Genomic DNA, 57,257 nt, shown 5'->3' with positions numbered 1-57,257 from the left:
CTTGTTTAGTTTTCAAAGAACTTCGTTGCCGCTCTCAAGGCGACCACTTAAATATAACATTTATTAGACAAGCGGTCAACACTTTTTTCAAAAAAGTTTTTTTCATCTTTTTCATTCGCGACCAAAAAAGATTATAACACATAATCTATCGGAAGAAAAGATAAAAAAAGCGCAGCCACAAGGCTGCACTTTCATTTACGATTCATCTTCTTCTGTCTCATGTTCTTCATCTTTTTCGACCAAGGCTACGGTAGATACATGCTCCTGATCAGCTAACCGAATGAGGCGGACACCCTGCGTAACACGGCCGGTAACGGAAATGTCATTAATGTCCATCCGAATGATCACGCCGCTGGCGGTGATGATCATTAAATCTTCCTCTCCTCTTGTCGCTTTCACCGTAACAAGAGGTCCGTTATTTTCCGTGATCTTGCACGTCTTTAAGCCTTTTCCTCCACGGCTCTGTGTTCTGTATTCTGAAGCAGGCGTCCGTTTTCCGTATCCGTTTTCGGTTACGATCAAGACATCGGCATCCTCTTCAAGAATCTCCATGCCGACAACGATATCGTCGTCTGTGAGCGTGATTCCTTTAACACCGGCAGCGGTTCTTCCCATCTGCCGCACATCGCTTTCAGGAAAGCGGATCAAAAGACCGTTTCTCGTTCCGATGATGATCTGTTTATTGCCGTCAGTCAGGCGGACAGCCATCAGTTCATCTTCATCGCGAAGGCTTAAGGCGATTAAACCGTTATTGCGAATATTGGCGAATTGAGAAAGCGGCGTCCGTTTTGAGATGCCGTGTTTTGTCGTAAAGAACAAATATGACTCATCAAACTCGCTCACCGGAATGATCGCATTGATCCATTCCCCTTTATCGACTTCCAGAAGGTTGATGATCGGAATTCCCTTCGCCGTCCGTCCGAATTCAGGAATTTCATAACCCTTCGCACGGTAGACTTTCCCTTTGTTTGAGAAAAAGAGCAGCGTATCATGGGTCGATGTGGAAATCAGATGTTCAACAAAATCGTCTTCATTTGTTCCCATTCCCTGAATTCCTTTTCCGCCGCGTTTTTGGCTTCGGTAAGTGGAAGAAGGCAGGCGTTTGATATAGCCGTTATGGGTTAACGTGACGACGATGTTTTCTCTCGTAATCAGGTCTTCGTCTTCAATCGTCTCAAGACCGGATGTGACGATCTCCGTCCGGCGCTCATCGTTAAATCGCTCTTTAATTTCTGTCAGCTCTTCCCGGATGATTTCAAGAACTTTTTCTTCGTCTGCTAAAATCGCTTTTAATTCGGCGATCAGCTTGATTAATTCTTGATACTCCTCTTCAATTTTTTCGCGCTCCAATCCTGTTAAACGCTGAAGACGCATGTCCAAAATAGCTTGGGCTTGTTTTTCAGTTAATGAGAATGTCTCGATTAACCCGTTTTTCGCAATTTCGGCCGTTTGCGAGTTTCTGATTAAGGAAATAACTTCATCAAGGTGGTCAAGAGCCACTCTCAAGCCTTCGAGAATATGGGCTCTCGCTTCCGCTTTGCGAAGTTCGTATGCCGTCCGCCTTTTGATCACGACTTTTTGGTGATCGAGATAATGACCGAGACACTGCTTTAAGCTTAATACTTTCGGCTGTCCGTCGACGAGTGCCAAAAGATTGATGCCAAATGATGTTTGAAGAGCCGTCTGCTTGTACAAATTATTTAACAGAACATTTGCATTTGCGTCCCTTCTCAGCTCGATGACGATCCGCATTCCGTTCCGGTCTGATTCATCGCGAAGGTCTGTAATGCCCTCGATTTTCTTATCGCGGACAAGATCGGCGATTTTTTCGATCAGCTTCGCTTTATTCACCTGATAAGGGATTTCCGTAATAATAATGGACTGTTTGCCTGAGGATGCTTCTTCGATTTGGGCTTTAGCGCGAATCGTAATCGAGCCGCGGCCTGTTTCGTAGGCTTTGCGGATTCCGCTTCTTCCCAAAATCAATCCGGCTGTCGGAAAATCTGGCCCCGGAATGATTTCCATTAATTCCGCAAGCGTAATATCAGGATTTTTGCTGAGTGCCAAAACCCCGTCAATTATTTCGCCGAGCTGATGAGGCGGGATATTTGTCGCCATCCCGACTGCGATCCCGGCTGCACCGTTGACCAAAAGGTTTGGAAATCTGGCAGGCATGACAATCGGTTCTCTTTCCGATCCGTCATAGTTGTCTTGGTAGTCGATCGTGTCTTTATTAATATCGCGCAGAATTTCCATGGATATTTTCGACATTCTCGCTTCTGTATAACGCATGGCCGCAGCCGAATCACCGTCGACAGAACCGAAGTTCCCATGGCCTTGGACAAGCATGTAGCGATAGTTGAAGTCCTGCGCCATTCTGACCATCGCTTCGTACACGGCAGAATCACCATGGGGGTGGTACTTACCGATAACTTCGCCGACGATCCGCGCAGATTTTTTGTATGGCTTGTCGCTTGTCATCCCAAGGTCGTTCATCGCGTACAAAATTCTTCTATGCACCGGCTTAAGCCCGTCTCTTACATCCGGAAGAGCGCGGGAAACAATAACACTCATCGCATAGTCTAAGAAAGACGTGCGCATTTCCTGACTGATATTGACTTCCTGGACTTGGGGCTTTTGTTGTTCACTCATTAAAAAACCTCCCTGGAGAATCTACATGAGTTGTGTGGGAGTAGATTTGTATTTATACTCTTTCAACGAATAAAGCTATTCTCCATTATATCAATAATCTTGAATTTATACACATGAAATTGTAAAGGCTCTATTTTAGAAAAGACCTTATTTCAAAAATAAGGTCTTACCTGCATTAAATATCCAAGTTCTTTACATAACGAGCATTTTCTTCAATGAAGTTCCGCCGCGGCTCCACCTTGTCACCCATGAGCATTTCAAAGGTTTCATCGGCGTCGATCGCGTCTTTGAGCGTCACTTGAAGCAATGTTCTCGTTTCAGGGTCCATCGTCGTTTCCCAGAGCTGCGTCGCATTCATCTCTCCCAGACCTTTATAGCGCTGCAGGCCGGGCTTAGGGGTTTGCGGAAGCTCTTTTAAAATCTCATCGAGCTGCTGATCATTATACGCATATTCCACGCGTTTTCCCTGCTGTATTTTGTATAATGGCGGCTGTGCTATATAGACATAGCCTTTTTCGATAATCTGCCGCATGTAGCGGTAGAAAAAGGTCAAAAGCAATGTTCTGATATGTGCGCCGTCGACGTCGGCATCCGTCATAATGACGACTTTATGATAGCGGGCTTTTTCGAGGTTGAAATCTTCCCCGATCCCGGTGCCGAGCGCGGTGATCATAGAGCGTACCTCATTGTTTGACAAAATTTTGTCAAGGCGCGCTTTTTCAACGTTTAAAATTTTTCCCCGCAAAGGCAAAATCGCCTGGAAATGACGGTCCCGGCCTTGTTTCGCCGATCCGCCCGCAGAGTCACCCTCAACGATGTAAAGCTCGGAAATCGACGGGTCTTTAGATGAACAGTCGGCCAATTTCCCCGGAAGATTAGACACTTCAAGCGCACTTTTCCTGCGCGTTAATTCGCGCGCTTTCTTTGCGGCCATCCGTGCTCTTGCAGCCATAACGCCTTTTTCCACGATTTTTTTCGCTGAATCGGGGTTTTCGAGCAGGAATTTTTCCAATGCTTCTGAAAACAAGGCATCTGTTATGGTGCGGGCTTCCGAATTGCCGAGCTTCGTTTTCGTCTGACCTTCAAACTGAGGATCCGGATGCTTGATTGAAATGATCGCTGTCAAACCTTCCCGGACGTCTTCACCGCTTAAATTTGGATCGTTGTCTTTGAATATGCCGTTCTTTCTGGCGTAATCGTTGATAACACGCGTCAAGCCCGTTTTAAACCCGGCTTCGTGCGTTCCGCCCTCATACGTATGAATGTTATTGGCAAATGAATAAATGTTGCTCGTATAGCTGTCGTTGTATTGAAGTGCCACTTCGATCGTAATCCCGTCTTTCGAACCTTCGATGTAGACGGGCTCCTCATGGATCACTTCCCTTGAGCGGTTTAAGTGTTCGACATAGCTTTTAATTCCGCCTTCATAGCAGTATTCATTCTTGCGCTCTTGTCCTTCGCGTTTGTCTTCAATCGTGATTTTGACGCCTTTTGTCAAAAACGCCAGTTCGCGGACGCGGGTGGCGAGAGTATCGTAGTCATACACAGTCGTTTCTGTGAATATTTCAGGATCTGGAGCGAAATGGGTCGTCGTTCCCGTTCTGTCCGTCTCGCCGATGATTTTCAAATCGGCTTTTGGAACGCCGCGCTCGTATTCCTGGTAATGAATTTTCCCGTCTCTGTAAACCGTTACATCCAGCTCCGTTGAAAGGGCGTTGACAACGGAAGCTCCAACGCCGTGCAATCCGCCCGAAACTTTATACCCGCTTCCGTCAAACTTACCGCCGGCATGCAGTACCGTCATGATGACCTCGACGGCAGGCCTTCCCATTTTTTCCTGGATGCCGACCGGAATCCCCCGGCCGTTGTCTTTTACCGTGATGCTGTTGTCTTTTTCGATGACAACGTTGATCTCTGTACAATAGCCAGCCAAAGCCTCATCGATGCTGTTATCGACAATTTCCCATACGAGATGGTGAAGCCCTTTGCCGCTCGTCGACCCGATGTACATTCCGGGCCGCTTGCGGACGGCTTCTAAGCCCTCCAGCACCTGTATCTGATTTTCATCGTAGTTATTATTATTCTGTTCCGCTGCCACGCACATTCACCTACACTTTTCTTCAAACATAATAAATTTATAGTTAAGATTCTTTATGAATCGATTTCCGGCTTGGATTGAGCCCGCTTTTTCAGCGTGCTTGAGGCTAAAGGAGAAAAATAGATCGTCTGAACTGTGACAACAATTGATTTCGGCGTGCTGTTTGAAGAGATAATCCGCTTGCTTTGTTTTGTTAAAAACTCTTCAACGATCGGCGATGTCTTTGCCTTGTAATCAAAAATAGCCACAATTTCTCGTGTTGAGACGACAAAGTCGTCACCTAAATGGATATACAATCCCTCACCCCATTTTTTCAGTCCAATAGCGCGCCATTTGCAACACGAAAGATTCCTGCTTCGTTTAAGGTTTGATGATCAATCCCGTCGACGCTTGTCGTTGTCACGAAAGTTTGAACACGCCCTTGAATGGTGTGGAGCAAGTGAGACTGCCGATAGTCGTCAAGCTCTGATAATACATCATCCAAAAGCAAAATCGGGTATTCCCCAATTTCTTCCTGAATCAAATCAATTTCCGCCAATTTAAGAGATAATGCAGTCGTCCGCTGCTGCCCTTGTGAACCGTAGGTTTGGACATCCCGGCCGTTGACGTAGAACAGAACATCGTCTCTGTGAGGGCCGGACAAAGAAACGCCCCGTTCAATTTCTTTATCTCTTAATTTAGAAAACGATTCTTGGTAACTATTGATCATTTTCGACAAATCAGGCGAATCTGATACGTGAAGAGACGTATGATACTTTAACGTCAGTTCTTCCAGACCTCGCGAAATTCCGGAATGGATGGGCTGAGCCCATTTTTCGAGCTGATCAACAAATTGAAGCCGCTTCATCACAACCTTTGCCGCGAATTCCGTAAGCTGTTCCGTCAGCACGTCAAGCATCGTCTGATCTGTCTGTTTTCTCGTTTGTAGCTGCTTCAAGAAATGGTTGCGCTGTGAAAGGATTTTTTGGTAATGAGAAAGGTCATGAAGATAGACGGGTGACACTTGGCCGATTTCCATGTCAAGAAATCTTCTCCTGACCTGCGGGCTACCTTTTACAAGATTCAAATCTTCAGGAGCAAACATGATCGTGTTAACGGCGCCTACATATTGGCTCAGTTTCTGCTGTTCAATATGATTGACCTTTCCTTTTTTGCCTTTTTTGGAAATGACGAGCTGGATTGGAACAGGACCGTTTTTTTTAATGACCCTGCCTTCTATTTTAGCATAGTCTTGATCCCACCGTATGAGTTCTTTGTCATTAGAGGTCCGGTGAGATTTTGCCATCGCAAGCACGTAGATCGCTTCAATCAAATTTGTCTTGCCTTGTGCGTTCTCTCCGATAATCACGTTCACTTTGTTTTCAAATTCGAGCTCAACGCGCTCATAGTTGCGGTAAGATGATAATGTAAGATTTTGGATATACAATCAATATCACCTGCTTCAGCCGACGACCTGGAATGAACCGAACCCTTCAATCGTCACGGTATCACCGACATACAGCTTGCGCCCGCGGCGGTTATCCGGTTCACCATTTACGAGTACCTCGTGCTCTGATAAAAACCATTTTGCCATTCCGCCCGACTGAATGACGTCAGCCAATTTTAAAAACTGGCCGAGGGTAATCATGTTTGTATCAATCGTCACCGTCTTTGTCATTTTATCGACCTCTTTCAATATCACTAATATCTAATTGTACTAAAAAACAGGGAAAGAAGGAAAGGGGTAAGTTACAGCGCTATGGGAGAGAGCGTCTTTTCCGTCAGCAAAATGAGAAAAGCCGCCGGACTCACCCGGCAGCTTTCTTCAGTTTCAGATTAATACGTCCGGACAGGAAGAATTAATTGAACGATCGAATCATCATTCGGGGTGCGGATCAGAAAAGGTCTCATTGCGCCTGTAAAGCTGACATGAATGTCCTCTCCTTCAAGAACTTTAAGAGCATCCAGCATATATTTCGGACTAAAGGATATCTTTAAGTCTTCCCCTTCGATTTGTTCGGCATTCACCGTTTCGACAACCTTCCCGATTTCAGGAGAATTGGAAGAAATTTCGATGGACTCATCAGCGGATGCGGACAGCTTCACCACATTGTTCCGTCCTTCTCTCGCCAGCAATGACGCCCTGTCGATTGCCTGAAGAAATTCTTTTGTATTGACGATCAGATTCGTTTTGCTTTCCTGAGGAATCAGACGATTGGTGTCAGGATAATTGCCGTCTAAGAGCCTTGAGAAGAACAGAACGTTCTTCGTCTTAAACAATACCTGCGTTTCAGTGATAACGATATCGACGAGCTCCTGATGATCGTCGAGAATCTTGCTCAGCTCGGTCAAGCTTTTTCCCGGAATCACGACGTTATATGAGCTGTCCTCGCTAATATCGAGCTTCGCTTTGCGCAGCGCCAGACGGTGGCTATCCGTAGCAGTGCATATTAATTCACCGCCGGTCACGTTCCAGTTTACACCTGTCAAGATTGGGCGTGTTTCTGAGGTGGACACTGCAAAAACGGTTTGGCGAATCAGATTTTTCAACAGATCTGTCGGGATCTGAAACGCATGATGCTCTTCAATTTGCGGCAAAAGCGGATACTCGCTTGCATCCAATCCGTTAAGGTTAAATTCGGCTTTTCCTGAACGGATAATCGTCAAATACTGATTTTGAACCTCGATTTCGACGGTTGACATCGGCAGTTTTTTAACGATCTCGCTGAAAAAACGCGCTTGAAGAACGATGCTTCCGGGCCTTTCAATCGTTACGATTTCCAAATCACCGTCTTCTTTCGGGATAAACGATTCAATCGAAATATCGGAATCGCTGCCTGTTAAAGACACTCCATCATCAGAAGCGACGATTTTAATACCAGTTAAGATCGGGATCGTTGTTCTTGAAGAAACGGCCTTCAACACATCCTGGACACTTTCGACTAAACGGTCTTTTTGAATTGTAAACTTCATAATCATCCTCCTTGCGGGAATCTATATTTATTATGTTTTATAAAAATAGCAGAAGTAATAGTAGGGGCTGTGGATTTGTGGATAAGTGCTGAGAACGAAAGGAAACACAGCCTATCCACATGTGGACAGACTGTGTAAGACCATGTTTAAGTTATTCACACTTTCCCATTACCTGAGCTGCTCTTTGATTTCTTTGATCTGCTGCTGGAGCTGTTCATCGTCACTCAGCAGCTTCGATATTTTTTCATGGGCATGGATGACCGTCGTATGGTCGCGCCCTCCAAATTCTTCGCCGATTTTCGGCAGGGATGAATCGGTCATTTCCCTTGATAGGTACATGGCGATCTGCCGCGGAAAGGCCACTGATTTCGTCCGTTTTTTCGCTTTGAAATCCTCAAGCTTAATATTGAACTGCTGGCCGACGACTCTCTGAATGTCTTTGATCGTAATAATTTTCGGTTTAGAAGAAGGGATGATATCCTTCAAAGCTTCCGCAGCCAAATCGGCGTTGATGTCTTTATTGATTAAAGAAGAATATGCGACGACGCGAATTAAAGCGCCCTCCAGTTCTCTGATGTTGCTGTCGATCTGATTGGCGATATACAGCATCACTTCATTCGGAATATCGAGACCTTCTGCCTTTGCTTTCTTTCTTAAAATCGCGATCCTTGTTTCCAGATCGGGAGGCGTGATATCCGTAATCAGTCCCCATTCAAAGCGGGAGCGCAGGCGGTCCTCTAGCGTCGGAATTTCCTTAGGCGGCCGGTCGCTCGAAATGACGATCTGCTTCGATTCTTCGTGCAGGGTATTAAACGTATGGAAAAATTCCTCCTGCGTTTGTTCTTTTCCCGCTAAAAATTGAATATCATCTATCAAAAGAACGTCGACATTTCGATAACGATTGCGAAAATCGACAGCTTTATTGTCGCGGATCGAGTTAATGAACTCATTTGTGAATTTTTCTGAAGACGAATACACCACTTTTGCAGACGGATTATGGTCGATGACATAGTGTCCGATCGCATGCATTAAGTGCGTTTTTCCAAGTCCGACTCCCCCGTAGATAAACAGCGGGTTGTATGCTTTCGCAGGCGCTTCCGCCACGGCCAGCGATGCGGCATGGGCGAATCGGTTTCCGGAGCCTATAACGAAAGTGTCGAATGTATATTTGGGATTCAGCATATTTTGCGGAAAATCGGCCGGTTCGTCTTCTTTCGACATTTTTTTGATAGGAGATTTCGGCATGAATTCTTCTTCATTTTGATTTTGAGGAATGACAAATTTAATGCTGAGTTCTTCCCCGGTGAGATCGTAAATCGTATCCGCGATTAAGTGAAGGTATCTTGATTCAAGCCAGTCGCGTGCAAACTCGTTCGGAGCAGTGATGATCAGCGTATCGCCCTGCAATGAATGAGCCTTTGTCGACTTCATCCATGTTTCAAAGCTGGGCTTGCTCAATTTTTTTTCGATCTGCCCGAGGGCTTGATTCCAAAGATCCGAAATATTTTTCATAATTGGGGTTCGTCCCTCCTTTACAAGGCAATATGTACCTGTTATAGAACACAAAAAAAGAGCAAATGGATGGATCCATTCGTTGATTAAATGTTGAAAACATATAATATAGTAGAAAAACGTCTTTTCGACATCTTTCACAGGTTGTGGACAAATTTCTGCACACCCTGTTAAAAAACTTTCCACAAGTTATCCACAATTTGTGGATAATGAAATAACAGCCGATTTGTTATCAAGAGTTAAAACACAAATATAATATCAGAATAAGTGAGACGTTGCAATGGTTGAAAGGAACTTATCCACACGTTATACAAACTGTTGAAGATTTTTTGTCCACAGCGGTTAGTTTTGTGAAAATGTTGTCGATAATGATTGTGGATAGAGAAAATGAAGTCGAAAGATATCCACATTGATTATTTTTCGATTAAAGAACGCAAATTTCCCGCTTCCAAAAAAATCTTTTAAGCTAAAATTGAGGAAAAATGAAAATAGACTTTCGGAGTCGATTTATCTGTGTTATCCTATTATGGTGCAAAAAAGAAATGCATAAGCGAAGTTGACAATGAACAGCTTATCCAAATATAATAAATTAGACTGTCTTTAACAGCTATTCCTCGAGGGAGGTGTCATACATGAAAAGAACATATCAACCAAATAACCGCAAACGCAGTAAAGTTCATGGCTTTCGCAGCCGTATGAGTTCTAAAAATGGACGTCTTGTATTAGCACGTCGCCGCCGTAAAGGAAGAAAAGTATTATCAGCTTAGGCCACTGAATAATGTCAGTGGTCTTTTTTACATAGAGGAATGACCAGGCCCTTTTTGCCAGCTTGTTATCGGAGTGAAGGAAGAAATGAAAAAGCGAAATCGATTAAAAAAAAATGAAGATTTTCAAAAAGTATTTAAAAAAGGGAAATCGATGGCAAACCGGCAGTATGTTTTATATGTGCTTCATCAGCCTGATGCGAAAGAGTTTCGGGTCGGACTGTCGGTCAGCAAGAAAATCGGGAATGCCGTCGTCCGCAACCGGGTAAAACGGCTGATTCGCCAGGTCATCCTAGAAGAGCGTGATCAATTAAAACAGGAAAACGACTATATTATCATTGCAAGAAAACCAGCGGCTGATCTGACATATGAAGAAACGAAAAAAAGCTTGCAGCACCTTTTCAGAAAGTCATTTGTTTACCGAAAAAAAACGAATAAGCCGTCTTGACCCGGAACATGCGTCTTTCGGCCGCACATTTTAAGCGCTTCCTTTTCATGCAGAAAAGTCTCGCCCATTCCCGGGAGAAAGATGATAAAATACGAGAAAGTATGTATTTTTTTGAAGAGCATAACCGCATAAAAAACGGTTGAAGAATGAAGATTTAGGAGGAAATGTTGTTGAAGAGGCGAATTTTATTATTACTCAGCATGGTCGGCGTTCTCGCGCTTTTAGCCGGATGTACGCAGATAAACCAGCCGATCACTGCAGAAAGTGAAGGATTTTGGAACACTTATATCGTTTATCCTTTGTCACAGCTGATTACGTATGTTGCAAAAATGACGAACAATAACTTCGGGCTTGCGATTATCATCGTTACCATCCTGATCAGACTGTTGATTTTACCGCTTATGATCAAGCAGATGAAAAGTACAAAGGCGATGCAGGCCATTCAGCCTGAAATGCAGAAGCTTCGTGAGAAATACAGTTCAAAGGATCAGAAAACTCAGCAAAAACTTCAGCAGGAAACGATGGCTCTCATGCAGAAGCACGGGGTTAACCCGCTTGCCGGATGTTTCCCGATTATCATTCAAATGCCGATTTTAATCGGATTTTATCATGCGATTATGAGAACGCGCGAGATCGCAGAGCACAGCTTTTTGTGGTTTGATCTGGGAGAGCGCGATCCATACTTTATTCTGCCGATTCTTGCGGGTGTGTTCACTTTCATCCAGCAGAAGCTGATGATGGCCGGAAACGCGCAGCAAAATCCGCAGATGGCCATGATGCTTTGGTTGATGCCGATTATGATCGTGATATTTGCCATCAATTTCCCGGCGGCTCTTTCTCTGTACTGGGTAGTCGGTAACTTGTTCATGATTGCCCAAACGTTCCTGATCAAAGGTCCTGATATGAGGACGGCGAAGCAGGAAGCCGCAGCTGAAGGAAAAAAATCCGGAGGTAAGAAAAAGTGAAGGAACTGACTGCTACTGGACGAACCGTCGATGAAGCAGTGCAATCCGGGCTTAAACAGCTGGAACTTCAAGCAGATGATGTTGAAATTGCCGTTATAGAGGAAGGAAAAAAAGGATTCCTCGGCATATTCGGTCATCAGCCTGCAGTTGTAAACATTCGAGAAAAAATCGACCCTGTTAAAGAAGCGAAGCAATATTTGGAAAACGTAATTTTGAACATGGGCATCCAAGCGGAAGTGACGGCTGAAGAGGAGCCGAAAAAGGTGATGTTCCAATTAAAAGGCGACAAAACGGCGCTTTTAATCGGAAAAAGGGGACAAACGTTAAACGCCCTTGAAACCTTGACACAGCTCGTCCTTAACCGCCATTCAGACCGCTATATCCAAGCGGTGGTTGATGCCGAAGGCTACCGCGCCAAGCGGAAGGATACACTGAGACAGCTCGCTTTAAAGCTGGCCGAACAGGCGAGCAGGCAGAAAAAAGATATTCATCTTGAACCGATGCCTTCAAGCGAGCGAAAAGTGATTCATGACACGCTTTCAGGCTACTCGGATGAAATTGAAACATACTCTACGGGCGAAGACCATAACCGGCATCTCGTCATCTCATATAAAAAACAATAGTAGAAAAACCGAAGTTCAACCAAAATGAACTTCGGTTTTTTGTGCACGCTAAATGCGGAAAAGTCATTTTTTCGCCGGACAAATCGGTTTAAGCCCGGCCTCTTTCGGTGAAAGCTGTTGATAAAAAACAAATTTAATTGTTATTCACATGTGGATAAGTTAAAGTAAATAATGACGGTTTTTCGAGTTGTGGATAACGGTTCAATTCGCTTCCACTACAATTGAAACTATGTTATCTTTAAATTTTGATTACAATAAAATTTTTTATCGATTTATGATGTTTGGAAGATGCCCCGGCAAATGGGGATAATAGATAAAGGAATGAAAAAGAGAGGTGAACGCCATGGATACGATCGCTGCCATTTCAACGCCGATGGGAGAAGGAGCGATTGCCATTGTACGCATGAGCGGCCCTGAGGCGCTTTCGATCGCCGATAAAGTGTATAAAGGGCCTCGCGGTAAACGCTTGAGCACTGTTGATTCACATACGATAAATTACGGGCATATCGTTGATCCGGAAACGGAAAAGGTCGTTGAGGAAGTCATGGTCTCTGTGTTAAGAGCGCCGAAAACGTTCACGAGGGAAGACATTGTGGAGATCAACTGCCACGGCGGAATTGTCACGGTTAATCAAGTGCTTCAGCTCGTTTTAAGAGAAGGCGCGAGACTTGCCGAGCCGGGCGAGTTTACGAAAAGGGCTTTTTTAAACGGCAGAATCGACCTTTCCCAGGCCGAAGCGGTCATGGATCTCATCAGGGCGAAAACGGACCGTGCGATGAATGTCGCCATGAATCAGATGGAAGGAAGGCTGTCCTCTCTGATCAAACGGTTGCGGGCGGAGCTGCTTGAGACATTGGCGCATATCGAAGTAAATATTGATTACCCGGAATACGATGACGTCGAAGAGATGACACATAAGCTTCTGATTGAAAAGGCATCAAAAGTCAAAGAAGAAATCGAAGTGCTCCTTAGAACGTCAGAACAAGGTAAAATATTAAGGGAAGGCATCTCAACCGTTATTATCGGAAGGCCGAACGTTGGGAAATCTTCGCTATTGAACAGCCTCGTTCATGAGACGAAGGCGATCGTGACCGACATTCCGGGAACGACGCGCGACGTCATCGAAGAATATGTGAATGTAAGAGGCGTACCGTTGCGCCTTGTCGATACAGCGGGGATCCGCGAGACGGAAGATATCGTTGAGCGAATCGGTGTCGAGCGCTCAAGGCAGGTATTAAAAGAAGCGGATTTAATTCTGCTTGTCCTCAATTACAGTGAGGAGCTTTCAGAAGAAGACATCAAGCTGTTCGACGCGACAAAAGGCATGGATCTGATCGTGATCGTCAATAAGACCGACCTCGGGCAGAAGCTTGATCTCGGCCGCGTTCAGGAATTGGCTGACGGACGTCCTGTCGTCACGACTTCCCTTTTAAGGGAGGAAGGGATCAACGAGCTTGAGGACGCCATCCAGTCGCTGTTTTTCACGGGAGCGATCGAAAGCGGCGATCTTACGTATGTCAGCAATACAAGGCACATCTCGCTGCTTCATGAGGCCAAGCGCGCCATCTCGGATGCTCTTGAGGGAATCGAAAACGATGTGCCGATTGATATGGTGCAAATCGATTTAACAAAATGCTGGGAAGTTCTTGGGGAGATCATTGGAGACGCCGTGCACGAAAGCTTGATCGACCAGCTCTTTTCACAATTTTGCTTAGGAAAATAAAGGAGGAACGAAACATATGGGCTATGAAGCTGGCCAATATGACGTCATCGTCGTCGGAGCCGGTCACGCCGGTGTTGAAGCGGCTTTGGCATCAGCAAGACAAGGCGCAAAAACGCTTGTCTTAACCATCAACCTTGACATGGTTGCTTTTATGCCTTGTAATCCGTCTGTCGGCGGCCCTGCTAAAGGGATCGTCGTCCGCGAAATTGATGCGCTCGGCGGAGAAATGGCTAAAAATATTGATAAAACCCACATTCAAATGCGGCTTTTAAATACGGGGAAAGGTCCTGCCGTACGGGCGCTGCGCGCGCAAGCCGATAAATTTCAATATCAGCATGAAATGAAAAAAACGCTTGAAAATGAACCGAATTTGAATTTGCTGCAAGGAATGGTCGAACGCCTTTTAATAGAGGACGGCGAATGCCGCGGCGTGGTCACTCAAACCGGGGCGATATACCGTTCAAAAACGGTCGTCCTGACAACGGGTACGTTTTTGAGAGGAAAAATCATCCTTGGAGATTTGTCTTATTCAAGCGGACCGAACAACCAGCAGCCTTCGATCAAGCTTTCTGAACATCTCGAAGAGCTCGGCTTTGACCTCGTCCGCTTTAAGACGGGCACACCGCCGCGGGTGAACAGCCATTCGATCGATTACAGCAAAACGGAAATCCAGCCTGGCGATGACGTGCCGCGGGCCTTTTCGTATGAGACGGTGGAATATATTACAGACCAGCTTCCGTGCTGGCTGACGTATACAAGCCCGGAAACGCATGAAATCATTGACAACAATCTGCACCGTTCACCGATGTACTCCGGCATGATCAAAGGAACGGGGCCGCGATATTGTCCGTCCATCGAAGACAAGGTCGTCCGCTTTAATGATAAGCCGAGACATCAGATTTTTCTTGAGCCTGAAGGCCGCAATACGCAGGAAGTATACGTTCAGGGGCTGTCGACAAGCCTTCCGGAAGACGTACAGAGAAAAATGCTCGCAACGATTCCGGGGCTTGAAAACGTGGAAATGATGCGCGCCGGATATGCGATTGAATATGATGCGATCGTACCGACACAGCTTTGGCCGACGCTTGAAACGAAAAAAATACCGGGTCTGTTTACAGCCGGTCAAATCAACGGAACATCAGGCTACGAAGAAGCGGCCGGGCAGGGTATCATGGCCGGAATTAATGCCGGACGCAAGGCGCTTGGCAAGGAAGAAGTCATCCTCAGCCGCTCAGACGCATACATCGGAGTTTTGATTGACGACCTCGTTACAAAAGGAACAAACGAACCATACCGTCTCCTGACGTCCAGGGCGGAATACCGTCTGCTTCTGCGCCATGACAACGCGGACCTGCGCCTGACGGAAATCGGATATAAGGTCGGCTTGATTTCTGAGGAGCGCTATCAAAAATTTCTTCAGAAAAAAGCGGCTATCGAAGCAGAGAAAAAACGCCTGCATTCTGTTATCATCAAACCGACCGGCGAAAATCAGGAATACATCCGTTCATTGGGCGGAAGCGAGCTGAAAGACGGCATCCGGGCGACTGATTTAATGAAGCGGCCTGAAATGAATTACAAAACCGTCACGGCGCTTGCACCTGCAGAGGAAGATGTCGCCGCAGACGTTGCTGAACAGGTCGAAATCCAAATCAAGTATGAAGGATATATCGAAAAATCCCTGCAGCAGGTCGAAAAGCTTAAGAAAATGGAAAACAAAAAGATTCCGGACAGAATCGATTATGACGCCATTAAAGGGATCGCGACAGAAGCGCGCCAAAAACTGAAAGAGGTCAGACCGCTGTCCGTCGCGCAGGCCTCACGGATTTCCGGGGTGAATCCTGCCGATATTTCCATTCTGCTTGTTTACCTTGAACAGGGCCGGATCGCCAAGGTCGCGGAATAGAAAGGATGACGGTATGAACATAGAACAGTTTACGTCCAACCTGGAGGAGAAAGGCATTTCCCTTTCTCCTTATCAGCTGGAGCAATTTGAAACGTATTATGAATGGCTTGTTGAATGGAATGAAAAGATTAACCTGACCTCGATTACAGAAAAAAAAGAGGTGTATTTGAAGCACTTTTACGATTCCATTACAGCTTCTTTTTATGTTGATTTCAACAAGACGGACAGTCTGTGTGACGTTGGGGCCGGCGCCGGATTTCCAAGCCTGCCGATTAAAATCTGTTTTCCCCACCTTCACGTAACAATCGTCGATTCATTAAATAAAAGAATTAACTTTTTAAATCAGCTTTCCAATGCATTAAAATTAGAAAATACGTCTTTTTACCATGATCGCGCCGAAACGTTCGGGAGATTGAAAGATAAGCGGGAAAGCTTTGATGTCGTTACGGCCCGTGCGGTTGCCCGCCTTTCTGTTTTGAGCGAACTGTGCCTTCCGCTGGTAAAGAAAAACGGTTTCTTCGTTGCCTTAAAGGCGGCTTCGGCTGAGGAAGAAATCGAAGCGGGAAAAAAAGCAATTAAAGTCCTTGGAGGAGCAATTGAAACCGTGCATTCTTTTCAGCTGCCGATCGAAGAAAGCGAAAGAAACATCATTATCATCAAAAAACAATCGCAGACGCCGAAAAAATTCCCAAGAAAACCTGGAACACCAAACAAATCTCCGATTGAAGGGTAAATGATTCGTTCGCTTTCGTCAAAATTGATGGTGTCACAGAAGGAAAATTCATGAGAAAATAGAATTATAAAAATGGCAGTGTTCAAAGGTGGTGTAGGTACATGAAGCATTCATTCTCTCGTCTCTTCGGAATCGGTGAAAAAGAAGAACCAGAGATTGCTGAGCATGATACGAATAAAGAAGAAATTCAAGATATTCCAGTAGGCGATATTATTCCTAACCGTTTTCAGCCGCGCACCATTTTCTCTGAAGAAAAAATTCAAGAATTAGCCGCAACCATTCATACACACGGCATTATTCAGCCGATTGTCGTCAGAAAAACCGAGCAGGAAGGCAAATATGAGCTCATTGCAGGGGAGCGGCGCTGGCGGGCAGTTCAAACGCTGAACTGGGAAAAAGTTCCCGCTATTATCAAGGATTTTTCAGATACGGAGACAGCGTCTGTCGCTCTAATTGAAAACCTCCAGAGGGAGGAATTGTCTTCGATAGAAGAGGCACATGCATACGCACGGCTTTTAGAGCTGCATGATTTGACGCAGGAAGCCCTTGCCCAAAGGCTCGGCAAGGGACAGTCAACGATCGCCAACAAGCTCAGACTGCTGAAGCTTCCGGCAGAAGTGCAGGAAGCGATTTTGAAAAAAGAGATTTCAGAGCGGCATGCACGAGCGCTCATTCCGTTAAAACAGCCCGAACTTCAGATCAAGCTGCTAAACGAAGTGATTGAAAAAAGCTTAAATGTCAAACAAACCGAGGACCGCGTTGTCAAAATGCTTGAGCAGGATAAGCGAAAGCCCAAACCGAAGAGAAAAGCATACAGCAGGGACGCGAGAATCGCGATGAACACGATCCGCCAGTCATTATCGATGGTGGAAGACAGCGGAGTCAAACTGAATACCGAAGAAGAGGAATTTGAAGAATACATTCAGTTTACGATCCGGATACCGAAATAAAAGCTCCCAGAGCTTTTATTTTTTTAGGTCAAAATATCTACATACGGGGGAAGCTATGGAACATTATCAAAAATACTGGTCATTGCTTCATTCAGTCGCTTATCGAATGACAGGTTCTATACAGGATGCTGAAGATATCGTGCAGGACCTGTTTGCCGATCTTCAGGAAAAAAGCATCGATCAGATCAATAAGCCTTATTTGATCAAATCTGTTACAAACCGCTGCATTAATTTTTTGCAGTCAGCCCGGAAAAAGCGCGAGGTCTATGTCGGCGAGTGGCTCCCGGAGCCAAGCTTGAGACTCCCGGATCAGAACCCGGCTGATCTGGCGGAAAAAGAAGAAACGGTATCCTACGCATTTCTGGTGGCGATGAGCAGGTTGAATCCCGTTGAGAGAGCGGTATTTATGTTTAGGGACGTGTTTGGATATCACTATAAGGAAATATCATCCATTATCGAAAAATCTGAAGCAAACTGCCGGAAAATTCACAGCCGCATCAAGCATAAATTAAGCGGAGAACTATCTCTTACTTCCAGACCGAAAGAGGAGCGGCAACTGGCAGAGCTGTTCATAGCATCGGCAAAAACGGGAGATTTTGACGAATTCGCTCGCAAGCTGACCGAAGAAGCGGTTTTATATACTGACGGAGGCGGAAAAGTGAAGAGCGCAATCAGACCGATCTACGGAAGGAGCCGAATCTATGCATTCTTTAAGGGAATTGCTTCAAAAGGAAGACTTGCAGGCCATATAAGGCATGCCCAAATCAATGGCCAAAGAGGCGTGCTGATAGAGCGGGGCAAAAAACCGATATACGCCATTTGCTTTGCATGGTCCCCGGAGTGCGATTTGATCAACAACATATACATCGTTTCCAATCCTGATAAACTAAAGCACATTACATTTTAGCGTTTCCTGTCACAAATCGAATGCCTCACTTGTTATATAAGTGAATCACTTTTCAGAGGAGGAATTGACATGGAAACAAGATTGATCATGGAGAAGGTAAATCCCAAAGGATATGCCGGCATGCTGGAGCTTGAAAAAGCACAAAGCGCTTCAAGCATTGATCCCATTTTAAAGGAGCTTATCAAAATCCGCGCTTCGCAATTAAACGGCTGTGCTTTTTGTTTGAATATGCACACTAAGGATGCGAGGAAAATCGGCGAAACCGAACAGCGTTTGTACGCCCTCAGCGCATGGCGCGAAGCTCCGTTTTTCACGGACAAGGAAAGGGCTGTTTTGGCGCTGACTGAAGCGGTGACGCTTATTGCGGATGAAGGAGTGCCGGACGATGTGTACGAGGAAGTGCGGAAGCATTTTAGCGAAATCGAAACCGCTGAACTCATCATGGCGGCCGTAACGATCAATGCATGGAACAGAATCGCGGTCTCCACCCGGAAAATGCCTTCAACGGACTAACCTTTACTTATGCCCTGGAACACATGGATGTTCCAGGGTTTCCTTTTCTTAAATTATTATTCTTGTATAATATAATTATTATCTCTTCATTCGACAACATTATCTTTTTTTCTTCCTCATGCATAAAAATGCAATGTCACTGCTTCGACACAAAAAACAAAAATTCAAAAAATGCAAACGGCCGATTCTTTTTTTGTTAAAATAGAGAAATGAGAGAAACTTGTTCAATGTGAAAGTAGGTGACATTGTGGGGAAAATTATTGCGATCACAAACCAAAAAGGAGGCGTTGGTAAAACAACAACCTCTGTCAACCTGGGAGCTTGCTTAGCTTACATCGGGAAAAGGGTTTTGCTAGTCGACATAGACCCGCAAGGAAACGCAACAAGCGGAATTGGAATTGAAAAAGCTGATGTTGATCAATGTGTGTACGATATATTAGTGGATGATGCAGACGTCAAAGACGTCATCAAAACAACATCCGTCGAAAATTTGGATGTCATTCCGGCTACGATTCAGCTGGCGGGTGCCGAAATCGAGCTTGTACCGACCATTTCCCGCGAAGTCAGATTGAAACGCGCTTTAGAATCGGTCAAACAAAACTACGATTTTATGATCATCGACTGTCCGCCTTCATTGGGACTGCTCACCATCAACGCGCTGACGGCTTCGGATTCCGTTGTCATACCCGTGCAGTGCGAGTACTATGCTTTGGAAGGGCTAAGCCAGCTTCTCAACTCCGTCAGACTCGTGCAAAAGCACTTGAATACCGACCTTATGATAGACGGCGTATTGCTGACAATGCTTGATGCGAGAACGAATTTAGGCATACAGGTTATTGAAGAAGTGAAAAAATACTTCCGGGATAAAGTATATAAAACCGTCATTCCGCGGAACGTCAGGTTAAGTGAAGCGCCGAGTCACGGAAAGCCGATTATTTTATATGATCCGCGTTCCCGGGGAGCGGAAGTCTATTTAGATTTAGCAAAGGAAGTGGCTGCGAATGCCTAAAGGTCTCGGAAAAGGGATTAATGCGTTGTTTTCAAATGTCGATTTATCGGAGGAAACGGTTGAGGAAATCAAGCTGAAAGATTTGCGGCCAAACCCTTATCAGCCAAGGAAAACGTTTGATGACCAATCGTTGAAAGATTTAAAAGAATCCATTCTGCAGCATGGCGTTTTGCAGCCGATCATTGTCAGGAAGTCCATCAAAGGCTACGATATCGTAGCAGGAGAGCGGCGCTTTCGGGCTGCTGAAAAAGCCGGTTTGGAAACCATTCCTGCGATTGTCCGCGAACTGTCAGAATCCCTGATGATGGAGATTGCCTTATTGGAAAATCTTCAGCGAGAAGACCTGTCTCCGCTTGAGGAAGCAAAAGCCTATGAATCATTATTAAAGCACCTTGATTTGACACAGGAACAGCTTGCAAAAAGGCTTGGCAAAAGCCGTCCTCATATTGCCAATCATTTAAGACTTTTGACGCTGCCTGAGAACGTTCAAGATTTAATCGACAAAGGCACACTGTCGATGGGGCACGGAAGAACACTGCTCGGGCTGAAAAATAAAAAGAAGCTTGAACCATTGGTGCAAAAGGTTGTATCTGAACAGCTGAACGTCCGTCAGCTTGAAAAACTGATTCAGCAAATGAACGCCAATGTTCCACGTGAAACAAAGAAACCGAAATCGGCGAAAGATGCGGTTATTAAAGAACGGGAGACATATTTGCAAAATTATTTTGGAACGCCGGTCACCATTAAAAAGCAAAAGAAAAAGGGCAGAATCGAAATTGAATTTTATTCAAACGAAGATCTGGAGCGCATTCTTGAACTTTTGTCTGAAGGGCATTCGTAATATCCGCAAACGAGCTGAAACCATCTGGATAACAGATGGTTTTTTTGATTACATCCTTCCCGTTATTTTTTGAATCGGCGATAGATGAGGCCGGAGCCATCCGGCTGCTTTCTCAAGAAGCAACAACCCTTCCGCGAGGACGTTTGACATGCTCATGACAAGGTTAAGCCTCGTGTTCTGCAAAACAAAATACTCCATAAACCCGCTGACATTGACGATGCCGTTAATGTGAACGTCGCCGACTTCAGGCAGATTTTTTTGTACACCGGCGCCTGGCTTTAATGGTCCTTTGCCAATTTGAAAGGAGCCAACGCTTTTGGTTCGTCCGAGACAGGCGTCAATCGCAATAATGAAGGGATTTTGATGGTTTTGATGAATCGTTTCCAGCTTTTCGGCCAAGTTGACGGCATGAACCGGATCGGCAAGCGTTCCATATACATGAAACCTTGTCAGCCGTCTTTCGGCAAGCTTCATTCCGACGAGGGGGCCGAGCGAATCGCCTGTGGAGCGGTCCGTGCCGATGCAGACGACGGCAACGGGGCGATCGGCCGCCTGTTTTAGATGGACGGAAAGAACTTTTTCAATTTGTTTGACTGCCAACGGATCTGAATGGGAAATATATTCGTTTATTGGTTCTTGAGAAAAGAGCCCGCCTTTTCGATTCAAATGTTTCACATCCTTGTCATCGTAATAACAGAATTGTTGTACCAGATTTTATTTCTAGTATATCCAGTGTTGTCTTGTTTTATGCTTGGATTGAAAAAGCGTAAGAACCGGGGGCAATTTGGGTTTATTGCGTGAACTGAAGGAGCAGAAGAGTGTAAGAAAAGGACTCATGTAAAATATAACAAAAAAGCAAGGAAGATGGCCTGGTCTTATATGAGAAATTGAGATTCAGTGCTGATAGCAGACTCTCGGGAAATAAAGTGACCGCAGAACAGCTGAAATCCTCTCAACGGGTCTCCATGTTTCCGCCGCGGTCACTCGGTCACCATCACCGCAACTTGATCTGATCCGTTTCCTCAAATCCCGATGCTCCTTTTTGGAATCTTTCATGAATCAGGCCAGTATAGTAACAGTAAAACGGAAACAAGCTTAAAACGATCGACGAGGTGATCAAATCGTGTGGAGAGCCGGGATGAAGTGGATGCTTCTCATTTTGGGAAGTTTAATAGGTGCAGGATATGCATCCGGCCAGGAAATATGGCAGTTTTTTGGCGATGAAAGCGGACTGGCTATCCTGTTGTTCACGATCATATTCACTCTGTCTACATATATTGTGATGAAAATCAGCTTTGAAGAAAAGTCAGAGCACTTTCTTCCCGTTCTTGAAAAATTGATCGGTCCTATGCTCGCAAAAGTATACGATCTGCTCATCATTTTATATTTATTTACGACGACGATCGTCATGATTGCCGGAGGCGGGGTTACGCTGCAAATGTTTCAAATCCCGTTTTGGGCAGGTGTCGGCTTATTTGCTTTGTGCACGGCATTTATTTTTTTATGGGGGCTAAACGGGATTCTATCAGTGAACAGCTATTTAATTCCCATTCTGGTAGCCGGGCTGCTGTATGCGCTGATTTCATTTCAGGCAGCACATCAGCAGCCGTGGCTGCTCAATATGAACCGTCAATATAATTGGCCTGCCGGGATTGCATTCGCTTCGCTGAACGTTTTATCGGTCGTTGCCGTATTGTCCTCGGTCGGCAAGGAGTTGAAAGGGCTTGGCGAAGCGCGGATTGCCAGTCTTCTCAGCGGCTTGGTATTTGGCGCAATTTCATTTATGTACAATGAAACGCTTGTCGTACTTGCCGGGCAGCTGTCGCATTATGAAATTCCATTATTCGCGGTTTTGGAAGGTGCGCCTTTTCCGATGTTTATGTTTATGACAGCCGTTCTTTGCGTAGCGATTTATACGACGACTGTCACAAGCATTCTCGGACTGTCAAGCCGTTTTCTTACGCTTGTGAAAGGGCCGAGATGGATCATTGCGCTATTCCTTCTTTTGCTGATGCTGCCTTTTACATCATTCGGCTTTTCTAATTTGATCGCTTTTTTATACCCGATTTACGGACTGCTGAATCTTTATTTATTAGTGAATATTTTGCTTTATCCCATATTATGCAAATGGAAAAATTGAGATATGTTATACTATATTAGTATAATTAATCTGTTATATTGAAATGATCTCATGTTTTGAAAAATTGCCCTTTCCATGTCGTTTTTTGTACAATAGGATCACAAAAAAGGAATTTTAAAGAGGTGAACGATGTTGGCGGATAAAGAATTTGGCCTGAATGACGTGGTCGAAATGAAAAAGCCGCATCCGTGCGGGACGAACCGCTGGAAAGTGATTCGAATGGGGATGGATATCAGAATTAAATGCGAGGGTTGTGCCCACAGCGTCATGATTCCCCGCAAAGAATTTCAAAGAAAGATGAAAAAGATTCTGGTGAAGCATGAGGAGTCCGATTCTTAATATATACGGGCCCCATGCTTTTTTGGTGGCTTGATTATGGATTTTGGCAAAAAAAGATTTTCACCCCGTTTCAGTTATTGAAAAGCAGGTTTTGTCAGCTTGTTTTTTACAGTAATCATCCTTATAATTGTTGCAGGTTTGAATTACACGAATGTCATATGGATGTTTATTTATAGAGGAGATGAAAGAATGGCTTTAACAGCTGGGATTGTTGGTTTGCCGAACGTCGGGAAGTCAACCTTATTTAACGCGATTACACAGGCCGGGGCAGAATCGGCCAACTACCCGTTTTGTACGATTGATCCAAACGTCGGGATCGTTGAGGTTCCGGATGAGCGTCTGCAGAAGCTGACAGAGCTCGTCAATCCGAAGAAAACCGTTCCCACCGCATTCGAATTTACCGATATTGCGGGTATTGTAAAAGGGGCGTCCAAAGGGGAAGGTCTTGGAAATAAGTTCTTGTCCCACATTCGCCAAGTTGACGCGATTTGCCATGTCGTCCGCTGTTTTGCTGATGACAATATTACGCACGTCTCCGGAAAAGTGGATCCGATATCCGATATCGAGACGATCAATCTTGAGCTGATATTGGCGGATCTTGAAACCGTTGAGAAGCGGATCGGCCGCGTCGGAAAGATGGCGAAACAAAAAGATAAGGAAGCTGTCTTTGAATTTGAGATTTTGACAAAATTAAAAGAAGCGTTTGAACAGGAAAAGCCGGCGCGCTCTGTCGAGTTTACCGAAGAGCAGCAAAAAGTGCTGAAACAGCTCCATCTTTTAACGACTAAACCCGTATTATATGTAGCGAATGTCAGCGAGGATGAAGTGGCTGATCCTTCAGGCAACGAATATGTCCGGAAAGTCAAGGAATTCGCCGCCGCTGAAAACGCTGAGGTGATCGTCGTCTGCGCGAAGATCGAGTCAGAAATCGCCGAGCTTGAAGGCGAGGAGAAAGCGATGTTCCTTGAAGAGCTGGGAATCGAAGAATCCGGCCTTGACCAATTAATTAGGGCGTCTTACTCACTGCTCGGACTGGCAACTTATTTTACGGCGGGAGAGCAGGAAGTCAGAGCCTGGACGTTCAAAAAAGGCATGAAGGCTCCGGAATGCGCGGGCATCATCCATTCTGACTTCGAACGCGGATTTATCCGCGCGGAAACTGTGGCATACGACGATCTGCTTGAAGCGGGAAGCATGTCCGCGGCAAAAGAAGCCGGGAAAGTCCGCCTTGAAGGAAAAGAATACATCGTTAAAGACGGTGACGTGATTCATTTCCGTTTCAATGTATAACGCTGTTGAAAAGGGACAGGAGCTTTGATATAATATAAAATTGTGAGTAATAGGATTATTGCTCCTTGCCCAAGTAATGGGCCGCTTAGTCCAAAAGGAGGTGCAAATACAAATGAGAAAGTACGAAATCATGTACATCATCCGCCCAGACGTTGATGAAGAGTCTAAAAAGGCTGTTGTTGAGCGTTTTAACAACATTTTAACGACAAACGGTGCGGAGATCACTGAAACAAAAGATTGGGGAAAACGCCGTCTTGCTTACGAAATCAACGATTTCCGCGACGGATTCTACCAAATCGTAAACGTTCAATCTGGTGCTGAAGCAGTTCAAGAATTTGACCGTTTAGCTAAAATCAGTGATGACATCATTCGCCACATCGTGGTTAAAGAAGAAGAGTAAACAGAAATGAATGATATATTCTAAAGCAAAAGGATGGTCTCTCATATGCTTAACCGAGTTGTTTTAGTCGGCAGACTGACAAAGGACCCAGAGCTTCGTTATACTCCCAGCGGTGCGGCAGTTGCCACCTTTACGCTCGCTGTAAACCGTACGTTTACGAATCAGCAGGGCGAACGTGAAGCAGATTTCATCAACTGTGTCGTTTGGAGAAGACAAGCTGAAAATGTTGCGAATTTCCTTAAAAAAGGAAGCCTTGCGGGTGTAGATGGACGTTTGCAAACGAGGAACTACGAAAATCAGCAAGGACAGCGCGTATATGTGACGGAAGTTCAAGCTGAAAGTGTTCAATTTCTGGAGCCTAAAGGCGGCGGTTCTGGTGTCGGCGGTTACAGCGGAGGCCAGGGAGGCCAGTACTTTGGCGGCGGACAAAACGATCAGAATCCATTTGGCGGCGGTCAGAGCAATCAGAATCGCAATCAAAGCAACAGCTTTAATGACGATCCATTTGCAAACGACGGCAAACCGATTGACATCTCAGATGATGACTTGCCGTTTTAATGGATGACGGACGGACTTAAAAAAAGAAAGGAGGGAAATAGCAATGGCAGGAGGACGCAGAGGCGGTCGTGCGAAACGCCGTAAAGTGTGTTATTTCACTTCTAACGGAATTACGCATATCGACTACAAAGATGTAGATCTTCTTAGAAAATTTATCTCTGAGCGCGGTAAAATTTTACCACGCCGTGTAACAGGAACAAGCGCGAAATACCAACGCAAATTGACTGTTGCAATCAAACGCGCTCGTCAAATGGCTTTACTTCCATACGTAGCAGGCGAGTAAGCTGAGATATAAAAAGAACAAGAGCCCTATGCGGTTCTTGTTCTTTTTTATTTTGAATAAATGGCTAAATCAAAGTAATTGTTATAATATTTTCCAAATAGTGAAACTTTATTTGTTTCTCGATACATGAATCCGCTCTATATCTCCGAGGACGGCCAGGTAGAAAACGAGCCCCAGCAGCAATACAAATCCCGCGACGAGGAAACTGAGGGTAAAAGACCCGGTCATGTCGACCAAATATCCCGTCAATGACACCGCAATAATACCGCCAAACAGATTATTGGCGAGATTGACCATCGAACTGAGAAGGGAGATGGAGCCCGGAGGGGCAATATCAGCCGAAATGGACCAGCCGATGGGCGCTGTTGCCGAAATCCCTGCCAGTCCGACGGAAATGAAAATGATTGCAATGATGATGTTATGCGTGAAAATCGCGCCTAAAAAAGCAAATCCCAGACTCATGCCGATCACGATGATCGTTTGATACACTTTTGTATTTGAATGCCCCTTTTTTATCAAAGAGTCGACAAGCCATCCGCCGACAATGATTCCGGAGATGGTCGAGATAAGCCAGGGAACGGCCGTAAACAGTCCTGATGACATGATGTCCAGTCCATAGGTTTCTTTAAAAAAGGTGGGGAGCCAAGTTAACAGCAGGTTGAACGTATAACCGTAACCCGTAAACCCGATCATCAGCCCCCATGCTTTTCGGTTCGTTATCATCGTTTTCAGGGCGTCTATTGTACGTTCTGATATTTCTTCAGTTGATACGGCATTATGCTTTTGAATGTAATGAAGCTCTTCCTTTGAGACCAATTTGTGCCGGTCAGGCTGCTCATAATACCACCAGAAAAAGATCGTAAAACATATATTCATGATTCCGATCGTCAAAAATGCGGTCCGCCAGTCATACGTCGTCACAAGGAATGCAACGAGCGGCGCACCGATTACATTTGCAAATTTCGCAGCCGAATCAAACAACGAATTGGCAAGGCCGCGTTCGTTCGGCGGAAACCAGAGGGCGGTCGCTTTCGAAGCAGCGGGAAACGCCGATGCGCTTGTCAGTCCGATTAAAAAACGAACGATATATAACAGCAGTTTTCCGTGCAAAAAAGCCAAAATGACCGTTAAAAGGCTCCAAATCGTCATTCCGATCCTTGTTACCCAGGCGACGCCGAACCTGTCCAGCAGGCTGCCGACGGGAAGCTGCATGAGGGTATAGGAATAAGTATATATCGAAAAGACCACGCCCAATTGTGTCGCCGTCAATTGAAAGGAGTCCTGTATCGCAGGAGCTGCGACAGAAATGGCGACACGGTCAAAGTAATTTAAAATGATCATGCTGCTTAATAGTGATGAAATATACCATCTTGTATGCCCCGGCCGTTTTTCCAGCTCTTGCGCCATGATGAAACCTCCTCTTTTCCTTAGATTGATCTCTTTTTTCAAAATACATTCCCTTTTTGCACTTTCTGATAACGGAAAAACTATATAGACATTTAGATGCATGTTTGCTAAAGTGAATCATGTTAAAAACAGACGGCTTCTATGAGAGTTGGAAGCAAAACAGATAAAAGAGGTGTTGAATATTTTGAGTATCAAACAATTAAATAGCGAATGGTTTTCAAATGTGCGGGGTGATATCCTTTCGGGTATCGTCGTAGCGCTGGCTCTCATTCCCGAAGCCATTGCGTTTTCCATTATTGCGGGCGTAGACCCGATGGTCGGTTTGTATGCGTCGTTTTGTATTGCTGTTGTGATTTCGTTTGCAGGAGGGCGGCCGGCGATGATTTCGGCTGCAACGGGAGCGATGGCTCTCTTAATAGGTACGCTGGTCAGGGATTATGGCATCGAGTATTTGTTTGCGACTACGATTTTAACCGGAATCATCCAATTCATATTTGGGTTACTGAAAATCGCGCGCTTTATGAAATTTATTCCACGGTCGGTTATGGTAGGTTTCGTAAATGCGCTGGCCATTTTGATCTTTTTGGCCCAGGTTCCCCATTTTGTTGGAGTTTCGTATATGACGTATGTGGTTGTCGGTATTACATTGTTGATTATTTACATTTTGCCCCGCTTCACAAAAGCCATTCCATCTGCTCTTGTTGCGATCATTGCCATGACCGCATTTTCTATTTTCGGCCATCTTGATCTTCGCACGGTCGGAGATTTGGGAGAGATTAAGCAATCTTTTCCATCTTTTATGATCCCGAATATTCCTTTAAACTTTGACACGTTGTCGATCATTTTTCCGACTGCTTTTGCTCTTTCCATCGTCGGTCTTTTGGAATCATTATTAACATCTTCTATTGTGGATGACATGACGGAAACGGAAAGCGACAAACATAGGGAAAGCCGCGGTCAGGGAATAGCCAATATCGTTGCCGGGTTTTTCGGGGGTATGGCAGGCTGTGCGATGATCGGCCAGTCCGTGATCAATGTAAAATCAGGAGGAAGAGGACGTTTGTCCACTTTTGTGGCAGGTGTTTTCTTAATGTTTTTGATCATGGTGCTGGGCGATTGGGTCGTCCAAATTCCGATGGCTGCTTTGGCAGGGGTCATGATTATGGTGTCCATCGGAACATTTGACTGGTCTTCATTCGGCATGTTGAGAAAGGTGCCGCTTACCGATTCGATTGTCATGCTGGTGACAGTCATTACCGTCGTAGCCACGCATGATTTGTCAAAAGGCGTGTTTGCCGGCGTCATCTTAAGCGCGATCTTTTTTGCGGCGAAAATTTCTAAAATCAAAGTCGATACCGCATCAACCGGACAAGAAAAAACATACATGCTCAAAGGTCAAATTTTCTTTGCATCTGTACACGACCTTGTAAAATCCATCGAAATAGACGATGACGCCAAAAAGGTTATTTTTGATTTTTCAGAAGCGCATATATGGGACGATTCCGCCGTTGCGGCAATCGACAAAATCATTCTGAAATACAAGGAGCAAGGCGCGGACGTTGAGGTGACGGGCTTGAATGAATCAAGCGGCAGGCTCGTCAAAAAGATGGCGACATATCATCTGCCAGAGCGTTCCGTGTCCTGATATAAAAAAAAACAGCCAGTAAGGATCTGATCCTTGCTGGTTGGTTTTTATCGCATCGAAATTGCCTTCTGGGCATGCATCGCATCGCCCTTCAAGAGCTCAGTGAGGTTGTAGGCAGGGTACAGTCCTCTTTGGTACATGTACTGAAAGACTTGCTCGTGAAGCCTGATGGCTGCATTAATCTGCTTCACCAGCACTCTTCTGAGCTCAGGGGTTGCCGTTTCCGTGATGGCGATTGCATAATTTCGGACGCTTGTTTTCGCCAATGCTAATAACTCTCCTGCTTCAAAGAAAAGATCCGCTCTTTCATCATCCCGGTGGAAAACCGGAGCCTTCGGCAAAAACGGGAGAAGCTCTCGTAAATTCCCCTCCAATCCTCTTGCCGCCATGCTGTAAAGGTGTCTGAGCTGGGGATCTCTAATCTTTTTCAGGCTCTTTTTCACCTTGATTAAGCCTACTGATTGTGTGGCGATCAGTTCATGCAATTCCAGCGTTTCATGCCACGCCAATGTTCTTGTATGACTCATATCCATTCTCCTTTATTGCTTTCTCTTTGATAGCATATGCCTAAAACGCCCAAAAGGTTAAAGGAACGTTTCAGACCGTTTTTGAAAGGGGAATTCTTAAGTATGAGATTTTTCAGCTGAGTGATTACACAAGTGAGAGGTGATAAAGGGTGCTGGATTCTGTAAAAGACTTCTTTTTATTTATGAGCGGAGGACTTCGGATCACGATATTGATCATGGTTTTGATCATCTTGTTTATGATCAGAAAGGCGAAGAAAAAAAATAAAGATAAATCCGGATTTTTAGATTGATTGAGCTGCTTTTCTTGAAAGAAGGGGATGTTTCACATGGAACATTCCCTTCGTCGCCGCTGGCCTTATTTTACTTGAGATTTGCCCTTATGTTAAAATTAAAGAAACAATGAGAGAAGGCTTTGCACCTGCTCATGTTATCGTCTTATTGAAAATGAAATTGCGACGGAAAAAGAGCAGTCGTCCATGCTGCTCTTTTTGGATTCAGAAAACAAAAATATGAGGTGAACAAGTGAAACAAACAAGAGCTTTGGTAGAGGGCGCTATTTTGGTCAGTCTTTTTGCCGTTGTAATGATGATAAGCCTCTATCTTCCTTTCGTCGGAACGTTTCTCTTATTGGCATTGCCTTTGCCTGCCATGATTCAAACGATCAGGCACGGGGTAAAGCCCGGTCTTTTCATGGGCTTAGTGAGCTTGCCTGTTTCACTGATAACAGGCTCTTTGAGCAGTCTGGCTTTCGCTGTTCCCGTAACTGCCGCGGGGATTCTCATGGGGTTTCATTACAGAAAAAACGAGCCTGCGCAGGCGATTGCTTCAGCCGCTGTTGCTTATATGGTTTCCATTGTGCTGCTGTTGTTTATTAGCATTCAGTTTCTCGGGTTAAACTTAATAGAAGAGATCAATCAATCATATAATGAATCATTCAAAATGTCTGAATCGATTATGAAGCAGTTTGGAAATGACGATGAGGCGGCGAAACAGCTGGAACTCGTCAGAGAACAATTAAAACAGGCGCAGTATTTATATCCGACGGTGATCGTGATCTTTTCCGCCATCACCGCATTTTTAAACCATCTGATCGCAAAGCCGGTGCTGCGGCGTTTTGCCATGCAAATTCCGTCCCTGAAGCCTTTTAGGGAGCTGAAGCTTCCACAGGGCACGATTTGGCTGTATTTGCTGACGATTCTTCTGTCGCTGGCACCTGCTGAAGAGGGAAGCGTGTTCTACTCGATTATTTTAAATGCGAGCGTGATGATGGGGTTCATTATTGCCATTCAAGGTTTTTCATTCGTTTTTTATTTTTGTCACGCCAAAAAGCTGCCAACGGCCCTGCCGGTTCTTTTTTTGATCTTCGGGCTGCTTACGCCCTTGATGTATCTTGTCCGTATCTTGGGTATAATTGACATAGGTTTTAACTTAAGGGAGAAAGTAAAGAAATCATCGTGATGATGTTCTCTCTGGTGGTGAGGAGTTGATTGGAGTGCCAAGTTTTTATGAAAAACCGTTATTTCGATATCCCATTTATTCTTTAATTATCGTCACAATCATTTCTGTCCTCATCAACGTTTATTTTAATTGGGTGGCAGGAGCGGCCGGCGTCCTTATCCTTGGCGTCATTTTATTCTTTTTAAAACGTGCGGATTCTCAAATCAGACAAGAATTGGATGACTATATCTCGACTTTGTCCTACAGGCTGAAAAAAGTCGGGGAAGAAGCGCTGCTGGAAATGCCGATCGGGATCATGCTTTTCAATGACCAGTATTATGTTGAATGGGCGAATCCGTTCATGGCGTCATGCTTTAGCGAAAGTACGCTCGTCGGAAGGTCGCTTTATGATATTTGCGAATCGGTCGTACCTTTGATCAAGCAGGAAGTCGATACGGAAACGATCACCTTAAACGACCGGAAATTTAACGTCGTCATTAAAAGGGAAGAAAAGCTCTTATACTTCTTTGATGTCACAGAGCAAACGCAGATTGAGAAGCAGTATGAAAACGAACGAACGGTTCTGGCTTACATATTTTTAGACAATTATGATGATGTAACACAAGGTCTTGATGACCAGACAAGAAGCACGATGAACAGTGAAGTGACATCCCTTCTGAATCAATGGGCCAAACAATACGACATTTTTCTCAAGCGGATTTCATCCGAGCGGTTTATCGGTGTTTTAAACGAGCACATTTTAAGCGAATTGGAAGCATCGAAGTTTTCAATTCTCGATGAAATCCGGGAAAAGACGTCTGTTCATGCCATTTCGCTAACTTTAAGCATCGGGATCGGCGCGTCTGTCTCCTCTTTGAAAGAGCTTGGCGACCTTGCGCAATCAAGCCTTGATCTGGCGCTTGGCCGCGGCGGCGACCAGGTGGCGATCAAGCAGCCGAACGGAAAAGTGAAATTTTACGGCGGAAAAACGAACCCGATGGAAAAGCGGACACGGGTTAGAGCACGGGTGATTTCCCATGCGCTTAAGGAAATCGTTTCTGAAAGCAGCAATGTCATCATCATGGGGCATAAGTATCCCGATATGGATTCCATCGGTTCGGCGATCGGGATTTTAAAAGTGGCGCAGGCAAACGGAAAAGACGGATTCGTCGTGATTGACTCCGATCAGATCGGTGCAAGCGTTCAGCGGCTAATCGGGGAAATCAAAAAATACGAAGAGCTCTGGTCGCGGTTTATTACGCCTGAAGAAGCGCTTGAGATTGCCAAAGATGATACGCTGCTTGTGATCGTCGATACGCACAGGCCGTCTTTTGTTATTGAAGAGAGACTGGTCAATAAAATTGAAAATGTCGTCGTAATCGATCATCATAGAAGAGGAGAAGAATTTATTAAAGATCCGCTGCTCGTCTATATGGAGCCATACGCTTCGTCGACGGCTGAGCTTGTCACTGAGCTGCTTGAGTATCAGCCGAAACGCCTGAAACTCAATATGATTGAAGCGACCGCACTGCTGGCAGGGATTATCGTCGATACAAAAAGCTTTTCTCTCCGTACCGGCTCCCGTACGTTTGATGCGGCCTCATACTTGAGGGCTAAGGGCGCCGACACCGTGCTTGTGCAAAAGTTTTTGAAAGAGACAGCCGATCATTATATTAAAAGGGCGAGGCTCATTCAGCATACATCCTTTTATAAAGAGGGTATCGCCATTGCATCTCTGCCCGGCGGCGGGGATGATGACTATTTTGACCAGGTCATTATCGCTCAAGCCGCGGATTCTCTTCTTTCGATGAGCGAGGTTGAAGCTTCTTTTGCAGTGGCGAGAAGAGACGAGAGCACGGTATGCATCAGTGCAAGATCGCTAGGCGAGGTAAACGTTCAAATCATCATGGAGGCTCTTGAAGGCGGGGGGCATTTAACAAATGCCGCTACACAACTGACGGATGTCTCGGTTGAGGAGGCGCTCCGCCGTCTAAAAGAAGCGATTGACGAGTATTTTGAAGGAGGCAATGAGACATGAAGGTAATTTTTTTACAGGATGTAAAAGGCAAAGGGAAAAAAGGCGAGGTCAAAAACGTGGCAGACGGATACGCGCACAACTTTTTGATCAAAAAAGGCCTTGCTGTTGAAGCAACACCTTCCAACATCAGCGCGCTTGAAGGACAGAAGAAGAAAGAGAAAAAAGAAGCGGCTGAAGAGCTGAAGCAGGCTAAAGAGATGAAAGAAAAGCTTGAAAACATTACGGTTGAGCTTTCTGCCAAGTCAGGGGAAGGCGGCCGTCTGTTCGGTTCTGTCACAAGCAAGCAGATTGCCGATGCGCTGCAAAAGGGACACCAATTAAAAGTTGATAAGCGGAAAATTGAACTGAACGATGCCATTCGCACGCTGGGATATACAAACGTCCCGGTTAAGCTGCATCCGGAGGTACAGGCGACGCTGAAAGTACACGTGAAAGAGCAATCATAAGATAAAGCCCCTGCAAGAGGGGCTTTTTTTTATAAATCTTTCCGCATTTCGTTTGCCAAAAATTCAACATCTGTGCCGACGATTACCTGTATTTCGTGCTGGTTCAGCTTGACGATCCCCTTGGCCCCCAGCGTTTTCAGCGATTTTTCGTCCAGCTTGGATGCGTCGCGGATTTTGAGGCGGAGGCGGGTCACGCAGTTGTTCAGCGTATCGATGTTTTCCTTTCCGCCCAGGGCTTTAAGGTATTGGACGGCAAGGCTTTCGTATTTGGATGAACCCGTTTCTGTTTCAGCCGGCGCAGCTGATTCTTCTTCGTCTTCACGTCCAGGCGTTTTTAAATTCAGCTTCGTGATCAAGAAATAAAACATGACGAAATAAATGGCGCCGTACACCAGTCCGATCGGCAGCAGGAGCAGCGGCTTTGTGGCGATTCCGAAGTTTAAGAGATAATCGATGATACCTGCAGAAAACGTAAAGCCGTGATGGATGCCCAGCATATTGGTAATGGCCATTGCGCTCGCCGTTAACACGGCATGAATGCCGAAAAGCAATGGCGACAGGAACATAAAGGTGAATTCAATAGGTTCCGTGATCCCGGTTAAAAACGACGTGAACGCCAAGCCGATCAAAAATCCGGCCGTTGCTTTGCGGCGGTGTTTTTTAGCGGCTGCAATCATAGCCAGACATGCGGCAGGAAGGCCGAACATCATGATCGGAAAGAAGCCCGTCATAAACGCGCCGGCACTCGGATCCCCGGCAAAGAATCGGTTCATGTCGCCCGTTTTGCCGGCAAATTCTCCAAATACCATCCATACCATGTTGTTTAAAATGTGATGAAGCCCCAGCGGAAGCAGCAATCTGTTTAAAAGGCCAAAAATTCCGACGCCGACCGCTCCGGCATGAATGATCCAGCTTCCGACGGCATCGATCGCCTGCTGTGCGTATATCCAGACAAACCCGAAAATGGCCGCGAGAATGATAGAAGACATGGCCGTCATAATCGGAACGCAGCGTTTACCGCCGAAGAAGCCAAGCCATTCCGGAAGTTTTGCATCTTTAAAGCGGTTGTACATCATAGCGGCGACCACGCCCGAGATAATGCCGCCGAGCACGCCCATGTTCAAATCTTTATTGATCGCTGCAAGGCCGCCCGTCAGCACGAAATAGCCGATTGCTCCAGACAGCGCTGCGGCCCCGTGTCCATCTTTCGATAAGCCGATGGCAACCCCGATTGCAAAGATGATCGGCAATTGATCAAGGATCGATTGTCCTGAGGCGGCGATAAACGGAATGTTGAACAAATCTGCTCTTCCCAAAGCGAGCAAAAGGCCCGCGGCAGGAAGAACGGCGATCGGCAGCATTAAAGCGCGCCCGATGTTTTGAAGAAAACCAAGCATCATGAAAACCCCTTTCGATGATATTGAATCGCGTGTTTTAAACGGCCATTTTCATAGGATAAACAGCGGTCTGCCTCTTCAAGCGTCCCGCCCGTCAGCACCATAAAAATCGCAGCTTTGACGTTGTAGCGGCTTTCTTTTAAAGCCTGTAACGCTTCGTCCCGTGATAAGCCGGTCGTGTTCATTAAAATGCCTGCGGCCCGGTTTTTGAGCTTTTGATTGACCAATTGCATATTGACCATCTCGTTTTGATAGACGTGGCCGAGACGGACCATTGCCGCAGTTGACAGCATGTTGAGAATCAGTTTTTGAGCCGTTCCCGCTTTTAAGCGGGTCGAGCCGCGGATAATTTCCGGTCCTGTCTCAGCCTCGATCGCAATGTCGCTGAACCTGGCTGCTTCCGTTTCCTTGTTGCAGCTGATCGAAACGGAGACGGCTCCCATCTCTTTTGCATAGGATAATCCCGCAAGGACATAAGGCGTTGAACCGCTGGCTGTGACGCCGATGAACACATCCGCTTCTGAAAATGAATGTGCCTTGAGCTGGGAGACGATGATGTCCCGGTCGTCTTCATTTTCTTCGATCGGCTTCCACATGGCCTCGTAATGTCCGGCAATCAGACCGACCCACTGACGTTCGTCAAGCGAGAATGTCGGCGGCAGTTCGGCGGCGTCAAGGACGGCAAGCCTTCCGCTCGTGCCTGCTCCTGCGGCAAACACCCTGCCTCCCGACTGAAGGCGGCTGACAATCGTGTCGGCGGCATGGGCGATATCGGGAAGACACGGTTTGACGGCTTGCGGCACCGTATGGTCTTCCTCGTTCATCAGTGCGACGATATCGAGCGAAGTCATCTCATCGAGTGCTTTGCTTTTTGCGTTTGTTCCTTCTGTTGTTTTCATCGTTCTTTCCTCTTCATGTCGATTACGAATTTGTAGCGGTCTCCTCTGTAAACCGATTTCACCATCTCAAACGGCCTGCCGTTTGTTAAATAGCTGCATCGTTCGATTAAAAGGACGGGTGATCCTACCTCGATGTCCAGCGGTTCGCTTTCGGCCTGCTGTGCGATGGAAGGCTCAAGCGTTTGCGCGGCTCTGTCGATTGTAAGGGACAGCTTGTTTTCCACATAGTCGTACAGCGAAGCATTCATAATTTCTTCTGTAAGGCCTTTGACAAGTTCAACAGGCAGATAAGAAATTTCATAAGCCATCGGAATCTTATCGGCAAGGCGGATCCGTTTGACTTCATAGACGGAAGAACCTTCAGGTATCTCAAGCTTTGCAGCCGTTCTATGATCACACGGAATGATCCCGAAGCCGAGCATCTTCGTCCCCGGCGTCATGCCTCTTGACTTCATGTCTTCGGAAAAGCTCGTCAGGCCTTGAAGAGGCTGCTCGATCTTTGGTTCGGCAATAAAGGTTCCTTTTCCCCGCTGCCTGACCAGAATCCCTTCATTTACGAGATTGTTGACAGCTTGCCTGACGGTCATTCTGCTCACTTCGTATTTTTCGGCAAATTCCCTTTCAGAGGGGATGAGGTCTCCGGGTTTTAAATCTTTCGTTTCTGCGAGCTTCTTAATTTCGGTTTCGATTTGGTAGTATATAGGAATGTGGGAATCTTTTTTGATCAAAAGGCAATGCTCCTTTCTTTTACAACCGATAATGCGTCACTGTCAGCGATGATCACCACGTCCCGGTGCATGTTTAAGACGGAAGCAGGAATGTCCTCATTCGGTTGTTCGCTGAGCAGCTTTGCCAGAATGCCGGCCTTTTTCTCTCCTGACACGAGCAGCAGAATCTGTTTGCTTCTCATGATCGTTGCAATGCCCATCGTGACGGCCTGAGCAGGCACGGATGACAGAGAATTAAAATAACGGGCATTTGCCTTTCTTGTAGAATCGGTCAGTTCAACGACATGTGTTTCAGATGAAAAGGGCGTCCCCGGCTCATTGAAGCCGATGTGGCCGTTCATGCCGAGGCCGAGCAATTGCAGATCAACGCCTCCGAGCCGCTCGATCAAAGATTCGTAGCGCCGGCACTCGCCTTGCAGATCTGCGGCCATTCCGTCAGGCAAATGAGTATGGCTCGCCGGAATGTCGATGTGGCCAAAAAGCTCCTTTTTCATGTAAAACGTATAGCTGTTGTCATCATCAGGCGAAAGGCCGACATACTCGTCTAAATTCACTGTATAGACATGCTGGTAAGACGTTTGATTGTTCAGATGGTCTTCCCGCAGGAACCGGTATGTTCCAAGCGGCGTTCCTCCGGTGGCCAGCCCGAGCACGGGCGCTGATGAACCGTTTATTTTTTCGATGATGAAGCTGGCGGCTTTTTTGCTCATATCCTCATAATTCCTGGCTTCAATGATTTTCATGATCAAACCTCCCTTTTGCTGTAAGCGATTGCTCCTTTACATAGCGTGAGAACGATTTCGTTATGTTCGTTTAATACGATCAGGTCGGCGTCTTTGCCGTTTCGAATGCTGCCTTTCCGATCAAACACCTGAAGCTGTTTGGCAGGATTGACCGCCGTCATATAGACGATGTCCTCGAGCGCGCAATCTGCGAATTCCATCATGTTCCTCGCGGCCTGTTCCATCTTAAGAATGCTTCCGGCCAATGTTCCGTCCTGTAAAACGGCTTTTTCGCCTTCGACGAAAACTTCCTGTCCCCCTAATGTGTAAGTTCCGTTCTGTAAGCATTTGGCGCGCATGGCATCCGTGATCAAAATGATGCCTTCTTTTTGTTTTTGCATGAACGTCAATTTGACAACGGCAGGGTGGACATGGATGCCGTCGGCAATCAGCTCCGTCTTAAGCTCAGGATATAAAAGGGCGCTTCCCGCAACTCCCGGCTCGCGGTGATGAAGGCCCCGCATGCCGTTAAATAAATGGGTCACATGTGAAATCCCGGCTTTTATCCCGGCTTTCATTTCTTCGAGCCCCGCGTCGGAGTGACCGGCTGACGCGATAACGCCGGTCTCTTTCAAATAGGCGATCAGTTCTAAAGCCCCTTCGGCCTCAGGCGCGATTGTAACTAATTTAATGTTATTCCCCGACAGCCGCTGCCATTCTTTGAATACCGCAAGATCGGGCGAAATGATGGCATCGGCCGGCTGGGCTCCGCAGCGTTTTTCCGAAATAAAAGGGCCTTCCAGGTGAATCCCGAGTATTTCCGCCGCACCGGGCTGATTTTGCTCTGATTGATACCGTTTTGCATTTTCAAGGGCGCGTTCGATGGTTGACGCATCCTGTGTCATCGTGGTCGCTAGAAAGCTTGTCGTGCCCTCCTTCGGAAGTGCTTCAGCCATCGTCTTTAACGCTTCCTGCGTCCCGTCCATCACATCGGCTCCATCGGCGCCGTGAATATGAACGTCAATCATGCCCGGCAGCACTTTGAAGTTCTCCGGGAACTGAAGCGGCTCGGCCGTCTCCGCTGAATCGGGAATATCGGCCATTGGTCCGTAAGCCTCAATCTTTTCTCCGTTCGTCAGAAGAAATCCGTCTTGAATCGTTTCATTTTCGCCATAAATCGTAAGGTGCTTAAAAATAAAGCGCTGAGATTTTTTTATCAACACAGTCAAAAGTCCTTTCTTGAAAACGTTATCATAAGTATAGAATAGTATAATTCTAGTTGTCTAGACCATTCGCGAAAATTTATTTTTTCTGGCATATGATGATCATGAAGAATCATTTATTTGGCCGCTTTATTGTCAGGGTTTTATGACGTAAAAAAGCCGACTCGATGGTCGGCTTTTTAAGCGGCTTTTGCGTATATATAGAGATTTCTTCCCGCGCCGAGGCCTGTCCCGATCAAGGCGATCAGTGCGGCGATGAACAGGAGGATCGGTCCGTTCCAGGAATGCGTATGATCATACAGAAAACCGACAAAGCTCGGGCCGATCGCCGCCAGCAAGTAACCGGCGGACTGTGACATTCCTGATAAAGCTGCGGCTTGATGCGCATTCTCGCTCCGCAGTCCGATTAATGTCAAGGCCAAGCTGATGCTAGAGCCTTGTCCGACTCCGATCAAGATCACCCAAAAGGTCAGCATGGCCGGGCTGCCGCCGTACAAAAGGCCCGCCATTCCGGATAAATAAAGAATGCCGAGTCCGAGGACGATGCTTTTTTGGTCGCGGAAACGGCCGGCGAGAACCGGGGTTAAAAACGTTGACGGAAGGCTGGCAAACTGCATAAGCGAAAGCATCCAGCCTGCAAGCGACATGCTCATCCCGTGGGATCTGAGGATTTCGGGAAGCCAAGCGATCGTACAGTAAAACAGGAAAGACTGAATCCCCATAAAAAATGTGACTTGCCAGGCGATTTTCGACCGCCAGACCGATTGCCCGTCTGCTTTCAACTGAACTGTGCGGTTTGCCGTGTCATGATAGCGGAGCTGGGGAACCCAGATCAATATCGCCAAAAAGGCCAGTCCCGCCCAGACCATGAGCGAGGCGCTCCATCCCCAGTCCAAACCGTGGGAAAGGGGAATGCTGATCCCTGATGCCAAAGCCGCAAATATCGACATGGCCGTCGTATAAATACTCGTCATGATTCCCGCTTTATCAGGGAATTTATGTTTGATCAGGCTCGGCAGCAGAACGTTTAAGACAGCGATGCCGACGCCGATCAGAGCGGTTCCGGCAAACAATGTGAACGCTTCCCCGTAGGAGCGGAGCAAAATTCCGATCAAAAGAACGACCAGACCGATCCAGAGTGTTCTTTCATTGCCCAGCCGTTGTCCCAGCTTGGGGGTGACCGGGGAAAGAAACGCAAAAGACAATAGCGGCAAAGTCGTCAAAAAACCTGCCATTCCGTTTGTCATATCCAGATCGGTACGGATCGAACTGATCAGCGGTCCGACAGATGTAATGGCGGGCCTTAGATTAAAAGCGATGAATATAATTCCCGCAATGAGAAAGATTCTGTTGATGCGGGTCCGTCGTGCGTCAATGTGGTGCATGGTGTATTCTCCTTTGCTTTCGGGTGAACAAGTGGCATGAAAAAGAAACCCGGAAACGAGGTCCAAGGTTACTCTTCCTCTGTTTCGGCCAGCTTCGCAGGCAAAATATGCTGCGGCATATGCATGATTTGTTCAGTAGGAATATGTAAAGACTTCGATATTTTCTATTGTACTAAAGTGGAAAAGGGGCGCAACAGTAAATATTGTTCCCAACAATCATTGTAACATCATATAACGGGTTGGTTGGAAGAAAAACAAATAAAGGATATAAATAAAACAGGAGGTGATGTGATGAACACACCGTTATCGGCATTAAAAAAGAAATTGTATGAGCAGCAGGTCAGAGCGCAGGGGATGTATACGTTTGAAGAGTCGAAAGATATGCGCAACGCGTTGCAAACGCTGCGCATGAAATTTGCCGCTTACGAAGAATGGGAGCTGTATCAGAAAGCGACCGATGTAATGGTCGGCATGCTGTTTAAAGACAATTGGAACAAAAGAGCGGAATAATGCCGCCGCACCGGTTTGTTTCCTCTGCCCATTTCTAAAAATGCCCATTTTAATAGAGAGTCTACTATATTTTTTGTAAAAATGATAAAATAGACGTTGGGTTATTTTTAATGGGAGGACGGTGCTTAACATGACAGATCTTCTGAATGACAGGCTGCCGCCGCAGAATATTGAAGCTGAACAGGCCGTGTTAGGTGCTGTTTTTTTAGAGCCTTCCGCGCTCACGTTGGCGTCTGAAGTCTTAATTCCAGATGATTTTTACAGAATGTCGCACCAAAAAATATTCAACGCCATGCTGATTCTGGGGGACCGCGGCGAGCCTGTGGACTTGGTGACAGTCACATCAGAGCTTGCAAATACCGGCCTTTTGGAAGAAGTCGGCGGGATTTCTTATTTGACGGATATTGCAAATTCTGTGCCTACTGCGGCTAATATAGAGTATTACGCAAAAATCGTGGAAGAAAAATCGATTCTCCGCCGCTTGATCCGCACCGCAACGACGATTGCGCAGGACGGATATACAAGGGAGGACGAAGTCGAAGACCTTTTAAGCGAAGCAGAAAAAACGATTATGGAAGTCGCCCAGCGGAAAAACTCGGGCGCCTTTCAAAATATTAAGGATGTTCTCGTTCAAACCTACGATAATATCGAACAGCTTCACAACCGGAAAGGGGATATCACCGGAATCCCGACCGGCTTCACGGAGCTTGACAGAATGACGGCCGGATTCCAGAGAAACGACCTGATCATCGTCGCCGCGCGTCCGTCGGTCGGGAAAACCGCCTTTGCCTTGAACATCGCGCAAAACGTAGCGACGAAAACGGACGAAAGCGTCGCGATCTTCAGTCTTGAGATGGGGGCAGAGCAGCTGGTCATGCGGATGCTTTGCGCCGAGGGAAATATCAACGCCCAAAATCTCCGTACCGGAAATTTGACGGAAGAGGACTGGGGCAAGCTGACAATGGCGATGGGGAGCCTGTCAAACAGCGGAATTTTCATTGACGATACTCCGGGTATCAGGGTCAGCGAAATCCGTTCAAAATGCAGGCGTTTAAAGCAGGAGCACGGACTCGGCATGATTTTGATCGACTATTTGCAGCTTATCCAGGGAAGCGGCAGATCAAAAGACAACCGTCAGCAGGAAGTATCGGAAATATCCCGTTCCCTGAAAGCGCTGGCGAGGGAGCTCGAAGTTCCGGTCATCGCGCTTTCCCAGCTTTCCCGCGGCGTTGAGCAGCGCCAAGACAAGCGTCCGATGATGTCAGACATCCGGGAATCGGGAAGTATCGAGCAGGACGCCGACATCGTCGCCTTCCTGTATCGTGACGATTATTATGATAAAGAAACAGAGAATAAAAACATTATCGAGATCATTATTGCTAAACAGCGGAACGGCCCGGTCGGCACCGTATCACTCGCATTTGTAAAAGAATATAATAAGTTCGTAAACTTGGAGCGCCGTTTTGACGACGCAGGTGTTCCGCCTGGTGCATAGATCCCTAAGAATTGCTTCTTAGGGATTTTTTTTGTTTCTTGTTCCGCGGTTTTTGCCGATCTCAAACAGGCCGGTTGCCGTTAAGCCTGCCAGACCGCCGGCCCATAATCGCAGAACAAGCTCAAGTTCTGTAAACGGATATGCGGCGGCTCCGATCAGAAAACCAATCGATAGAGACGTAAGCGGAATCAAATTTTTGGGCACTCTTACCGTTTTTTTCACCAGCTCGACAAGCGCCAAAATGATGGGCGATAATACGGAAGCAAAAATCAATACGGTTTCCATTGGACATTCCCCTCCTTACTAATTTCATATTGAAGAAGACGGCGTTTTATGTGTATTTGTCCAATAAAAATGTAGTTTTTGAGATTTTATCTTAAAAACATCTCCCAAAAAAGAAATATATAAATCAATAACGAACAATATGTTTTGTGAAAAAATAAATGTTCGGATTTACGATTGACTTTGCCTTCTTACACTGATAAACTGAATGTGTTTGATATTGATATCGTTTGAAAAGGTTAACGGAGGTGCACGGATATGTCTTCAGTAGTTGTTGTCGGTACGCAGTGGGGTGACGAAGGGAAAGGCAAAATTACCGATTTCCTTTCAGAGAACGCAGAGGTTATCGCACGGTACCAAGGTGGAAATAACGCAGGACATACGATTAAATTCAACGGGGTAACGTATAAGCTTCATTTAATCCCATCCGGTATTTTTTATAAAGATAAAATATGTGTGATCGGAAACGGCATGGTCGTTGATCCGAAAGCATTGGTTGCAGAGCTTGCATATCTTCATGAACGCAATGTCGCGACAGACAACCTGAGAATCTCAAACAGAGCCCATGTCATTCTGCCGTATCATTTGAAGCTTGACGCGGTGGAAGAAGAACGGAAAGGGGCCAACAAAATCGGAACGACGAAAAAAGGAATCGGCCCGGCTTATATGGACAAAGCGGCCCGCGTGGGAATCCGCATTGCCGACCTTTTGGACCGCGACGTTTTTGAAGAAAAGCTCGCCCGCAATTTAGACGAGAAAAACCGCCTGCTTGAAAAAATGTACGAAGCAGAAGGGTTTAAAATCGAAGACATTCTTGATGAATATTATGAATACGGCCAGCAAATCAAACAGTACGTATGCGACACATCGGTTGTCTTAAACGACGCGCTAGACGACGGACGTCGCGTCCTGTTTGAAGGCGCACAAGGGGTTATGCTTGATATCGACCAAGGAACATATCCGTTTGTTACGTCTTCCAACCCGGTTGCCGGCGGCGTGACGATCGGTTCAGGCGTCGGTCCTACAAAAATCAAGCATGTCGTCGGGGTATCGAAAGCATACACGACCCGCGTCGGAGACGGTCCGTTCCCGACTGAGCTTAACGATGAGATCGGAGACCAAATCCGTGAGGTCGGCCGCGAATACGGAACAACAACAGGACGTCCGCGCCGCGTCGGCTGGTTCGACAGCGTGGTTGTCCGCCATGCCCGCCGCGTCAGCGGAATTACTGATCTTTCTCTCAATTCCATTGATGTACTGACCGGAATCGAAACCGTGAAAATCTGCGTCGCTTACAAGTATCGCGGAGAAATTCTTGAAGAATTCCCTGCAAGCCTGAAAGCCTTGGCAGAATGTGAACCGGTATATGAAGAAATGCCGGGCTGGACTGAGGACATCACAGGAGCGAAAAGCCTCAGCGACCTGCCTGAGAATGCCCGCCACTACCTTGAGCGCATCTCACAGCTGACAGGCATTCCACTTTCGATTTTCTCAGTCGGTCCTGACCGCTCTCAGACAAACGTCGTCAGAAGCGTCTACCGTCCGAATTAACCGATTTAGCCTCTGCAATCTGCAGAGGCTTTGTTTTTTACGGGTTGATTCGCAGAAGAGAAGGCCGTCAGCCTCCCGGGATTTTGGCGGAGCCTTGAGCAATGATAAGGAATGAATGCTCACCTGGCAATTTTAAGCTGTCTATAAACCGCGAAGGAACGGGGGAAACCATGGCAGGAAAAAATAAATAGAGAAAAAAATAAAAAAACATATTGCCACTTCTGTTCGTTCTATGATAATATAAATCTCGTTGTTGCGAAAACAACGACAAGAGCCATTAGCTCAGTTGGTAGAGCATCTGACTTTTAATCAGAGGGTCGAAGGTTCGAGTCCTTCATGGCTCACCATTTACCATATGGCCCGTTGGTCAAGCGGTTAAGACACCGCCCTTTCACGGCGGTAACACGGGTTCGAATCCCGTACGGGTCATTGATTTTACTTAGCATTATTGCTAAATCCCCGCTTGCTTCGGAAGGACCACGATTCCTTTCCGGAGCAGGTACTGTAAATAAAATATACGGTCCGGTAGTTCAGTTGGTTAGAATGCCTGCCTGTCACGCAGGAGGTCGCGGGTTCGAGTCCCGTCCGGACCGCCATTTACATAAAGGCTCGGTAGCTCAGTTGGTAGAGCAACGGACTGAAAATCCGTGTGTCGGCGGTTCGATTCCGTCCCGAGCCACTTTAAAGCGCGTCTGCTTTTAGCAGATGCGTTTTTCTTATAGGTTAAGCTTTAGCGGAAATTTTTTTTGAAAAGCAGCGGAGCGTTTATGAGAGAGAAAAAAAGAGAGGCCGGAGCAGCCGGCCAAAGAAGAAGACGTTACTATATAGACGTTCAAAAACGAAAGATGTTTCACTTTTCAGTAAAAAAAGTAACAGAAATTTAATTGGTGAGAAAGAAGCTGAAATATTATGAATGGGGGATATTACCAATTCCTTTCCTTATAACTATTTTTTTAATTTTTGTCTCATAAACGTTATAATGTATAAGAAATCTATTTTGAATGTTACGACATGAACTTAATATAAACACTGTAAACAAACCCTGAACCAGGAGGAATAAGTAATGGAAAAAAAGATACTTGTTGTAGATGACGAAAAGCCGATTGCCGATATTTTAGAGTTTAATCTGAAAAAAGAAGGCTATGATGTTCATTGCGCTTATGACGGCAATGAAGCGCTTGAGATGGTCGAGGAGCTGAATCCTGATTTAATCCTTCTCGATATCATGCTTCCGAACAAAGACGGTGTGGAAGTATGCCGTGAGGTCCGTAAAAAATATGATATGCCGATCATCATGCTGACCGCAAAAGATTCCGAAATCGACAAGGTCATCGGTCTTGAGCTCGGTGCTGACGACTATGTCACAAAGCCTTTCAGTACCCGCGAACTATTGGCCCGTGTCAAAGCGAACCTGAGACGGCAGACTACGGCTGCGCCTGCTGAAGAAGAGCAAACGACAAACGAAATCCAAATCGGATCGCTCGTCATTTTTCCGGATGCCTATGTTGTGTCAAAACGCGATGAGACAATCGAGCTGACCCACAGGGAATTTGAGCTGCTTCACTACCTTGCAAAACATATCGGACAAGTCATGACCCGCGAACATCTGCTGCAAACGGTGTGGGGGTACGATTATTTTGGTGATGTCCGCACAGTTGATGTCACCGTACGCCGCCTTCGCGAAAAAATCGAAGATAATCCGAGCCACCCGAGCTGGATCGTGACGAGACGCGGTGTCGGTTATTATTTGAGAAATCCGGAACAGGACTAATGACCAAATGAACAAAGTCGGTTTTTTTCGATCCATTCATTTCAAGTTTACGTTAATATACGTACTGCTCATTATCGTCGCGATGCAAATTATCGGCGTGTACTTCGTAAATGCGATGGAGAAATACCTTCTCGATACGTATAAGGAATCACTCGATCAGCGGGTAAACAATCTGTCGTATTATCTTGAACAGGAGATGACGAAAGACAGAGGCACACCATCCTCCACAACGTTGAAGGAGGATGCTGAGCGGATTTTAAGCGATTTCAGCAAGGAAGGCAAAATTCTAGAGGTCAGCCTGATTGACAAAAGCTATGAAGTCATTGCGACTTCCAATCCGTATAACAGGGAAGTAGCCGGAAAAAAGACAACGGAAGGCATCATAAAAAGAACGCTGCTTGTCGGTCAGCCGTATGAAAACAAATTTTTTGATCCGGTACGGGACAGCAGAGTCCAAATTTCCGTCACTCCGATTAAAAAAGCCAATGAAGAGACGATCGGAGCGATTTATGTCGTAGCTTCAATGGACGATGTCTACAATCAAATCCGGATGATCAATACGATTTTAGCTTCAGGAACGATCCTTGCACTTGGGATCACTGCCTTTTTGGGAGTGTTTGTGGCGCGGACCATTACACACCCGCTTTCAGATATGCGAAAGCAGGCAATCGAACTGGCGAAAGGGAATTTCTCCCGAAAGGTCAGGAAATATGGAAACGACGAAATTGGCCAGCTCGCCACGACCTTTAATTATTTAACGAGAGAACTGAAAGAAGCACAGTCGATGACGGAAGGCGAACGGAAGAAACTATCTTCTGTTATCGCATATATGACGGATGGGGTCATCGCGACAAACCGAAACGGCGCCATCATACTATTAAATACACCGGCATTGGAGCTTTTGAATGTTTCACGTGAAACTGCTCTCGAAATGCCGATTACTACATTGCTCGGCCTTGATAAAGAATATACGTTTGAAGATTTAGTCGAACAGCAGGATTCTCTCATTCTTGAGATTGAACAGGAAGAAAGAACTTCTGTGCTTCGCGTTAACTTTTCGGTGATACAAAAAGAGCACGGAAAGATCGACGGATTAATCGCGGTCATTTACGATGTCACTGAACAGGAACAGATTGACCAGGAAAGAAGAGAGTTTGTGGCAAACGTGTCTCATGAGCTCAGAACACCGTTGACGACGATGCGAAGCTATTTAGAAGCGCTGGCTGAAGGCGCTTGGCAGGACGCAAATATTGCGCCGCATTTCCTGAATGTCACGCAAAATGAAACAGAACGGATGATCAGGCTCGTCAATGACCTGCTTCAACTTTCAAAATTTGACAGCAGGGATTACCAATTCAACAAGGAATGGATTCATTTTATCCGCTTCTTCTCTCTTATTATTGAGCGTTTTGAAATGACAAAGGAACAGCATGTCGATTTTATCAGCCATCTTCCTGACAGAGATCTGTATGTCGAAATGGATCCTGATAAAATTACGCAGGTGTTGGATAATATTATTTCAAACGCATTGAAATATTCTCCTGAGGGAGGCCATATTACCTTCTCCGTCGATGTAAATGAAGAAGAAGAGCTTCTTTATATCAGCGTCAAAGATGAAGGCGTCGGCATTCCAAGAAAGGATATGGAGCGGATTTTCGAACGTTTCTACCGCGTCGATAAAGCGAGAACGAGAAAGCTCGGCGGCACAGGTCTTGGTCTGGCAATCGCAAAAGAAATGGTGCAGGCTCACGGCGGAGACATCTGGGCCGACAGCATCGAAGGAAAAGGAACAACGATCACATTTACCCTGCCGTACAAAGAGGAAAAAGAGGATGATTGGGATGAAGCGTGAAACAATTAAAACGATAGTATTGTCCGTTTTAGTTTTGATCAGTCTTCTTTTTACCTTTAACATTTGGGGGTTTCAGGGCAATTACGAAAAGATCTCCAACTCCAAGGCGCAGGTAAGCGATAAGCAGCCGATCACAAATCAGACCAAATTATTGAACGAAGCGGTTAAACCGCAGCAAATGTTTATACATGACAAGGGAAAACACTATTTGCTAAACGATTTAACGCTTTACACGCAGCTGTGGGATGATATGAGCCGCTGGGAAGTCAAATCGCTGAAAGACATTTCAGATACCTTTGGCAAACAGCAGTTCAAAGATTGGCTTTATGCTTCAAACAAAGATCCAAAATTGGACCTTGTCTTCAGTGACAGCATTCCGCTTGACGTTTTGCAGCCGCTGTTCAAATGGAGTGCGAATTCTTATGAATATAACTCTTTTGACAGGATTGTCCTTCCTATCGACGAAGGAAGCGGAACGAAAAAGATTTATTTTGTTTCCTTCAGCAAAGAAACGGTCGTTGAAGCTGATATTGAATCGGCTAATTATCGAAACATCGTGTCGGAAATCTACAAGGAAAAATCGCGTATGCCTGCCTACAAGGCGTATGCCATTAATTCAAGAAGAGATGTGCTCCTTCCTGTTAACAGGCTGCAGCTGACAGAAAAAGAGTACTTTACGGAAACGATCAGCCCAAGCCGATTTAAAAAGGCTTTGTTTGATGACCCTGAAACCGTTCGGCAGGAGACGAATTTAAACAATCCTATTTACACTGATGGAACCAGCCTTTTGGAAATTTATTCGAACAACAGACAGGTGAAGTTTCAGCACCGCAACTTAGAGCCGAGTTCATCTTATCAAAATGGAGAGCTGATTAATAAAAGCTTTAAATATTTAAACGATACCGGAAGCTGGACAGATGATTACCAGTTTTTCAGCTTAAATGAGAATCAGCAGATCAGTTTTTACCTGTACATGGATCAGCTGCCGGTCGTCAACAGTCAAAGCCAGCCTTTTGGAACGACTTCCATCGATCTGCGCTGGGCCAATAATGACATATTGGATTATAAGCATCCAAACTATGTTTTGGGGGCAAATTCAAACCCTCTCAGCAAAAAAAGCAAAGAAATCATGAACGGCAAGGAATTAATCGAGTACTTGAAAGAGCATGATGAATACAATTTTGACAGCATTGAACAAATTTTTCCTGCTTATGAAATGGTCTCGGTGTCTGAAGAACAAGACCCGGTTGTCAAGCTGGTGCCGACATGGTGCATTAAAATAAACGGCACAGTACAGCCCGTTTCTAAGGCGAATGAAGCGGTGAAGGAGGGCGAAGCAAATGGAGTGGAATAGAACGAAAACAATCTTCATTATCGTCTTCCTTATCCTTGATATCTTTTTGGCTTTTCAATATTTTGATAAGCGCACCAAAAACCAGTTCCCGATTTTAGAAAAATCGACGCTCCAGGAAGATATGAAAGCCGATCATATAACTTATGACAGCTTGTCCAAGGAATCACAAAAAGGCGCTTCGATTTCAGCACAAAAAAAAGTGTTTAAAACGAGCGAGATTAAATCGCTGAAAGGACAAAAGCCTTTAATGGACATGTCAAAAGGAGACTCCCTTACTGAAATTGAGATGGGATTTGAAGAACCGATCCTTCTGCCGAAAGAGGACATGGAGACGAAGGCCAGGGAAATTGTGAACGAGCAATTACTGGACGGAAGCAAGTATAAGCTTTGGAAAGTCGACAAATCGCAAAAACAGATCATTTTCTTTCAAACGTATAAAGGGGACTACATTTTTCAGAACCAAAAAGATGATGCCGCAAATGAAATAGGCGAAGTTGTTTTGTTTTACAATGATAAAAATGAAGTCGTCAAGTACAAACAGTCGATGCTGAAAGAAATAAAAGAAGTCAAAACGGAAAACCTGATTTCCGCTGTCGGAGCGGTTGAAGCTTTATACTATCCTGATTTTCTTAAGCCTAACAGCAAAATTAAAACCGCCGAGATTGGGTATTACACGCAATATCCTCTTGCAAGCGCACAAATTTTCGTACCGGTTTGGCGGATCGAAGTACAGCGCAAATCGGACAACGGCGCGATATATGAAGAATTCATCATTGATGCACGGGATGGAGCCGTTCTTCAGTCACAGGAGACAAAGGAAAAATCATAATGGAGTGAGGAACCATGAGGCTGCAATTTAGCGTACTTGCGAGCGGGAGTACGGGAAATGCATTTTATTTGGAAACCGAAGACCACGCTTTTTTAGTAGACGCAGGGCTTAGCGGGAAGGCAATCGAAGGGCTGATGGCCCAGATAGACCGCAGCTTGGACAAGCTTGACGGCATTTTCGTCACGCATGAGCACAGCGACCATATTAAAGGACTGGGCGTGCTGGCAAGAAAATACGAATTGCCCGTTTACGCGAATGAAAAGACATGGAAGGCGATGGAAGGGCAGATCGGAAATATCGATACCGGCCAAAAATTCGTGTTCCCGATGGAAACGGTAAAATCGTTCGGCTCCCTTGATGTCGAATCGTTCGGCGTATCCCACGATGCAGCAGAGCCGATGTTTTATGTGTTTCACTACAATGGGCGAAAACTTGCGCTTATTACGGATACGGGTTATGTGAGCGATAGAATGAAGGGCATCATCAGGTCGGCCAACGTTTTTGTATTTGAAAGCAATCATGACGTCGGCATGCTGCAAATGGGCCGCTATCCGTGGAATATTAAACGGCGGATTTTAAGCGATGTCGGCCATGTATCAAATGAGGACGCAGCGCTTGCGATGACAGACGTCATCGGTGATGAGACATCGCGCATCTACTTAGCCCATCTAAGCCAGGATAACAACATGAAGGAACTCGCAAGAATGTCAGTGCAGCAAACCCTTGCTGCAAAAGGCCTGATTACAGGTGAAACGTTTGATTTATATGATACGGATCCAAAAAAACCGACACCTCTTGCAGCGGTATAAATTTTTCGGAATCAATGATTAATCTCACTGTTTGTGAACCACACTATATACATATATCGTTCCTTGAAAGGATTGAATATAGTGGAGTTTAATCATGATGATGAAAAATACGTTCGCGAAAAACCGGCGAGAAACTGGAGAACCTTTTTGTTTTCAAGCCTCGTCGGCGCCGTGATTGGTGCTTTGTTAACGGTATTTGCCCTGCCGTACCTCTCACAGCAGGGGCTTTTGCCGTACAACCTCCAAGTCGCCGAACCGGACGGAAGCCAGGCGGCTGGACAAGGCGGAGCCGTTCGCAATGTCTCGGTCAATGTAAATACCGATGTCACAAGACTGGTCTCTAAAGTGTCTGATTCGGTCGTCGGCGTCATCAACATTCAAAAAACGGGTGTCTGGGATGAAAAAGGTGAAGCGGGAACCGGTTCCGGCGTGGTATACAAAAAGAATGGAAGCATATCCCATATCGTGACAAACCACCATGTCATCGAAGGCGCAACACAACTCGAAGTCAGCTTGCAGGACGGAAGCAGAATTCCGGCAAAGCTTATCGGCAGCGACAAGCTGATGGACCTTGCCGTTCTTCAAGTCAAAAGCAATAAAATAAAGTCGGCTGCCGATTTCGGAAATTCAGATAAAGTCAAAACAGGTGAACCGGTCATAGCGATCGGAAACCCGCTCGGCCTCGAATTCTCGGGCTCTGTAACGCAAGGAATAATCTCGGGAACAGAGCGTGCCGTTCCAGTTGATTTAGATGATGACGGCCAGCCGGACTGGAATGCGGAAGTATTGCAAACGGATGCGGCGATTAACCCGGGAAACAGCGGCGGAGGGCTGTTTGATCTTGACGGGAAAGTGATCGGCATTAACTCGATGAAAATCGCCGAAAGCGCCGTTGAAGGAATCGGGTTGAGCATTCCGGCAAACCTTGCGATTCCGGTCATCAACGATCTGGAAACATACGGCGAAGTCAGACGTCCGTATCTCGGAATCGAAATGAAATCGCTCGGCGACATCGCAAGCTACCATTGGCAGGAAACCCTTAAACTGCCGACAAATGTAACATCGGGCGTCGTCGTAATGAGCGTGCAGGCATTATCTCCGGCCGCAAAAGCCGGGCTAAATGGCCTTGATGTCATCGTTGAATTTGACGGCAAGCGGGTGTACGATATCATCGATCTCCGCAAAAAGCTCTATACAAAAAAAGTCGGCGACACCGTGACATTCAAGTATTACCACCGCGGAAAAGTAAAAACGGCAAAAGTGAAGCTTACGCGATCCAAATTGGGGAGCTAACCATGAACAGTCTGGCCTTTACAGCCAGGCTGTTTTTCGTATGCGTCCATTATGAAACGGCTGAGGAATTTCGTCAAAAGGCCAAAAAACGATTTTGATTAATCAAATATCAGTTTTCATACTATGGAAAAAACGGACATGCCGTCGTATTGCGTTTCATTTCCGCCTGCTGTATGATGATTTTAATATTTTTGACAGAGAACTAAAAATCGGGATGGAAAGGGAGATAGAATGAGTCGGAATGCGTTGGTCTTACAATCGGATTTTGGCATTGACGACGGGGCTGTCAATGCGATGTACGGAGTGGCTTATTCGGTTGACAGTTCGATCCGGATTTTCGATGTAACGCACAATATTCCTGTGTTTCACATTTGGGAAGCTTCATACCGTTTGCTGCAGACGGTTTCCTACTGGCCGGAAGGAACTGTATTCGTATCCGTCGTTGACCCCGGCGTCGGTTCGGAGCGCCGCAGCGTGGCAGTCAGGACGTCTTCAAATCAATATATCATTACCCCGGATAACGGCACGCTTACCCATGTCGTACAGAAAAACGGCATTGCCGAAGCGCGCCATCTCGACGAGGCGTTGAACAGGCTGCCAAACTCCGGTGAATCGCAGACGTTTCACGGCCGCGACATCTACGCATACACAGGCGCAAGGCTAGCGTCAGGCGCAATCCGCTTCGACCAGATCGGCCCGGAGGTATCCCCCGATTCCCTCATCAAACTCCCTGTCATGGAAGCCTATATCGATCATGAGTGGGTTGCGGGCACCATAGATATTTTAGATATTCGCTTCGGAAACCTTTGGACCAATATCAGCCGCAGGCTTTTCAGCAATTTAGACATCCGCTATGGGGACGCTGTAGAAGTCGTCATCACTCACGGTATCAATGAAGTATACCGGCAAACCATCGTCTTTGGACGCTCTTTTGCTGATATACCTGTGGGCGAACCGCTCGTTTATGTGAATTCGCTGGACAATTTAGGCGTTGCGATCAATCAGGGCTCTTTCGCTGGGACGCACCATATCGGAACCGGAATCGATTGGCGGATTTCGATTCGCAAAGCGGGATAGACGAAAAACAATCTGGAGAAATTCAGATTGTTTTTTCATGTAAGCCGGGAATTTATGTCGAAAATAGTACAAAAGCCGTCTTAGTGCATAAGACTTATTGTCTAAAATTGTGAAAACAGATATATTGATGGAGTGTGCGTTATTAAGAATATTCGTTTGGAAAACTCAATACCCGGAGGAATCCTAGATGAACCACAATGAAATGATGGCGATGAAAGCGCTGTCCGGTGCGAAAAGCAAATGTATCATGTCCGTTTTTGTATTGTGTCTTGTCACCTTGGGAATGTATATTCCATACTGGTTTCTTTCACGGAAAAAAGTTCTCGATCTTCTGCCTAGTCTTGATATTCCATACACCACACTAAAAGTCATTATATTTTATTATTTATTTTCAATCCCAATAAGAATTACAGCACCGTTTGCATTTTCTGATATGCACTACAGCCTTTTCCTTTTGCTGCACAGAATCATCATGATCTTATCCGCAGGCGTTCTCATCTATTGTGCACTTTCAGTGACGGCAGCCGTCAACAAGCTGTCCGGAGATGAACCCGCCAAAGGAACCGCTCTCGCTTTCCTTTTGAACATCTTATACATACAGCACCGAATCAACAAAATGTCCGAACCGAAACATGCATATATCACGAGGGCTTCATAGGAGTGAACCAAATGTTAAAAAAACCGACAGTGGGTCTAACCCCCATGTCAGACAAAGATTTTACAGCCTACCGATCGTATTCAGTCGAACACTACGCCATGGAAAAAGTAAAAGCCGGCACATGGACGCTAGCAGAGGCTTTAGAGAAAGCGGAGGAACAGCTCCGAAAGCTTTTGCCGAACGGAACGAAAAGCACCAACCACCGCCTCTTCTCGATTGTCAACGAAAACAAGGACGTCATCGGGTGGCTTTGGGTTTATGCCGACCCGCATCATCCTCAGAAAGAAGCGTTTATTTATGATTTTGGCCTTTATGAAGCGTACCGCGGCCAGGGGAACGGGCGGCAGGCGCTCTTGGCTTTGGAAGAAGAGGCCAGAAGGCTTGGAATCGAGAAGCTGTCCCTTCACGTATTTGCCCATAATAAAACGGCAAGGCGCTTATATGAGAAAATGAATTTTGAAGTTACCGATTTGAATATGAGTAAGCTGCTGTAAAAGAGGAGGATCAAGGCTGACATAGCTTTGATCTTTTTTCTGCTTTGATTGGGAGAAAAAATGATTCGGGAATGAAAAATGGTTATTTAGACCTTATTTTTTTAGAATGAAGACCTATTTATAAACAATATTCGAGAATTAATGTGATATAAGAATCAATACGAAAGGCGTTGTTTATTCGATTGATTCAATAAAAAGCGCAAATAGACCCGGCGATATCTATTTTATTACAAATCGCAGTTTTGATTTATCGGTTATTTTATAGTACCTTTTGAAAGTGGAAAAGTATACATACAAAGGATAAAAAGACCGAAAGAAGTGGATTTTATAATGAATGCGGAACAAAAATCAGCAGAATTTCCGAAAATTCGGGTTGGATATACAATCTTATTAACGATCGTGACGTTCGGAATGTATATTCCATATTGGTTTCTGTCGCGAAGACAAGCGCTTGAACGGCTTCACATAAAGCTGCCATATGTTTTCATAAAAGTAACTGTACTATTATTTGTTTTTTCGGTTTTGGAGTATTTTTGGATAGCATCTATAACAACTATGCAAAGCTTGTTGTTCAGAGACATTTTGCCCTTTGAAAACAATCCTTTTCTGCTTCCGCTGATTCCGGAGGACAGTTTTTTAAGCGAGTTCGGCTTTTTGCTGTTTACGATCGTAAGTATCATCAGCAGCTTTAAAATCCGGAATGGATTGAAAAAACAGCTTCCAAATCAATCGGTAAACGGATGGCTCACGTTCTTTTTTCACATTTGGTATTTGCAGCATATTGTGAATAAACACGCCTCAAGCGATCTAACAGCAAAAGAATCGGCATAACAGAAAAAATTTTAGCATTGGCTGAGAAGGCCGATGCTTTTTTAGTTATCCAGAAGTCTCGAGTGTTCTTGTGGATAAACCGGCTATAGAAGCATAACACCTATTAACATGTGAATAAATAGGGTATATTGAATATATAGCCTTTTAAAAAAGAGCCTAATGAATCAATATTGGAGGTACACTCATGAAGTCTTGTGAGGAACACATTGAAACCGTCATTGACATGTATGTAGACGAGGAAGAATCAGCACCGGAAATCAGAAAAATCGAACATACGCACAGTTTATCCACAACCTGTGAATTGTGCGAAAAGCCAGCAGTATATATAGTAGGGAACGAATGATCGGACACTAAATACACAAATTTTATCCACAATTGTGGATAATATATATGAATAACTTGTTCTTAAAGTGGGGATGACCTGTGAATATATCAATCGTAGCAATCGGAAAACTAAAAGAAAAATACTTAAAACAAGGAATCGACGAATACATAAAACGGCTTTCCGCATACGCAAAAGTCGACATTATCGAACTCCCGGACGAAAAGGCGCCGGAAAACCTGAGCGACCAGGACATGAAAATCGTCAAAGACAAAGAAGGCGACCGAATCCTCTCCAAAATCAGCCCCGACGCCCACGTCATCGCCCTCGCGATTGAAGGAAAAATGAAAAGCTCGGAAGAATTAGCCGATAATATGGATAGACTCGCCACATATGGGAAGAGCAAGGTGACCTTTGTTATCGGAGGCTCACTGGGCTTAAGCGATGCCGTGCTGAAGCGTGCGGATGAAAAGCTGTCGTTTTCGCGGATGACGTTTCCGCATCAGCTTATGAGGCTGATTTTGCTGGAGCAGGTTTATCGGGCTTTTCGGATTAATCGGGGGGAGCCGTACCATAAGTAAATGAGGTTATTAAATGTATTAAAATAAGGTGTTTATTAGAAAAATAATGTAAGATAATGTTTTCAGAAAGGAGCGGTTTTTTGTGTTAAACTGGGATCAACTTTTAAATACAGAAAGACAGAGAGAATCATTAGGAATAAGTTTACCTCATAGAAATGAATTTGATAAAGATTATGAAAGAATAATTTATTCTTCTTCATTAAGGAGACTTCAAGATAAAGCTCAGGTGTTTCCTCTACAGAATAATGATTTTATTCGAACAAGACTAACTCATTCACTAGAAGTCGCGTCTTTAGGACGCTCTCTAGCTTGGAATATAGGAAGTTGGTTGATTGAAGAAAAAGTGTTTGCTGATTTCGCCAAAGCAAAAGAATTAGCATCTTTGGTAGAAGTGTCCTGCTTAGTACATGATTTAGGTAATCCACCCTTTGGGCATTATGGAGAAGATATTATTAGAAAGTGGTTTGAAACTTGGTTTAATAGTAGTTCTTTTGAACATGCACAACAAAAATTTGGGGAATTGGATGAACAACAAAAAAATGATTTTTTATACTTTGAAGGTAATGCACAGGCGATTAGGATTTTATCGAAGTTACAATTTTTAAATGATCCATATGGTGCAAACTTTACATATGGAACTCTAGCTACCTTAATGAAATATCCTTGGCCATCAAATCATGATAATGTAACCAAAAAAGGGAAAAAGAAATTTGGTTATTTTTATGCTGAAAAAGAGCTATTTGAAAAAATATCTTCTAATGTTGGAATTGGCGAATGTAGGCATCCTGCCACCTATATATTGGAGGCAGCAGATGATATTGCGTATTTAACCGCTGATATCGAAGATGCTGTTAAAAAAGGAGTATTTAATTGGGAAGAAAAATATTTGAAAATAAAGGGAAAATTTGGTGAAAAATACGAATTAGTATTTAAAAAATTAGAAGAGTATAGAGCTCAGGCCATTGAGAATAAGGTACCTAATAAGGGCCTAATTGATGTTCAAAATTTTAAAGTATCTATTCAAGGTATTATGATTTTTGCAGTAGTAGAGAGTTTTAAAACAAATTATGATCAAATTATGAGTGGAGAATTCGAGGGTGACTTATTATCTACTTCATCTGCAAATGAAATAGCTGAAGATTTAAGGAATTTAGCATTTAAATATGTCTTTTCTAATAAGGAAGTTTTGACTTTAGAATTAGTTGGGGATAGAGTTATTACCGATTTATTATCGCTATTTATTGAAGCTGTGACCAATGTTAAGGGGTTAGAAAAATCTAAAAATAAGCACGAAAAGTTAGTACATCTAATTTCAGAGAACTTTAGGCATATTCATCGTTTTTCTGAAGATGGAAAACCGGAAATAGACTTTTCGGAACTAACATTATACAATAGACTATTATTAGTTACTGACTTTATTTCTGGAATGACTGACGGTTAAGCAGTGAACTTGCATCAAGAATTATTAGGAGTAAAGTTACCATAAATGTGCAAGGGGGTTAATAATGAGTAAAATTGATGGAAATGTTAAAGCAAATTTAATAAATTTGCTTGGAGGATACTCAGAAACCCTAAATTTTGTTGAAAAATTGTCGGAAACAGGAGAATTACTCTTCTTCGGTGGTGCTGTAAGGGATATATATATTAAAAATGACCAATATCCTAGAGATTTTGATATTGCAATAAAGTTTACTGATGAAATGAAGTTTAATAATATTATCAATGATTATGAATATTATAAAAATAGATTTGGTGGATATAAAATTAAAGTCTCGGGTATTGATTTTGACATATGGGATTTAAATAATACTTGGGCGTTTAAAAACACTAATTTAAAACCAAGTGAGGAGAATTTGGCAAAGTCTGTTTACCTCAATATTGATGGGATAGTGTACAATTTTAACTCTAACTGTTTATATGCAGATTTATTAAAGGAAACTTTGATGAAATCTGAGCTCGACGTTAATTTAGAAAAGAATCCACATGTTGAGCTTAACTTACTTCGTGCTTTAGTCTTTAAAAGGAAATATAATTTGAATCTATCCAACAAATTAAAAAGGGTTTTCAGATATTATGTGGATTCTACAAAGG

The 57,257-nt window shown here is 45.1% G+C and carries 58 protein-coding genes and 4 tRNA genes; 44 read left to right on the top strand and 18 right to left on the bottom strand.

Features of this window, described 5'->3' with window-relative positions; genetic code table 11:
* Positions 1-195: 195 nt before the first annotated feature.
* From gyrA to dnaA, 7 genes are all read right to left on the bottom strand, one after another.
* A complete protein-coding gene (gyrA, locus tag V7126_RS01590; RefSeq protein ID WP_175077330.1) occupies positions 196-2,652 on the bottom strand; it encodes a DNA gyrase subunit A in 2,457 nt (818 codons plus the stop codon).
* A 175-nt stretch (positions 2,653-2,827) separates the two neighbouring features.
* Complete coding sequence (gene gyrB / locus V7126_RS01585; protein WP_175077329.1) at positions 2,828-4,756, bottom strand: DNA topoisomerase (ATP-hydrolyzing) subunit B; 1,929 nt, start codon at positions 4,754-4,756, stop codon at positions 2,828-2,830.
* Between the two features lie 47 nt (positions 4,757-4,803).
* Positions 4,804-5,046 (bottom strand): extracellular matrix regulator RemB, encoded by a 243-nt coding sequence (gene remB, locus V7126_RS01580; protein ID WP_046129447.1) that lies wholly within the window; start codon positions 5,044-5,046, stop codon positions 4,804-4,806.
* Positions 5,047-5,063: 17 nt separating this feature from the next.
* Positions 5,064-6,176 carry a DNA replication/repair protein RecF gene (recF, locus tag V7126_RS01575; RefSeq protein WP_175077328.1) on the bottom strand — a complete coding sequence of 371 codons (1,113 nt, stop codon included), beginning with the start codon at positions 6,174-6,176 and terminating at the stop codon, positions 5,064-5,066.
* Between the two features lie 15 nt (positions 6,177-6,191).
* Positions 6,192-6,407 (bottom strand): S4 domain-containing protein YaaA, encoded by a 216-nt coding sequence (gene yaaA, locus V7126_RS01570; protein WP_046129445.1) that lies wholly within the window; start codon positions 6,405-6,407, stop codon positions 6,192-6,194.
* A 158-nt stretch (positions 6,408-6,565) separates the two neighbouring features.
* Positions 6,566-7,702: a DNA polymerase III subunit beta gene (dnaN, locus tag V7126_RS01565; RefSeq protein ID WP_046129444.1), complete on the bottom strand. Its 1,137-nt coding sequence runs from the start codon at positions 7,700-7,702 to the stop codon at positions 6,566-6,568.
* Between the two features lie 168 nt (positions 7,703-7,870).
* A complete protein-coding gene (dnaA, locus tag V7126_RS01560; RefSeq protein WP_046129443.1) occupies positions 7,871-9,214 on the bottom strand; it encodes a chromosomal replication initiator protein DnaA in 1,344 nt (447 codons plus the stop codon).
* A 632-nt stretch (positions 9,215-9,846) separates the two neighbouring features.
* Between dnaA and rpmH the strand changes: the two genes are divergently transcribed.
* The 12 genes from rpmH to V7126_RS01500 all read left to right on the top strand — a co-directional run bounded on the left by rpmH (position 9,847) and on the right by V7126_RS01500 (position 20,593).
* Positions 9,847-9,981: a 50S ribosomal protein L34 gene (gene rpmH, locus V7126_RS01555; protein WP_082094032.1), complete on the top strand. Its 135-nt coding sequence runs from the start codon at positions 9,847-9,849 to the stop codon at positions 9,979-9,981.
* Between the two features lie 85 nt (positions 9,982-10,066).
* A complete protein-coding gene (rnpA, locus tag V7126_RS01550) occupies positions 10,067-10,426 on the top strand; it encodes a ribonuclease P protein component (protein WP_046129442.1) in 360 nt (119 codons plus the stop codon).
* A 164-nt stretch (positions 10,427-10,590) separates the two neighbouring features.
* On the top strand, positions 10,591-11,391 hold the full coding sequence (spoIIIJ, locus tag V7126_RS01545; RefSeq protein ID WP_175077327.1) for a YidC family membrane integrase SpoIIIJ: 801 nt from the start codon (positions 10,591-10,593) through the stop codon (positions 11,389-11,391).
* Positions 11,388-12,014 (top strand): RNA-binding cell elongation regulator Jag/EloR, encoded by a 627-nt coding sequence (gene jag / locus V7126_RS01540; RefSeq protein ID WP_175077326.1) that lies wholly within the window; start codon positions 11,388-11,390, stop codon positions 12,012-12,014. Before spoIIIJ ends, jag begins: the two co-directional genes overlap by 4 nt.
* 343 nt (positions 12,015-12,357) lie before the next feature.
* The gene (mnmE, locus tag V7126_RS01535) at positions 12,358-13,737 is read left to right on the top strand and encodes a tRNA uridine-5-carboxymethylaminomethyl(34) synthesis GTPase MnmE (RefSeq protein WP_046129440.1); all 1,380 of its coding nucleotides are present in this window, start codon (positions 12,358-12,360) and stop codon (positions 13,735-13,737) included.
* Between the two features lie 16 nt (positions 13,738-13,753).
* Positions 13,754-15,640 carry a tRNA uridine-5-carboxymethylaminomethyl(34) synthesis enzyme MnmG gene (mnmG, locus tag V7126_RS01530; RefSeq protein WP_046129439.1) on the top strand — a complete coding sequence of 629 codons (1,887 nt, stop codon included), beginning with the start codon at positions 13,754-13,756 and terminating at the stop codon, positions 15,638-15,640.
* A 13-nt stretch (positions 15,641-15,653) separates the two neighbouring features.
* A complete protein-coding gene (gene rsmG / locus V7126_RS01525) occupies positions 15,654-16,373 on the top strand; it encodes a 16S rRNA (guanine(527)-N(7))-methyltransferase RsmG (RefSeq protein ID WP_335496152.1) in 720 nt (239 codons plus the stop codon).
* 101 nt (positions 16,374-16,474) lie between these two features.
* Positions 16,475-17,323, top strand: coding sequence for a nucleoid occlusion protein (noc, locus tag V7126_RS01520; protein ID WP_046129437.1), 849 nt, complete (start codon positions 16,475-16,477; stop codon positions 17,321-17,323).
* Between the two features lie 55 nt (positions 17,324-17,378).
* On the top strand, positions 17,379-18,230 hold the full coding sequence (locus V7126_RS01515) for an RNA polymerase sigma-70 factor (RefSeq protein ID WP_175077324.1): 852 nt from the start codon (positions 17,379-17,381) through the stop codon (positions 18,228-18,230).
* 69 nt (positions 18,231-18,299) lie between these two features.
* The gene (locus V7126_RS01510) at positions 18,300-18,743 is read left to right on the top strand and encodes a carboxymuconolactone decarboxylase family protein (protein ID WP_046129435.1); all 444 of its coding nucleotides are present in this window, start codon (positions 18,300-18,302) and stop codon (positions 18,741-18,743) included.
* 247 nt (positions 18,744-18,990) lie between these two features.
* Entirely contained in the window at positions 18,991-19,752 is a 762-nt protein-coding gene (gene soj / locus V7126_RS01505; protein ID WP_046129434.1) for a sporulation initiation inhibitor protein Soj, read from the top strand.
* Complete coding sequence (locus V7126_RS01500; RefSeq protein WP_175077323.1) at positions 19,745-20,593, top strand: ParB/RepB/Spo0J family partition protein; 849 nt, start codon at positions 19,745-19,747, stop codon at positions 20,591-20,593. The genes soj and V7126_RS01500 overlap by 8 nt, the downstream gene beginning before the upstream one ends.
* 48 nt (positions 20,594-20,641) lie before the next feature.
* Here the strand turns inward: V7126_RS01500 and yyaC are convergent, their stop codons facing one another.
* Positions 20,642-21,259, bottom strand: coding sequence for a spore protease YyaC (gene yyaC, locus V7126_RS01495; RefSeq protein ID WP_175077322.1), 618 nt, complete (start codon positions 21,257-21,259; stop codon positions 20,642-20,644).
* Between the two features lie 457 nt (positions 21,260-21,716).
* On the opposite strand from yyaC, the gene V7126_RS01490 reads away from it, so the two are divergent.
* The 6 genes from V7126_RS01490 to rpsR all read left to right on the top strand — a co-directional run bounded on the left by V7126_RS01490 (position 21,717) and on the right by rpsR (position 25,603).
* The gene (locus V7126_RS01490) at positions 21,717-22,733 is read left to right on the top strand and encodes a YkvI family membrane protein (RefSeq protein WP_175077321.1); all 1,017 of its coding nucleotides are present in this window, start codon (positions 21,717-21,719) and stop codon (positions 22,731-22,733) included.
* Between the two features lie 132 nt (positions 22,734-22,865).
* Positions 22,866-23,072: a DUF951 domain-containing protein gene (locus V7126_RS01485; RefSeq protein WP_046129452.1), complete on the top strand. Its 207-nt coding sequence runs from the start codon at positions 22,866-22,868 to the stop codon at positions 23,070-23,072.
* Positions 23,073-23,261: 189 nt separating this feature from the next.
* Entirely contained in the window at positions 23,262-24,362 is a 1,101-nt protein-coding gene (gene ychF / locus V7126_RS01480; RefSeq protein ID WP_046129430.1) for a redox-regulated ATPase YchF, read from the top strand.
* Positions 24,363-24,474: 112 nt separating this feature from the next.
* A complete protein-coding gene (gene rpsF / locus V7126_RS01475; RefSeq protein WP_046129429.1) occupies positions 24,475-24,762 on the top strand; it encodes a 30S ribosomal protein S6 in 288 nt (95 codons plus the stop codon).
* Positions 24,763-24,807: 45 nt separating this feature from the next.
* On the top strand, positions 24,808-25,320 hold the full coding sequence (ssbA, locus tag V7126_RS01470) for a single-stranded DNA-binding protein SsbA (protein ID WP_175077320.1): 513 nt from the start codon (positions 24,808-24,810) through the stop codon (positions 25,318-25,320).
* 43 nt (positions 25,321-25,363) lie between these two features.
* Positions 25,364-25,603: a 30S ribosomal protein S18 gene (rpsR, locus tag V7126_RS01465; protein WP_003178022.1), complete on the top strand. Its 240-nt coding sequence runs from the start codon at positions 25,364-25,366 to the stop codon at positions 25,601-25,603.
* A gap of 108 nt (positions 25,604-25,711) precedes the next feature.
* On the opposite strand, the gene V7126_RS01460 is transcribed toward rpsR, so the two are convergent.
* On the bottom strand, positions 25,712-27,010 hold the full coding sequence (locus V7126_RS01460) for an MFS transporter (RefSeq protein ID WP_216898930.1): 1,299 nt from the start codon (positions 27,008-27,010) through the stop codon (positions 25,712-25,714).
* Positions 27,011-27,194: 184 nt separating this feature from the next.
* Here V7126_RS01460 and V7126_RS01455 point away from each other — a divergent pair, with 184 nt between their 5' ends.
* The gene (locus tag V7126_RS01455; protein WP_335496136.1) at positions 27,195-28,655 is read left to right on the top strand and encodes a SulP family inorganic anion transporter; all 1,461 of its coding nucleotides are present in this window, start codon (positions 27,195-27,197) and stop codon (positions 28,653-28,655) included.
* Between the two features lie 47 nt (positions 28,656-28,702).
* Here V7126_RS01455 and V7126_RS01450 read toward each other — a convergent pair whose 3' ends face one another.
* Complete coding sequence (locus V7126_RS01450; protein WP_175077317.1) at positions 28,703-29,182, bottom strand: spore coat protein; 480 nt, start codon at positions 29,180-29,182, stop codon at positions 28,703-28,705.
* Positions 29,183-29,364: 182 nt separating this feature from the next.
* On the opposite strand from V7126_RS01450, the gene V7126_RS01445 reads away from it, so the two are divergent.
* The 4 genes from V7126_RS01445 (at position 29,365) to rplI (ending at position 33,103) form a co-directional block, all read left to right on the top strand.
* Complete coding sequence (locus V7126_RS01445) at positions 29,365-29,472, top strand: hypothetical protein (protein ID WP_236809876.1); 108 nt, start codon at positions 29,365-29,367, stop codon at positions 29,470-29,472.
* A gap of 232 nt (positions 29,473-29,704) precedes the next feature.
* Positions 29,705-30,640: a YybS family protein gene (locus V7126_RS01440; RefSeq protein ID WP_335496133.1), complete on the top strand. Its 936-nt coding sequence runs from the start codon at positions 29,705-29,707 to the stop codon at positions 30,638-30,640.
* Positions 30,641-30,674: 34 nt separating this feature from the next.
* Positions 30,675-32,657, top strand: coding sequence for a DHH family phosphoesterase (locus V7126_RS01435; protein ID WP_046129424.1), 1,983 nt, complete (start codon positions 30,675-30,677; stop codon positions 32,655-32,657).
* The gene (gene rplI, locus V7126_RS01430) at positions 32,654-33,103 is read left to right on the top strand and encodes a 50S ribosomal protein L9 (protein WP_046129423.1); all 450 of its coding nucleotides are present in this window, start codon (positions 32,654-32,656) and stop codon (positions 33,101-33,103) included. The genes V7126_RS01435 and rplI overlap by 4 nt, the downstream gene beginning before the upstream one ends.
* 29 nt (positions 33,104-33,132) lie before the next feature.
* Here the strand turns inward: rplI and nagE are convergent, their stop codons facing one another.
* From nagE to V7126_RS01395, 7 genes are all read right to left on the bottom strand, one after another.
* Positions 33,133-34,500 carry an N-acetylglucosamine-specific PTS transporter subunit IIBC gene (gene nagE / locus V7126_RS01425; RefSeq protein ID WP_046129422.1) on the bottom strand — a complete coding sequence of 456 codons (1,368 nt, stop codon included), beginning with the start codon at positions 34,498-34,500 and terminating at the stop codon, positions 33,133-33,135.
* The gene (gene murQ / locus V7126_RS01420; protein ID WP_046129421.1) at positions 34,500-35,399 is read right to left on the bottom strand and encodes an N-acetylmuramic acid 6-phosphate etherase; all 900 of its coding nucleotides are present in this window, start codon (positions 35,397-35,399) and stop codon (positions 34,500-34,502) included. Before murQ ends, nagE begins: the two co-directional genes overlap by 1 nt.
* On the bottom strand, positions 35,396-36,127 hold the full coding sequence (locus V7126_RS01415; protein ID WP_046129420.1) for a GntR family transcriptional regulator: 732 nt from the start codon (positions 36,125-36,127) through the stop codon (positions 35,396-35,398). The genes murQ and V7126_RS01415 overlap by 4 nt, the downstream gene beginning before the upstream one ends.
* A complete protein-coding gene (gene nagB, locus V7126_RS01410; protein WP_046129419.1) occupies positions 36,124-36,870 on the bottom strand; it encodes a glucosamine-6-phosphate deaminase in 747 nt (248 codons plus the stop codon). The genes V7126_RS01415 and nagB overlap by 4 nt, the downstream gene beginning before the upstream one ends.
* A 2-nt stretch (positions 36,871-36,872) precedes the next feature.
* On the bottom strand, positions 36,873-38,072 hold the full coding sequence (gene nagA, locus V7126_RS01405) for an N-acetylglucosamine-6-phosphate deacetylase (RefSeq protein ID WP_099047084.1): 1,200 nt from the start codon (positions 38,070-38,072) through the stop codon (positions 36,873-36,875).
* Between the two features lie 179 nt (positions 38,073-38,251).
* Positions 38,252-39,457 carry a CynX/NimT family MFS transporter gene (locus V7126_RS01400; RefSeq protein ID WP_046129418.1) on the bottom strand — a complete coding sequence of 402 codons (1,206 nt, stop codon included), beginning with the start codon at positions 39,455-39,457 and terminating at the stop codon, positions 38,252-38,254.
* A gap of 68 nt (positions 39,458-39,525) precedes the next feature.
* On the bottom strand, positions 39,526-39,618 hold the full coding sequence (locus V7126_RS01395; RefSeq protein WP_128748418.1) for a YycC family protein: 93 nt from the start codon (positions 39,616-39,618) through the stop codon (positions 39,526-39,528).
* 130 nt (positions 39,619-39,748) lie between these two features.
* On the opposite strand from V7126_RS01395, the gene V7126_RS01390 reads away from it, so the two are divergent.
* Both V7126_RS01390 and dnaB read left to right on the top strand, forming a co-directional pair.
* Complete coding sequence (locus tag V7126_RS01390) at positions 39,749-39,967, top strand: hypothetical protein (protein WP_046129417.1); 219 nt, start codon at positions 39,749-39,751, stop codon at positions 39,965-39,967.
* 130 nt (positions 39,968-40,097) lie between these two features.
* Entirely contained in the window at positions 40,098-41,462 is a 1,365-nt protein-coding gene (gene dnaB, locus V7126_RS01385; RefSeq protein ID WP_046129416.1) for a replicative DNA helicase, read from the top strand.
* An 18-nt stretch (positions 41,463-41,480) separates the two neighbouring features.
* Here dnaB and V7126_RS01380 read toward each other — a convergent pair whose 3' ends face one another.
* The gene (locus tag V7126_RS01380; RefSeq protein WP_175077315.1) at positions 41,481-41,747 is read right to left on the bottom strand and encodes a holin; all 267 of its coding nucleotides are present in this window, start codon (positions 41,745-41,747) and stop codon (positions 41,481-41,483) included.
* A gap of 255 nt (positions 41,748-42,002) precedes the next feature.
* Between V7126_RS01380 and V7126_RS01375 the strand changes: the two genes are divergently transcribed.
* The 19 genes from V7126_RS01375 to V7126_RS01285 all read left to right on the top strand — a co-directional run.
* Entirely contained in the window at positions 42,003-43,295 is a 1,293-nt protein-coding gene (locus V7126_RS01375) for an adenylosuccinate synthase (RefSeq protein ID WP_046129414.1), read from the top strand.
* A gap of 271 nt (positions 43,296-43,566) precedes the next feature.
* A tRNA-Lys gene (locus V7126_RS01370) sits at positions 43,567-43,642 on the top strand.
* Between the two features lie 10 nt (positions 43,643-43,652).
* Positions 43,653-43,724: transfer RNA gene (locus tag V7126_RS01365), tRNA-Glu, on the top strand.
* Positions 43,725-43,814: 90 nt separating this feature from the next.
* A tRNA-Asp gene (locus V7126_RS01360) sits at positions 43,815-43,891 on the top strand.
* A 10-nt stretch (positions 43,892-43,901) separates the two neighbouring features.
* Positions 43,902-43,974, top strand: a tRNA-Phe gene (locus V7126_RS01355).
* A 384-nt stretch (positions 43,975-44,358) separates the two neighbouring features.
* Positions 44,359-45,066 (top strand): cell wall metabolism DNA-binding response regulator WalR, encoded by a 708-nt coding sequence (walR, locus tag V7126_RS01350; RefSeq protein ID WP_046130588.1) that lies wholly within the window; start codon positions 44,359-44,361, stop codon positions 45,064-45,066.
* Positions 45,067-45,073: 7 nt separating this feature from the next.
* Complete coding sequence (walK, locus tag V7126_RS01345; protein ID WP_046130587.1) at positions 45,074-46,918, top strand: cell wall metabolism sensor histidine kinase WalK; 1,845 nt, start codon at positions 45,074-45,076, stop codon at positions 46,916-46,918.
* Positions 46,908-48,272, top strand: coding sequence for a YycH family regulatory protein (locus V7126_RS01340; RefSeq protein WP_175075912.1), 1,365 nt, complete (start codon positions 46,908-46,910; stop codon positions 48,270-48,272). The genes walK and V7126_RS01340 overlap by 11 nt, the downstream gene beginning before the upstream one ends.
* On the top strand, positions 48,259-49,101 hold the full coding sequence (locus V7126_RS01335) for a two-component system regulatory protein YycI (protein WP_175075913.1): 843 nt from the start codon (positions 48,259-48,261) through the stop codon (positions 49,099-49,101). The genes V7126_RS01340 and V7126_RS01335 overlap by 14 nt, the downstream gene beginning before the upstream one ends.
* A gap of 14 nt (positions 49,102-49,115) precedes the next feature.
* On the top strand, positions 49,116-49,910 hold the full coding sequence (locus V7126_RS01330; RefSeq protein WP_335496121.1) for an MBL fold metallo-hydrolase: 795 nt from the start codon (positions 49,116-49,118) through the stop codon (positions 49,908-49,910).
* A gap of 81 nt (positions 49,911-49,991) precedes the next feature.
* Complete coding sequence (locus tag V7126_RS01325; protein ID WP_046130583.1) at positions 49,992-51,203, top strand: S1C family serine protease; 1,212 nt, start codon at positions 49,992-49,994, stop codon at positions 51,201-51,203.
* A 231-nt stretch (positions 51,204-51,434) separates the two neighbouring features.
* Positions 51,435-52,280, top strand: a complete 846-nt coding sequence (locus V7126_RS01320; protein ID WP_175075914.1) for an SAM hydrolase/SAM-dependent halogenase family protein — start codon at positions 51,435-51,437, stop codon at positions 52,278-52,280.
* Between the two features lie 187 nt (positions 52,281-52,467).
* Entirely contained in the window at positions 52,468-52,938 is a 471-nt protein-coding gene (locus tag V7126_RS01315; RefSeq protein WP_175075915.1) for a hypothetical protein, read from the top strand.
* Between the two features lie 11 nt (positions 52,939-52,949).
* On the top strand, positions 52,950-53,432 hold the full coding sequence (locus tag V7126_RS01310) for a GNAT family N-acetyltransferase (protein ID WP_175075916.1): 483 nt from the start codon (positions 52,950-52,952) through the stop codon (positions 53,430-53,432).
* 330 nt (positions 53,433-53,762) lie between these two features.
* Positions 53,763-54,263, top strand: a complete 501-nt coding sequence (locus V7126_RS01305) for a DUF4234 domain-containing protein (protein WP_175075917.1) — start codon at positions 53,763-53,765, stop codon at positions 54,261-54,263.
* Between the two features lie 184 nt (positions 54,264-54,447).
* Positions 54,448-54,606 carry a CxxH/CxxC protein gene (locus V7126_RS01300; protein WP_065894714.1) on the top strand — a complete coding sequence of 53 codons (159 nt, stop codon included), beginning with the start codon at positions 54,448-54,450 and terminating at the stop codon, positions 54,604-54,606.
* 80 nt (positions 54,607-54,686) lie between these two features.
* On the top strand, positions 54,687-55,166 hold the full coding sequence (rlmH, locus tag V7126_RS01295) for a 23S rRNA (pseudouridine(1915)-N(3))-methyltransferase RlmH (protein ID WP_216898924.1): 480 nt from the start codon (positions 54,687-54,689) through the stop codon (positions 55,164-55,166).
* A gap of 82 nt (positions 55,167-55,248) precedes the next feature.
* Positions 55,249-56,607, top strand: a complete 1,359-nt coding sequence (gene dgt, locus V7126_RS01290) for a dGTP triphosphohydrolase (protein ID WP_335496115.1) — start codon at positions 55,249-55,251, stop codon at positions 56,605-56,607.
* A 64-nt stretch (positions 56,608-56,671) separates the two neighbouring features.
* Positions 56,672-57,257 (top strand): hypothetical protein (locus tag V7126_RS01285; protein WP_335496112.1); only part of this gene is annotated, 586 nt, incomplete at its 3' end.

This window comes from Bacillus sp. JJ675 (genome assembly GCF_036963165.1).
Lineage (GTDB): Bacteria > Bacillota > Bacilli > Bacillales > Bacillaceae > Bacillus > Bacillus glycinifermentans.
This window is presented reverse-complemented; position numbering and strand designations above follow the sequence as displayed.

Coding starts and splice junctions, on each gene's coding strand:
- ssbA (WP_175077320.1), top strand. CDS start 24,808: ATGCTTAACCGAGTTGTTTTAGTCGGCAGACTGACAAAGGACCCAGAG.
- V7126_RS01335 (WP_175075913.1), top strand. CDS start 48,259: ATGGAGTGGAATAGAACGAAAACAATCTTCATTATCGTCTTCCTTATC.
- rnpA (WP_046129442.1), top strand. CDS start 10,067: ATGAAAAAGCGAAATCGATTAAAAAAAAATGAAGATTTTCAAAAAGTA.
- V7126_RS01320 (WP_175075914.1), top strand. CDS start 51,435: ATGAGTCGGAATGCGTTGGTCTTACAATCGGATTTTGGCATTGACGAC.
- ychF (WP_046129430.1), top strand. CDS start 23,262: ATGGCTTTAACAGCTGGGATTGTTGGTTTGCCGAACGTCGGGAAGTCA.
- gyrA (WP_175077330.1), bottom strand. CDS start 2,652: ATGAGTGAACAACAAAAGCCCCAAGTCCAGGAAGTCAATATCAGTCAG.
- V7126_RS01315 (WP_175075915.1), top strand. CDS start 52,468: ATGAACCACAATGAAATGATGGCGATGAAAGCGCTGTCCGGTGCGAAA.
- V7126_RS01305 (WP_175075917.1), top strand. CDS start 53,763: ATGAATGCGGAACAAAAATCAGCAGAATTTCCGAAAATTCGGGTTGGA.
- murQ (WP_046129421.1), bottom strand. CDS start 35,399: ATGAAAACAACAGAAGGAACAAACGCAAAAAGCAAAGCACTCGATGAG.
- V7126_RS01515 (WP_175077324.1), top strand. CDS start 17,379: ATGGAACATTATCAAAAATACTGGTCATTGCTTCATTCAGTCGCTTAT.
- rplI (WP_046129423.1), top strand. CDS start 32,654: ATGAAGGTAATTTTTTTACAGGATGTAAAAGGCAAAGGGAAAAAAGGC.
- V7126_RS01510 (WP_046129435.1), top strand. CDS start 18,300: ATGGAAACAAGATTGATCATGGAGAAGGTAAATCCCAAAGGATATGCC.
- V7126_RS01445 (WP_236809876.1), top strand. CDS start 29,365: ATGAGCGGAGGACTTCGGATCACGATATTGATCATGGTTTTGATCATC.
- V7126_RS01400 (WP_046129418.1), bottom strand. CDS start 39,457: ATGCACCACATTGACGCACGACGGACCCGCATCAACAGAATCTTTCTC.
- mnmG (WP_046129439.1), top strand. CDS start 13,754: ATGGGCTATGAAGCTGGCCAATATGACGTCATCGTCGTCGGAGCCGGT.
- V7126_RS01390 (WP_046129417.1), top strand. CDS start 39,749: ATGAACACACCGTTATCGGCATTAAAAAAGAAATTGTATGAGCAGCAG.
- dnaA (WP_046129443.1), bottom strand. CDS start 9,214: ATGAAAAATATTTCGGATCTTTGGAATCAAGCCCTCGGGCAGATCGAA.
- V7126_RS01375 (WP_046129414.1), top strand. CDS start 42,003: ATGTCTTCAGTAGTTGTTGTCGGTACGCAGTGGGGTGACGAAGGGAAA.
- V7126_RS01500 (WP_175077323.1), top strand. CDS start 19,745: ATGCCTAAAGGTCTCGGAAAAGGGATTAATGCGTTGTTTTCAAATGTC.
- rpmH (WP_082094032.1), top strand. CDS start 9,847: ATGAAAAGAACATATCAACCAAATAACCGCAAACGCAGTAAAGTTCAT.
- noc (WP_046129437.1), top strand. CDS start 16,475: ATGAAGCATTCATTCTCTCGTCTCTTCGGAATCGGTGAAAAAGAAGAA.
- walR (WP_046130588.1), top strand. CDS start 44,359: ATGGAAAAAAAGATACTTGTTGTAGATGACGAAAAGCCGATTGCCGAT.
- nagB (WP_046129419.1), bottom strand. CDS start 36,870: ATGAAAATCATTGAAGCCAGGAATTATGAGGATATGAGCAAAAAAGCC.
- V7126_RS01340 (WP_175075912.1), top strand. CDS start 46,908: ATGAAGCGTGAAACAATTAAAACGATAGTATTGTCCGTTTTAGTTTTG.
- dnaB (WP_046129416.1), top strand. CDS start 40,098: ATGACAGATCTTCTGAATGACAGGCTGCCGCCGCAGAATATTGAAGCT.
- V7126_RS01460 (WP_216898930.1), bottom strand. CDS start 27,010: ATGGCGCAAGAGCTGGAAAAACGGCCGGGGCATACAAGATGGTATATT.
- mnmE (WP_046129440.1), top strand. CDS start 12,358: ATGGATACGATCGCTGCCATTTCAACGCCGATGGGAGAAGGAGCGATT.
- spoIIIJ (WP_175077327.1), top strand. CDS start 10,591: ATGTTGTTGAAGAGGCGAATTTTATTATTACTCAGCATGGTCGGCGTT.
- rpsR (WP_003178022.1), top strand. CDS start 25,364: ATGGCAGGAGGACGCAGAGGCGGTCGTGCGAAACGCCGTAAAGTGTGT.
- V7126_RS01380 (WP_175077315.1), bottom strand. CDS start 41,747: ATGGAAACCGTATTGATTTTTGCTTCCGTATTATCGCCCATCATTTTG.
- rsmG (WP_335496152.1), top strand. CDS start 15,654: ATGAACATAGAACAGTTTACGTCCAACCTGGAGGAGAAAGGCATTTCC.
- V7126_RS01450 (WP_175077317.1), bottom strand. CDS start 29,182: ATGAGTCATACAAGAACATTGGCGTGGCATGAAACGCTGGAATTGCAT.
- gyrB (WP_175077329.1), bottom strand. CDS start 4,756: ATGTGCGTGGCAGCGGAACAGAATAATAATAACTACGATGAAAATCAG.
- yaaA (WP_046129445.1), bottom strand. CDS start 6,407: ATGACAAAGACGGTGACGATTGATACAAACATGATTACCCTCGGCCAG.
- dnaN (WP_046129444.1), bottom strand. CDS start 7,702: ATGAAGTTTACAATTCAAAAAGACCGTTTAGTCGAAAGTGTCCAGGAT.
- V7126_RS01330 (WP_335496121.1), top strand. CDS start 49,116: ATGAGGCTGCAATTTAGCGTACTTGCGAGCGGGAGTACGGGAAATGCA.
- V7126_RS01300 (WP_065894714.1), top strand. CDS start 54,448: ATGAAGTCTTGTGAGGAACACATTGAAACCGTCATTGACATGTATGTA.
- rpsF (WP_046129429.1), top strand. CDS start 24,475: ATGAGAAAGTACGAAATCATGTACATCATCCGCCCAGACGTTGATGAA.
- walK (WP_046130587.1), top strand. CDS start 45,074: ATGAACAAAGTCGGTTTTTTTCGATCCATTCATTTCAAGTTTACGTTA.
- nagE (WP_046129422.1), bottom strand. CDS start 34,500: ATGCTTGGTTTTCTTCAAAACATCGGGCGCGCTTTAATGCTGCCGATC.
- V7126_RS01310 (WP_175075916.1), top strand. CDS start 52,950: ATGTTAAAAAAACCGACAGTGGGTCTAACCCCCATGTCAGACAAAGAT.